Origin of the sequence: Flavobacterium supellecticarium, from assembly GCF_004801375.1 — a bacterium.
Lineage (GTDB): Bacteria > Bacteroidota > Bacteroidia > Flavobacteriales > Flavobacteriaceae > Flavobacterium > Flavobacterium supellecticarium.
In genome coordinates this window covers 1-48,351 of record NZ_SSNZ01000013.1, presented here as the reverse complement: position 1 = coordinate 48,351, position 48,351 = coordinate 1, and the positions used below count along the sequence as shown (strand labels likewise).

General features: G+C 40.1%; 39 protein-coding genes. 34 read left to right on the top strand and 5 right to left on the bottom strand.

Annotated elements, in window-relative coordinates; translation table 11 throughout:
• Together E6C50_RS17315 and E6C50_RS17310 are read right to left on the bottom strand one after the other, a co-directional pair.
• Positions 1-118 (bottom strand): type IX secretion system membrane protein PorP/SprF (locus E6C50_RS17315; RefSeq protein WP_136404509.1); only part of this gene is annotated, 118 nt, incomplete at its 3' end.
• Between the two features lie 67 nt (positions 119-185).
• The gene (locus E6C50_RS17310) at positions 186-5,915 is read right to left on the bottom strand and encodes a choice-of-anchor L domain-containing protein (RefSeq protein ID WP_136404508.1); all 5,730 of its coding nucleotides are present in this window, start codon (positions 5,913-5,915) and stop codon (positions 186-188) included.
• Positions 5,916-6,293: 378 nt separating this feature from the next.
• Between E6C50_RS17310 and E6C50_RS17305 the strand changes: the two genes are divergently transcribed.
• The gene (locus tag E6C50_RS17305; protein WP_211089562.1) at positions 6,294-8,111 is read left to right on the top strand and encodes a hypothetical protein; all 1,818 of its coding nucleotides are present in this window, start codon (positions 6,294-6,296) and stop codon (positions 8,109-8,111) included.
• Positions 8,112-8,203: 92 nt separating this feature from the next.
• On the opposite strand, the gene E6C50_RS17300 is transcribed toward E6C50_RS17305, so the two are convergent.
• Together E6C50_RS17300 and E6C50_RS17295 are read right to left on the bottom strand one after the other, a co-directional pair.
• Positions 8,204-10,291: a contractile injection system tape measure protein gene (locus E6C50_RS17300; RefSeq protein WP_136404506.1), complete on the bottom strand. Its 2,088-nt coding sequence runs from the start codon at positions 10,289-10,291 to the stop codon at positions 8,204-8,206.
• 34 nt (positions 10,292-10,325) lie between these two features.
• Positions 10,326-10,640, bottom strand: coding sequence for a hypothetical protein (locus E6C50_RS17295; protein WP_136404505.1), 315 nt, complete (start codon positions 10,638-10,640; stop codon positions 10,326-10,328).
• Between the two features lie 604 nt (positions 10,641-11,244).
• Here E6C50_RS17295 and E6C50_RS17290 point away from each other — a divergent pair.
• The 16 genes from E6C50_RS17290 to E6C50_RS17220 all read left to right on the top strand — a co-directional run bounded on the left by E6C50_RS17290 (position 11,245) and on the right by E6C50_RS17220 (position 33,008).
• Entirely contained in the window at positions 11,245-11,829 is a 585-nt protein-coding gene (locus E6C50_RS17290; RefSeq protein WP_136404504.1) for a DUF4255 domain-containing protein, read from the top strand.
• A gap of 31 nt (positions 11,830-11,860) precedes the next feature.
• Positions 11,861-13,540 carry a phage tail sheath family protein gene (locus E6C50_RS17285; RefSeq protein ID WP_136404503.1) on the top strand — a complete coding sequence of 560 codons (1,680 nt, stop codon included), beginning with the start codon at positions 11,861-11,863 and terminating at the stop codon, positions 13,538-13,540.
• Positions 13,541-13,571: 31 nt separating this feature from the next.
• The gene (locus E6C50_RS17280; RefSeq protein WP_136404501.1) at positions 13,572-14,003 is read left to right on the top strand and encodes a phage tail protein; all 432 of its coding nucleotides are present in this window, start codon (positions 13,572-13,574) and stop codon (positions 14,001-14,003) included.
• 24 nt (positions 14,004-14,027) lie between these two features.
• Positions 14,028-15,395 (top strand): phage tail sheath family protein, encoded by a 1,368-nt coding sequence (locus tag E6C50_RS17275; protein WP_136404502.1) that lies wholly within the window; start codon positions 14,028-14,030, stop codon positions 15,393-15,395.
• A gap of 31 nt (positions 15,396-15,426) precedes the next feature.
• Positions 15,427-15,858: a phage tail protein gene (locus E6C50_RS17270; RefSeq protein ID WP_136404501.1), complete on the top strand. Its 432-nt coding sequence runs from the start codon at positions 15,427-15,429 to the stop codon at positions 15,856-15,858.
• 2 nt (positions 15,859-15,860) lie between these two features.
• Positions 15,861-16,301 (top strand): phage tail protein, encoded by a 441-nt coding sequence (locus E6C50_RS17265; RefSeq protein ID WP_136404500.1) that lies wholly within the window; start codon positions 15,861-15,863, stop codon positions 16,299-16,301.
• A 223-nt stretch (positions 16,302-16,524) separates the two neighbouring features.
• Positions 16,525-16,683, top strand: a complete 159-nt coding sequence (locus E6C50_RS17800) for a DUF5908 family protein (RefSeq protein WP_168732852.1) — start codon at positions 16,525-16,527, stop codon at positions 16,681-16,683.
• Entirely contained in the window at positions 16,683-17,414 is a 732-nt protein-coding gene (locus E6C50_RS17260; protein WP_136404499.1) for a CIS tube protein, read from the top strand. The genes E6C50_RS17800 and E6C50_RS17260 overlap by 1 nt, the downstream gene beginning before the upstream one ends.
• A gap of 4 nt (positions 17,415-17,418) precedes the next feature.
• Positions 17,419-19,164 (top strand): type VI secretion system tip protein VgrG, encoded by a 1,746-nt coding sequence (vgrG, locus tag E6C50_RS17255; RefSeq protein ID WP_136404498.1) that lies wholly within the window; start codon positions 17,419-17,421, stop codon positions 19,162-19,164.
• 82 nt (positions 19,165-19,246) lie between these two features.
• Positions 19,247-19,537 carry a PAAR domain-containing protein gene (locus E6C50_RS17250; protein ID WP_136404497.1) on the top strand — a complete coding sequence of 97 codons (291 nt, stop codon included), beginning with the start codon at positions 19,247-19,249 and terminating at the stop codon, positions 19,535-19,537.
• Positions 19,538-19,682: 145 nt separating this feature from the next.
• The gene (locus E6C50_RS17245; protein ID WP_136404496.1) at positions 19,683-20,093 is read left to right on the top strand and encodes a GPW/gp25 family protein; all 411 of its coding nucleotides are present in this window, start codon (positions 19,683-19,685) and stop codon (positions 20,091-20,093) included.
• A 91-nt stretch (positions 20,094-20,184) separates the two neighbouring features.
• Positions 20,185-23,355 carry a baseplate J/gp47 family protein gene (locus E6C50_RS17240; RefSeq protein ID WP_136404495.1) on the top strand — a complete coding sequence of 1,057 codons (3,171 nt, stop codon included), beginning with the start codon at positions 20,185-20,187 and terminating at the stop codon, positions 23,353-23,355.
• 30 nt (positions 23,356-23,385) lie between these two features.
• Entirely contained in the window at positions 23,386-26,181 is a 2,796-nt protein-coding gene (locus E6C50_RS17235; protein ID WP_136404494.1) for a hypothetical protein, read from the top strand.
• A gap of 12 nt (positions 26,182-26,193) precedes the next feature.
• Positions 26,194-29,346, top strand: a complete 3,153-nt coding sequence (locus tag E6C50_RS17230; RefSeq protein WP_136404493.1) for a hypothetical protein — start codon at positions 26,194-26,196, stop codon at positions 29,344-29,346.
• 1 nt (position 29,347) lies between these two features.
• Positions 29,348-29,614, top strand: coding sequence for a hypothetical protein (locus E6C50_RS17225; protein ID WP_136404492.1), 267 nt, complete (start codon positions 29,348-29,350; stop codon positions 29,612-29,614).
• 145 nt (positions 29,615-29,759) lie between these two features.
• On the top strand, positions 29,760-33,008 hold the full coding sequence (locus tag E6C50_RS17220; protein ID WP_136404491.1) for a PKD domain-containing protein: 3,249 nt from the start codon (positions 29,760-29,762) through the stop codon (positions 33,006-33,008).
• A gap of 160 nt (positions 33,009-33,168) precedes the next feature.
• Here E6C50_RS17220 and E6C50_RS17215 read toward each other — a convergent pair whose 3' ends face one another.
• A complete protein-coding gene (locus E6C50_RS17215; RefSeq protein WP_262712835.1) occupies positions 33,169-33,831 on the bottom strand; it encodes a LexA family transcriptional regulator in 663 nt (220 codons plus the stop codon).
• A 353-nt stretch (positions 33,832-34,184) separates the two neighbouring features.
• Here E6C50_RS17215 and E6C50_RS17795 point away from each other — a divergent pair, with 353 nt between their 5' ends.
• The 17 genes from E6C50_RS17795 to E6C50_RS17145 all read left to right on the top strand — a co-directional run.
• A complete protein-coding gene (locus E6C50_RS17795; RefSeq protein WP_168732850.1) occupies positions 34,185-34,355 on the top strand; it encodes a hypothetical protein in 171 nt (56 codons plus the stop codon).
• 431 nt (positions 34,356-34,786) lie between these two features.
• The gene (locus tag E6C50_RS17790) at positions 34,787-34,954 is read left to right on the top strand and encodes a hypothetical protein (RefSeq protein WP_168732849.1); all 168 of its coding nucleotides are present in this window, start codon (positions 34,787-34,789) and stop codon (positions 34,952-34,954) included.
• Positions 34,951-35,325, top strand: a complete 375-nt coding sequence (locus E6C50_RS17210) for a hypothetical protein (RefSeq protein WP_136404489.1) — start codon at positions 34,951-34,953, stop codon at positions 35,323-35,325. The genes E6C50_RS17790 and E6C50_RS17210 overlap by 4 nt, the downstream gene beginning before the upstream one ends.
• Before the next feature lie 18 nt (positions 35,326-35,343).
• The gene (locus E6C50_RS17205) at positions 35,344-35,988 is read left to right on the top strand and encodes an N-acetylmuramoyl-L-alanine amidase (protein ID WP_136404488.1); all 645 of its coding nucleotides are present in this window, start codon (positions 35,344-35,346) and stop codon (positions 35,986-35,988) included.
• A gap of 32 nt (positions 35,989-36,020) precedes the next feature.
• Positions 36,021-36,368 carry a hypothetical protein gene (locus E6C50_RS17200; RefSeq protein ID WP_136404487.1) on the top strand — a complete coding sequence of 116 codons (348 nt, stop codon included), beginning with the start codon at positions 36,021-36,023 and terminating at the stop codon, positions 36,366-36,368.
• Entirely contained in the window at positions 36,283-36,678 is a 396-nt protein-coding gene (locus E6C50_RS17195) for a hypothetical protein (RefSeq protein ID WP_168732848.1), read from the top strand. Before E6C50_RS17200 ends, E6C50_RS17195 begins: the two co-directional genes overlap by 86 nt.
• 328 nt (positions 36,679-37,006) lie before the next feature.
• Positions 37,007-37,753, top strand: a complete 747-nt coding sequence (locus tag E6C50_RS17190) for a hypothetical protein (protein WP_136404485.1) — start codon at positions 37,007-37,009, stop codon at positions 37,751-37,753.
• An 861-nt stretch (positions 37,754-38,614) separates the two neighbouring features.
• A complete protein-coding gene (locus E6C50_RS17185) occupies positions 38,615-38,968 on the top strand; it encodes a hypothetical protein (protein WP_136404484.1) in 354 nt (117 codons plus the stop codon).
• Complete coding sequence (locus tag E6C50_RS17180; RefSeq protein WP_136404483.1) at positions 38,968-40,332, top strand: BspA family leucine-rich repeat surface protein; 1,365 nt, start codon at positions 38,968-38,970, stop codon at positions 40,330-40,332. Before E6C50_RS17185 ends, E6C50_RS17180 begins: the two co-directional genes overlap by 1 nt.
• Positions 40,333-40,345: 13 nt before the next feature.
• Positions 40,346-40,513 carry a hypothetical protein gene (locus E6C50_RS17785; protein WP_168732847.1) on the top strand — a complete coding sequence of 56 codons (168 nt, stop codon included), beginning with the start codon at positions 40,346-40,348 and terminating at the stop codon, positions 40,511-40,513.
• Positions 40,514-40,609: 96 nt separating this feature from the next.
• Positions 40,610-42,265, top strand: coding sequence for a BspA family leucine-rich repeat surface protein (locus E6C50_RS17175; RefSeq protein WP_136404482.1), 1,656 nt, complete (start codon positions 40,610-40,612; stop codon positions 42,263-42,265).
• A gap of 17 nt (positions 42,266-42,282) precedes the next feature.
• Positions 42,283-43,617, top strand: coding sequence for a hypothetical protein (locus E6C50_RS17170; RefSeq protein ID WP_136404481.1), 1,335 nt, complete (start codon positions 42,283-42,285; stop codon positions 43,615-43,617).
• Between the two features lie 253 nt (positions 43,618-43,870).
• Entirely contained in the window at positions 43,871-44,230 is a 360-nt protein-coding gene (locus E6C50_RS17165) for a hypothetical protein (RefSeq protein WP_136404480.1), read from the top strand.
• Between the two features lie 4 nt (positions 44,231-44,234).
• Positions 44,235-45,674, top strand: coding sequence for a BspA family leucine-rich repeat surface protein (locus E6C50_RS17160; protein ID WP_136404479.1), 1,440 nt, complete (start codon positions 44,235-44,237; stop codon positions 45,672-45,674).
• Between the two features lie 443 nt (positions 45,675-46,117).
• On the top strand, positions 46,118-46,339 hold the full coding sequence (locus tag E6C50_RS17155; RefSeq protein WP_136404478.1) for a hypothetical protein: 222 nt from the start codon (positions 46,118-46,120) through the stop codon (positions 46,337-46,339).
• Positions 46,340-46,522: 183 nt separating this feature from the next.
• Complete coding sequence (locus E6C50_RS17150) at positions 46,523-46,954, top strand: hypothetical protein (RefSeq protein WP_136404477.1); 432 nt, start codon at positions 46,523-46,525, stop codon at positions 46,952-46,954.
• A 1-nt stretch (position 46,955) separates the two neighbouring features.
• A partial coding sequence (locus tag E6C50_RS17145; protein WP_136404476.1) for a hypothetical protein occupies positions 46,956-48,351 on the top strand: 1,396 nt, incomplete at its 3' end.

Below are 48,351 nucleotides of genomic sequence, written 5' to 3'. Positions count from 1 at the left end.
ACGCCGGGTTGATGACATTCATATTATACATGTATTGTGTATAATGTGGGTCTTGTTGTGCTGAGGCCTCTTTTAATCCGATCAGGGCTAAAAAGGCGGTCAAATATATTTTCTTCATTGGTATACTGTTTGTAGATAAAGTCCCTGCCCGATCACTCAGGCAGGTCTTTATATAATGTTACTGCTTATTTCTCTCTACTGATATAAACCCATCCGGTTTTAGTATCGCCTCCTTTTAACTCGATAACATAGAAATACGTGCCATCAGGTAACTCGCTTCCGCCTTTGGACTGACCAAACCACTGGTTGGTATAGCCCGTTCCGAAAGTATATACCTCAGCACCATAACGGTTGAAGATACCTAGTTTTTCTACATTAAATCCGGTTAAATCGAACGTGTCGTTTAATCCGTCATTGTTTGGCGAAATACCTTTCTGGATCTGACAGTATACTTGTTCAACGGTATATGGTAGTTCTAAAGAACATCCGGCACTACTGGTTACTTTCACTTTGAATATAGCCGGTAGATTTGGTGTATTCGAGCTAAAATATTCCGATACGTTAAATGTCGGACTGTCGTTTCCTACTGTCGTTCCATTGTTATTCGTCCATTGGAAATGGGCATTGCTTAGGTCAAGATTGCTATCCGAAGTTTGTACGGTCAATACAAATTGATTGGCAACACAGTCTCCGAAAATGGTAAACGCGAACGGCTCCTGTACGGTTACGGTTAATGTAGTCGTTTTAGCACATTGTCCGGCATTCGGTGTAAAGGTATAGGTTCCTGTTGCGGTATTGCTTACAGTAGCAGGTGACCAGGTTCCGGTGTATCCATCGAGCGATGTCGTTGGTAATACCGGTGCGACACTACCTGAACAGATCGGCGCTACAGCTGTAAAGCTTGGTTCCGGTGAAGGAATAACCGTGATGGTCATGGTTACCGGACTACCACACTGACCTGTTGTTGGGGTAAAGGTGTAGGTTCCGGTAGCGGTATTACTCACCGTTGCCGGTGACCAGGTTCCGGCTACGCCTTCGATAGATGTTGTTGGTAAGCCTGGTGCGGTACTGCCTTCGCAAATTGGCGCAATCTGGTTAAAGCTTGGTTGAACACCCGGATTAACAGTAACATTTACCGTTGCTGTTGCGCTACATCCGTTGTGGTTGATGGTTACCGTATAAGCACCCGATTGTGATACCGTGATCGTTCCGGTTGTATCCGGTAGTGGACCGTTAGTATCATGTGTCCAGGAATAGACTACGTCAGCAGGATTGTAATTGGTCGGTGTTACTACAATCTGACCACTTTGACCGGAACATAATGTTAAATCCGGAGTAATCGTAAACTGAGGTGTAAGATCCTGAACAATAAGGTTAAATGTTACAATCGTATGACATCCGGTAGTGTTGTTTTCTACCCGAACATAGATCGTCTCCTGATATTGTGTCGTGTTAGTATATGTTGTTGGAACTGTAATTGGGTTAACATCTCCGTCGGCATCGACCTGCGAATTATGGAAGGTAAGGGTATAATCCGCCGGATTCAGAGTACCTAAGATCGCACTATTATTTGTGGTAAGATCGAATGTCGCAAATCCGGAAGCATCACATACGGTCATGTTAGCTGGTGTATTCGCTGCGATTTGATCATAAAATTCTACAGACAGTGTATCCGATTGCGAACAGGTGGTTCCGTTGTATAAGGCACTAACTGTATAATCGCCTGTTTGTGTCACGGTTAATGATGGTCCGGTAGCACCTGGAATTACACCACCTGCCGCAGTCGACCATGTGAATGTGAAATCGGCAGGGTTTAATCCGGTGTCAATAGTATAGCTGTCGCCATAACAAACCGCCGTTCCGTCGGCAATTAGTAAGTCATCTCCCAGATCGACCGTACCAATGTTAAAACTTCCTGCTTTTAAGAATACGGCAGAGTCGAATTGGGTATCATTTCTATCGGCAATAACCAATTTAATATGATAGGTCGTATTTGGCGTTACAGCAGATTGTGCTGTCATTACTTTCGTCTGACCGTTAAAGTTGATGGAAGCATCTTCTTCATTCGGTTCGCCGTTATAAATGTCAAAATATTGTGCGTTTATAGACGGACAGCCCGGATTATAAGCATTGTCTCTAATTCGCGTTACCGAAATCGGATCGCTTGTTCCCGGTACTAAAGCCAGGTTCGTAGTGGTTCCGTTGGAATCGGTTAGGAAAAACGCAAAAGCATCCGAGAAATCACATTGATATGTTCCATATTCTTCTGACGCAAACAGGAAGTCGAAACTTAACTGGTTGGTAATCGGAACGAAATCAAATTCCAGAACAGTCGCATTACGATAAATGGTTAAATCCGGATCAAATCCAAGATTCTGGATGTAATTGAATAATTGTGTATCGCCCGGCCATGAATTGGTACCATCGCTTAGGTTAGAGGTATTTGGACCTTTAGCTTTTAAAGCATCTCCTGTCGATAGTATGATTCCACTTTCTAATGGGAAATTGGATCCGTTACGGGTAAAGTAAGCGATACCATTCGGGTTTCCGAAGTTTGTTCCGGTAGACCAGGTAATGTTGCTGATCTGCGCACAGGTAGAGCCGATCAATACATCCTGTACCAGTTGCGGAACCGTATACTGTGTATTGTTGGTTGCAATTGGTGGTGGTGGTGTCGCAACACATAAGTCAAAAGTACTGGTCTGACCCGGTGTGGAAGTATAAGTGTACACACGGATATAATAGGTCTGACCCACCACTAAGTTTTCTGCAATACTCGTTTCCGGATCGCTACAGTACAATTGTGTTAAGTTGCCACAAGTACCGGAATATACCGCATGGTATAAATCGCCGGTGCTCCCGCTTAGATTTAAAAGCTTGATGGAATGACGGGTGTTGGTAGCGGTAAATTGGTACCATACATCGTCATCGGCCGTTCCACCACAAGCGTTTGGTTGTGTCGAAGCTGTTGCACCAACTACAGTACCCGGGGTGGTTAGAGTACATACTTGTGTGTCGTTTACTGGTGCCTGAGTAGCAGCACTACATTCGTCATTAACCGGTTTGGTTGTGAATTTTTTACGGAAGGACCAGTTACTCTTATCTGTCGGACTACAAATAGCTCGGACAAATACGTCATAGGATGTTGACGGTGTTAATGTGCCTTCCGGAATGGTATATGGTTTTACCGAAGTAGTAATTACACCCGGTGGATTCGCTCCCGGTGCCGGATCTCCGGACGGAATAACTACAATCTCCCATTGGGTTGCACTTCCTATTTCAGTCCAGTCGATCATGGCACCAGTCTGAGTGATGTTGCTTATCGTTACAGCTGTCGGTCTTGGACAGGTTGGTACCGGACCACAGGTAACGGTTGCATCCCAACCCGAAGCGGTTACAATTCCGTCTGATTCGAATACAAATGTGATACACCCACCCGGAACAGAAGATTCGAATGGTCCCGGAAGGTTACCGTTTAAGTTTCCTGTAAAAGTACCTATTGGTGTTCCGGTTGCGCTGCTGCCATCATAAACGGTAAGAAAGTCGAATTGATTTTCAATGTTGAATTCATTAAACTCAATAGTTACAATATCGCCTGGATTTGCCGGGCAAATTGTAGTAGTGATATTCGAGTTGTTACTGTAGTTGCCAGTTGCACCGCCGCTATCATAAAAATGATCCCCGGCACAATAATCCGGTAAGGTTCTTTTTGTTGCAGGTCCGGTCCAGTAACTGGAATCGGTAGGGCTACAAACAGCTCTTACATAAATATCATAGTTGGTATCCGATGATAACGAACCAATCACATGGTTAGGATTGGTTGTTACGGTTATAATACCGGATGTTGGAGGCGTTGTGTTTGGAGAAGGAGAACCTGCCGGAAGGGCGATCACTTCCCATGTTGTAGCAGTTCCGGCTTCTGTCCATGCAGCCTGAATGGAGTTGGCAGTAGCTCCTGAAGCTGTTAATGCTGTAGGCTGCGGACACGTTGGGGGTACACAGTCGGTTGGACCGGTAAATAATAACGAATCCTGAGATCCTGTTCCCGGAGGTTTGGTATAGGCCGTTACGCCAAAAGGAGTAATCACGGTAAGACCTACTTCGGTCGGATAGCTACCATCCGGATTCCAGTAAACCTCATAAGGAATTCCGGAACACAAAGGTACCTGTACGGTAATCGGATTGGTTCCGTCTGTTGCAGTCGGTCCGGTTAATGTCGCAATGATAACACCATTTTGGCGGATATCGATCGTATTGCCATTCCATCCGTCGCCATAACTGTCGGTCATTACAAATGAGAAGTTACAGGCGTTGTTACATAACGGTAATTGGAATAGTTTTGGTCCCGACCATTGGCTATACGAACCATCCGGACATTTTGCCCGCACATAATATTCGTAATTGGATCCGGCTGTTAAAGCAGCACCGGCAAAAGTTGTAGTCGCGTTAAACGGTAAAACCGTTACGGTTGTTCCGGCTCCGGCTGGAATGCCCGATCCCGATGTCTGTACTACAACCTGCCATTCGGTAGCACCGCTTGGGTTACCCCAGGTTAAATCGGCTGAGGTCATGTTTAAGGTGCCTACTGCCAATGCTGTTGGTGGCGGACAGTTTACTTGTTGGATAACCAACGTATACGCTGTTGTTTGCGGTGATGCATTTGTGGAAATTAGGAAATAGTAGGTTGTACCTGCCGTTACCGGGAAGTTGGGTATATTCCGGATATTGGAATTCGAGTTTCCTACACCTGCCAAACAGCTGGTGCCAATATTGGCACAGTTATCATACACGAAAATACCCGAATAGGTAGCTGTTGGTGTCATAGAGATATCGATCATACCGGTGAATGTTGCGGTATAGGCATAAACTACATCATTACCGGTCAGGTAGTTGCCGGTTGCGCCACAGCCTGTAGCACCCTGGTTTCCTGATATATGATTTCCGTAATTTGCCGTATCGTCTGTAGTTGAATACGGTAAAGAGTTGATCATTATTGGTGCGGCACAAGTTTGTCCTAAGGATACAGTCGTAAAATAGAACGGTCCGACCCAGTTACTTGGGATACCGCCGGTACAGATAGAGCGCACTTTATATTGGTATACTGTTCCAGGTGCTATAGGTGTACCTGTTGAAGTGGTAGTAGCGGTATAAGGATTCGAGTTAATCACTTGTCCTACGCCTGTTAAAGGATCTGCAGAAGGGATTAATTCGATTTCCCATTGGGTAGAGCCACTTGGGTTATCCCACGAAAGCTGTGCCGAATTGGTCGTTATTGTACCGGCAACACCATTTGCAGGGTCCAGACATTGTTGTACCAGATTGATATCGTCAATCAGAAAACGATCCCCATCTGCAGAGGCACCGTTTTGGGTGTGCACTCTTACAAAGGCAATGTATATCTGCTGGTTGGCCGGAACCAGGTTGTTGAAGTTTACTACTTGTTCTACATAAGTACCCGGTGTCGGCGATATAGCCGTTTCCGATAATTCGATAATTTGTGTTGTAAATGTAGATAGGTCCGTTTGAGAAGTTGTAGAAACCCGGATCTGTAGTTTGGATCCCTGATCGCCGGCGCGACCATGTTGTGCATAAAAACGTAATTGTCCATTAGCAGGGGCGGTAACTAATGGTGAAATCAGCCAGTCTTCTTCGGTATTGCTGTTACCGATGTTGACCCGTTCAACCATGGCTGCATAGTTCCCGGTGTGTGGTGGTGAAGTTGTGGAGTTCAAGGGAGTTCGAATCCACAAGTTGGCGTTGGCAGGTCCCATTCCTATGCCGTTATGAGATATAACCCAGGTTCCTCCGGGGCCTGTTGGTGGGAAAGCAGTGCCTTCAAATCCTTCAGGAAATACTTGGGAGAAACCCACAAAACTCAATAATGACATAAAAATTAGTAGTGTAATTTTTTTCATAATTTAATTTATTGTGAATTTTGGTATTAATATTTTTTAAATGTAAAGTAAATTTGATTAAAAAATTATGCTAATGTTAAAAATAACAAAATATTGTTTTTTATATATGTTTTGTTACAAAAAATTTAAAGTGTTGTTTTTTTAGTCTTTTCAGTCGATTTTGATCAATATGTTTGTGAATGCCTGTTTTTTCAAGGGGTGGCGTTTTATTTGTGTTGCGTGATAAATGTTGGAAAAACGATATGGTTTTGTGTTTTTATAAAATCCCGATAGGGAAGCAGATTCAATACACCAAGCCAAACAAATGATTGACCAAGTCTTAAAAAAAAGAAAAGTGGGAGGGCGTAATTTAGTCGCTGTACAATAAAAAGATTCATTATGTTATACCGCTACTTTTTGCTTTTCGCCTTTTTTATGCTACCCACAATTGTCAAATCACAACCGGGATGGCGGGATTTTACAACACGCTATTATTATATGATTTTAGATCGGGAAGGCAATGAAATTTCCTTTGTGAAAAATAAAGCCTATAGTATCATCATCGACAGCGTGCAATATCGGTCGCCAGCTATTCCAAACGATTCCCTTCGGCCGGTTAAACGCTATCAACGGGAGGGATTTGATAATTATATCCGGATTAATGACTTTTCACTTCGGATTCCTCAGGGGAAATACAACAGTTATGTTCCTCTGGAAATTAAAATCATCCACCAAAAGGACACGATGTACCTCAACCAAACGACCGGAATAGGAAGCGGGTTTTCGGAACGATTGCGGATTAATGGACAAAAAGATAGCGAAGACACAAAGCCGGCTTCGGATTATAGCTTACGGTTTATTGGCGGGCGCTATTATTTTCCGAACTGGGCGAAAACGGTATGGGACAACAAACCGGAGCCTACAGGAGAAGTGGCATTTGTGAATCTTGATCAACGTCATTTTCGTATTCCTAAAGCATTGTATGATTCGCTGGCATTACGGAAAATAGACTATAGAACCCGCGATCAGCTAACGAAGCGCGCCGACGATTATGTGGTGCAAAATTTTAAACGGGGTTGTTTTTTACTTAATAAACGGATTGAACCGACGAAATTTTATAATCCGGCTTTGCCTTTTAAAGAACCCTATTGGGACGATGCACTTAATCCGACAAAAAATAAGGATGTTTTTTTCGGAAGGGTACGCTATAGCAAAGATTCGCTCAATGAAAGTAATTGGAAATATGTGTTTTCACTTTATGACAAACGGGAGAATTCCATTCGGCATTGGTTTCCGGTAAACGACATACACTCGTTTAGTAGTGGTTATTTGTATAAAAATCCATTCAATGGGGTTGTTTACCAGGAAGTGTGGCGTGTGGATAAGCAACAGATGGCGCAAAAAGGCTATATTCCACCTAAACGACACCTGTACCAATCGGATGACGAAGGACAAACATGGAAAGAAAGCCTTGAAATGACCCAAACTTTTACGAAACACGATCTGGAGCATATTGAATTTCTGGATTCCGATTTTGCGGTTGGTTACGGGCGAAAAGACGTACAACATAAAACAAGAAAATACACGATTAAACAAGTAACCTACTATCTTTTAAAAAATGGAAAAGCTGTCGACTCCATACAAATGGCAAACGATTTTTATGAGACTGTTAATTATCTGGAACGCCATAATCACAGTTGGTTTGCGGTGAATGACGCCATGGTGTTAGGAATCTGGAATTATAATTTTAACGGAGCGGTCGAAAAAAACTTCTTTCAGATTATACTTTTTAAAAATCAGAATGGCTGGCAATTTAAGGCCGAAGAAAAACAATATGTCCGTCCGGCAGTACTCGGTTGTATCAAAAGAAACTATAATACGTATACTGAATATCGCAATTTTAATTTGATCAATAAAAAAGAACTGAGGTTTAAAAATAATTCGGGAAGCTTGCGTTTACAAAATCAAGTTGCCGATCATCCGTGGAATTCCGGGGTGGTTGTTCTCGAAAAAGACGATCATATTTACCTGTTGGATAACAGCAATGGCTTTACTTATTTTTCCTTCGATCGTGGCAGGTCATGGTATATCTATCCGAAACCACTGGAACAGCGTTCGGATTATCAGTTTTTGGAAATTGATGATCAGGGTATAATTTCGTTTTTTAATCCTTCGAAACTCTATAAAGCATTTTACCAATTTATACCTGAATCATAAGTGTTGCTTTAGAGAAAGTAGCGAAATGATGCCCACAAAGGTCAGAATATCGTTTGAAACCTTTGTGGGTTGTCGGGTTCTATAATAAACAATTACCAATTGACATAGGTGAACTGGGTTTGCCAGGGGAGCCGTATCATACTGATTCCCCAGGATAGTTTGTCCATTAAAATATCCTGTGTTTTGCGTTCGACTATAAGTGTCTGACTGTCTACGGTTAATTTTCCGGGACGCTGAAAAAATTCGTGTTGTAACAATCCTACCGATGCCGTTTTCATAGCACTCCAGTTTTGTTGTACGGCTCCGATTACTTTTGCTGCTTCGGTTTTCTGTTTCCGTGTAAGTTTAATATGCCGGTTAATACTTTGGTGTAGTGGAAAATTACACAAATATTTTTCGAAAAGCATCGCACTTTCGGATTGGTTGGTTTTTCCGGTAGCAATATAATGTAACAGATGAATACCGGTTTCCGGATCGGTAAGTGTATTTGTTTTGGGATCCATCAGATTGCAATGTTTAAAAAGATTGGCAATAAAAGGATGAATCAGCACAAGTCCTGCATTTTGTATCTGAAGGTCATTCAATACCTCATCGGTTATCGGAGTTTTCTGCTGTGTTGTTTGGAATAACTCAGGAGTGATTTTATTTTGATCCGTTTTTTGGAATTCTTCTTTATCCGGATGCTTCTGGTCGCTTTCGGATGTCTTTTCGGATGTCTTTTCGGATGTTTTGTTTTTTGTCTCGTTTTTTGTCTCGCTGTTTGTCTCGCTGTTTGTCTTGTTCTTTGTCTTGTTCTTTGTCTCGCGGAATGTACTATAGGGAACACGCTGTTCGATAAAAGGAAAAATAGCTTTTATTTCATTCCAGATCTGTTCTTCGGTTTCCGGATTTTTTGCTGCTTTTAAGAGCGGTATTGTTTTTGTAATCTGTTGAATTATAGTTGTTTCTGGGTTTTGAAGCTTGTTCGATACGAGTGTGGATATGGTTTGTAAAATTAAAGACCATAGCACTTTTCGATCGGCAAAAGACGATCCGGAAAGTTGTTTTATAACAGCACTTTTAAGTGCGATTTTTAAACCTTTAGATTGTATTACGGCCAAACAGATTTGTGCGATCTGGGCATCGGTGAACTGATTGATAATACGTTCCTGTACTTTTGGTTTTTGGATACTGAATACAATTTTGGCTACAAAAGCTTTTTCGGAAATGATTTTTCTAAACGGAATGGATTCAAAAATAGCAGCCGATGTTTCATTGGTATCCCACCAGGGCATAGTACCAGTTTCTATAAAATGAATAAAGGTTTTTAACAATTTTTCGGTTTCTCCCAGAAAATGGACTCCGGGATTTTCGGAAGTCCCATAATTCGGATTCCAATCATAATTTGAGTCGTAGCCATGATCAGAACCATAATTCGGATTTTCGTTATGATTTTGTCCGTAGCGCGGATTTTGACCATGATTCGGATTTTGACTATTACGTGAGTTTTGACTACGACCTTGGTTCTGATGTAGCTCCTGATTCTGGTTTTGATTACGACTTTGGCTCTGGTTCTGATTTTGCCCGCCATTTGGATTTTGCCCATTAGGCTGACCTTGATCATAGTTCGGGATCGGGTTTTGCCCGTGATTTTGGTTGTGATTTTGGTTGTGATTTTGGTTGTGATTTTGTCTTTGGTTACGGTTTTGTCCGTTATTCAGACGTTGTTCATCATTCCAACTTGGTTCGTAATCTTGATTTTGTCCTACAACCTGATTTTGTCCATTGTTTTCATGTTGCCTTTGGTTGTACTGTTGATCTTGGCTGTGTTTTGGGTTATAATACTGATTTAGGTTTAGATGTCGTCGCTGACTTAGATACGGATTCAGATGCTGACCCGATCCGTTTTTTATTATTTCTGCAAGTTCCTTTCTGAACGCTGTTATAACGTCGTTTTTTAATGTGGTGTTTAATGTTGTATTTGATGATGATTCACAATGATTGATGTCGACAACCAACTGTGCAATCTGTAAAGTGTGAGCCGGTATTTTGGCCTGTACAGTGTTAAGGTGTTTTTCAAGTTTAGGGAAAACATCCATAGCTAAAAAGCTACTGATATCATCTTTGATTGCATACGCCTTTTTCCTGTTGTTAACCGAAACTTCAATGACAACTTTATGTATAATATGGGTGTGTTCCACTGTGCAATTATTTTATAAGTCAGCTACTTCTAAATTATTCGAATTCTCCGCCCCAAAAACCAGCCGGGCAGCTACTATATTTTGACTTTTGCTTGGCACTTAGCCTGCAACCACAACCTCTTATATAGCCTTCTCTTGGCATTTTTGAAACTTCTAATGTCAATGGATCGATCCATCGTTGCGTATCGCAGCTGTTGCCGTTTTTTAAAGGGCAGGCATTACAGATGGTTTCCCTTTTTGCAAAAATGTGTTCGTCGCTTTCATTTGTGAATCCGATTTTAGAACGAAACTCATTAAAATGACCATCCGCAATCTCATTGCGTTTTTGGAAAAGATTTTTAAAATTCATCGGGTTTAGTATTAAAATTATACCGCCAAAATTATTAGAAGTGATCGCATCAGGCTAGTTATTAGTCGTCTGGATTCTGTCTTTGCAGTAGATCGTAATTTGAAAAAAAAGATGAAATATGACGCAACCCTTTGCAAAATATGGGGATACAGGAAGAAACGATAACCATCAGTTTTAGGGTTCTGTTTTCTGCTAAAATAAATGGATATCCGACCTTTTTTTAATGTAAGTGCGATGAGGTGCTTTTAAAATGGTTCGTTTATAGAATTTATAGGCTATTTTCTGTAGTTTCACTGTTAATATCGCCCTTTTTTTTGATGTATAAGTATGGCAAAAAGAGGTTTTTTAATTTTAGTTGGTGCGAATTGCCTCTTAATCGCTTGACTTCATGCGGGATTGCGGTCTGAAAAGAGTATGCAATTTTAGGTAAATCACCTGTTTTTAAATAGCACTATATCAGTGTGTTATAATTTATTTTTTGTTGATTTTCAAAATTGCCCGTAAAAACGACTTACTGCAAAGACAGTTTTACGGGGGCAAAATATTCGTTTTTTCGGAAGCTGTGATTGTATGTTTGCATCGTGATAATCAACAATAGAAAATTATGATTTATAAAGTATTAAAAGCATTAAGCGACAAGCTTGATCATGAACTAAATCTTCCGGATCCGGATTGCCCGGTTCAGGAGCCGGTAGATGTGGTGATTGATAGTATAGCAAAAGAAGATAATGATGCGACAGCGATTAGCAATAAGGTGGTCATTTCATTGTTGAGCGCAGAGGAAGAATCGGCATTAAAAAATACATCAAGGTATGAGCCTATTTATCCTGAAGGTTCTACGGTACCCAGAGGTTATAAGAAAAAGAATCCGACCGCTTATCTAAACCTGTATGTAATGGTTGCGGCTAACCGTGATAACTATGAAATCGCCCTTCGGAATATTTCTAAAGTGATTCAAACCTTTAATACCGAGAAGACTTTTGTTAATGAAGCGCAGGGATTCAGTATTAAATTACAACTACACCCACTTCCTTTTGATCAGTTAAGTTATGTGTGGGGATTGCTTGGAGGTAAAGTAATTCCGTCTGCTTTATACAAAATAAGCATTGTGAAAATCCAGAAAAAAGGAGAAACATATCCGGAAATAATCGAGGATATCGATATCCTAAGAAGAGAAAAAAAAATCTAAGAAAATTATTATTAACCTAAATTTTTAAAACATGTCAGAATTTAAAACTCCGGGCGTTTTTATAGAGGAAATCCCAAAGTTTCCGCCTTCTGTAGCTCAGGTAGAAACGGCAGTACCGTCATTTATCGGCTATACTGAAATAGCGGAAGACAAAAACAAACCCTTGAAAATGGTGCCGACAAAGATCAGCTCTTTGATGGACTATGAAACGTACTTTGGAAAAGCCAATAAAGAAAGTATCAAATTACAAGATACTGTAGGTGAAGGCTTGACCCTGGTAAAACCGAATGTAAAGTTCCTAATGTACTATTCTTTGCAAATGTATTTTGCAAATGGTGGTGGTCCGTGTTATATCGTGTCTGTAGGGCCTTATGGTACCGATGTAGTCAAAGATGATCTTAAGTCGGGTCTGGAAGCTTCTGCTTTACAGGAAGAATCAACAATTGTGGTGTTTCCTGATGCGGTATCATTAACCGATCAGGAAGAATTTTATGCACTTTACCAGGATGCTATCGCACAGGCCAACGATTTAAAAAACAGATTCGTGATCATGGATACTTTCCTTGGTGAATCAAAAAGTGAAGACGAGGAAACTGGTTTTAATACGGTTGAATTTCTTCGAAACAGAATCGCACGAACAATGCATGCTGCAGCGTATTTCCCGCATTTGAAGACCGTATTGAATTACCGTTTCGATGAAGACGTAGCAATCGATCATGCCGGATTGCAGCCAGCCGATGCTACAGGTGGTTTCTTCGCAGCTTCTGTGGCCGATTTGGAAGCATTAATCCTTCTTGCTACTGCCGAATTGGCCGGAGTAACAGAAGAGGAACCTGTTGATAGAGAAGCGCTTATTGATATTGTAGAAAGTGTTATTGCTATCGTAGAAGAAGTGAAGGTTACGGCTGATAGTGAAATTTCGTTAACTGCAATTCAAGGGTATTTACAAGCCTTTAAGAATGAAGATGCAAATCTTGTTATCGGGACTATTACCAGCATTATTACCACTTTAAAAGATGCAGTAAGTCTGGCACAGGACAAAAAAGGAGATGCACACGGATTAAAACTGGGTGAGTTAAAAACTACAAATTCCGTTTTATACAATCAGATTAAAAAAGTAATCGGCGAATTAAAGGTGGTATTACCGCCGTCGGCTACAATGGCTGGAGTATATGCTAAAGTTGATGGTACACAAGGGGTGTGGAAATCACCGGCGAATTTAGGACTTAACTATGTAATCGCACCAACCCAAAAAATTTCAAACAAAGAACAGGAAAGCTTAAACGTAGATACAAACGGAAAATCGATTAATGCAATCCGTACGTTCACCGGTAAAGGAAACTTGGTTTGGGGTGCCAGAACGTTCGATTCAGAAGACACAGAATGGAAATATATCTCGGTGCGTCGTCTTTTTGATATGGTTGAAAAATCAGTTCAAAATGCAATGCAGCGATTCGTTTTCGAAACCAATGACGCCAATACTTGGGTAAAAGCGAAAACCATGATCGAAAACTACCTGAACCAGTTATGGATGAGTGGTGCCTTAGCGGGACCAACTCCGGAAAAAGCCTACTACGTTATCGTTGGTAAAGAAACAACAACTGATCAGGACGTTTTGGAAGGAAGAATGAATATCGAAATCGGTATGGCAGCAGTTCGCCCTGCAGAATTTATTGTGTTGAACTTTTCACACAAATTACAAGAAGCATAAAAATTAGATAAACAATTAAATACAGCAAATTATGAATGAATATCCATTAGCGAAGTTTTCCTTCGAAGTTGATTGGGGTGGAACAAAATTAGGTTTCACGGAGGTTACCGGAATGCAGATTGAAACTGACGTTACGGAATACAGACACGGAGCCAGCCCGGACTTCAGTAAAATCAAAATGCCGGGACTTAGAAAGTTCTCCAACATCACGTTAAAACGTGGTTCTTTCAAAGGAGACAACGAGTACTTTACGTGGTTGAACACCATCAACCTGAATACAGTAGAGCGTCGTTCGGTTACGATTTCTCTTTTAGACGAAACCGGAGCACCAGCAATTACCTGGAAAGTGAAAAATGCATTCCCTGTTAAATTACAGGCCAGCGACTTAAAAGCAGATGCAAGTGAAGTAGCTATCGAAACTTTAGAGATCGCTCACGAAGGATTAACAATCGAAAACAATTAATAAATAACTTTTAAATTAAAACACATGAATTACAAAACACCAGGGGTTTACGTAGAGGAAATTGTAAAATTCCCACCATCAGTGGCGCAAGTAGAAACAGCTATTCCGGCTTTTGTTGGATATACTGAAAAAGGACCAAAAAATGACCCAACAAGAATTGCTTCCTTAATGGAGTATGAAACACTTTTTGGAGGTGCAGAATTTGAAAAAACAGCAATCACATTAGACGTACTTGATGAAGTAGCTACAGCAACGGTAACGGCAGCCAATTTAAGTAAATTTAAAATGTACTACGCATTGCAAATGTATTTTGCAAATGGCGGTGGTCCTTGTTATATCGTTGCTGTAAATCATTATAAAACAGGAACTACAGTAAATGCAGTGGATTTTGACGAGTTGGTAGACGGACTAGACCTATTGGAAAAAGAGGATGAGCCAACATTAATCGTGTTCCCGGATGCTGAAGCTTTAGGACAAATCGACGCTTGTACTTTATACGTGAATTCCTTAAATCAGGCAGAAAAAATGGGCGACCGTTTTGTGATTATGGATGTAATTGGGGATCTTGAAATTTTCAGAACTAAAGTTGAAGCAACCGGTTTAAAATATGGAGCAGCTTACCACCCAAAATTAGAAACGGTTTTGAGCTACAACTATAAAGATGAAGAAGTTGCAATTTCGACCTATAAAAAGACACTTCCAAACGGAACAACACAAACTGTAGCGGATGCACCGGAATTTCTTAGTGAATTAAAAGGAAATAACTCGGCTTTATACAACCAGGCGAAAAAAGCAATTGCTGCACAACGTGTTGTTTTAGCACCGTCATCAGCAATCGCAGGAGTTTATGCAAAAGTGGATAGCACTTCTGGAGTGTGGAAAGCACCGGCAAACATTGGTCTTAACTATGTAATTGCTCCGGTTGAGAAAATTTCACACAAACAACAGGAAAGCTTAAACGTTGACTCTAAGTATGGGAAATCAATCAATGCAATCCGTACTTTTAACGGTAAAGGTACTTTAGTTTGGGGTGCCAGAACATTAGACGGAAACAGCAACGAATGGAGATATGTATCAGTTCGTCGTTTCTTTAACATGGTTGAAGAATCTGTTAAAAACGCAACAGAACGTTTTGTATTTGATGCTAACGATGCGAAAACATGGACACGTGTAAAAGCCATGATCGAAAATTTCCTAAACCAACAATGGATGAGTGGTGCTTTAGCGGGATCAACTCCGGAACAAGCCTACTATGTGAGCGTTGGTTTAAACGAAACAATGTCGGCTCAGGATATTTTAGAAGGTAGAATGATCGTTGAAATCGGTATGGCAGCAGTTCGCCCTGCAGAATTTATCGTGTTACGCTTTTCACACAAATTACAAGAAGCATAAAAATTAGATAACAATTTAAATACAAAAAATTATGAATGAATATCCATTAGCAAAGTTTTCCTTCGAAGTTGATTGGGGTGGAACGAAATTAGGTTTCACAGAAGTTACCGGAATGCAGATTGAAACTGACGTTACGGAATACAGACACGGAGCGAGTCCGGATTTCAGTAAAATCAAAATGCCAGGACTTAGAAAATTCTCGAACATCACGTTAAAACGCGGTTCTTTCAAAGGAGATAATGAGTACTTTACTTGGTTGAACACGATCAACTTGAATACAGTAGAACGTCGTTCGGTTACGATTTCACTTTTAGACGAAACCGGAGCACCAGCTATTACCTGGAAAGTGAAAAACGCATTCCCGGTTAAATTACAGGCTAGTGACTTGAAAGCGGACGCCAGTGAAGTTGCTATCGAAACATTGGAGATTGCTCACGAAGGATTAACTATTGAAAATAACTAGTCATGGCAGGCTTATATCCTCCAACAAGCTTTTCGTTTACAGTTAGCGGAGTAGCATCAGAGGGTATTGACTCCAGATTTCAATCTGTATCTGGATTATCTACAGAAATTGGAACTGAAGAGTATGCAGAAGGAGGCGAGAACCGATTTGTTCATCAACTTCCACTGCGTCCAAAATATCCTAATTTGGTTTTAAAGCGTGGGCTTGTAGAAGACTCCGGATTGATTGAATGGTGTAGAGCTGCCATGGAACGATTCGAGTTCGCACCCAGAGATTTAGTCATTACACTTTCAGGTGGAACGGATTCAACAGCACCATCTATGTCTTGGAATGTTGTGGGGGCCTATCCGGTAAAATGGGATGTGTCCGAATTTAACGCCGAAGAAAGTAAACTGGCTATTGAAACGATAGAACTCAAATACAGATATTACACAATACCTTAAGCAAGCGGCCTAAGCTTGTAATTTGAATAGCAAAACTAAACACATAAAGTGTATTAGTTAAAGGTAAAATCTTAACTAAATCTTTTTTAAAAAAAGGCGACAGTTTGATTGTTGAAATCAACCTGAATGGACGCTTTATGTGTTTGGTTTTTTAATAAATAGCGCTTTAAAGTGCTTATTGTCAGTATTTAAAGCGTTTACTAATCCATTAAAAGCAAACGAAATGCCAATAGAAATAAAAGAACTACATATTAAGATAAATGTGGACGAAAATGCATCCGGTACAACTGCCGATTCGGCAGATATGGAAGGAATCATGCGGGCAATCAGCGAAAGCGTAGAACAAATAGTAACTATTGAACAACGTAAAAAAGAAAGATAATGGGAGGATCAATTCAAAAATTAACTATTGGAACCTATAAAGATTCAAACTATGAAACCCGAATCTTAATGGGCGCTTTTAAAGCTTTTATCAATCCTGCTGGTTTTTCCATGACCTATAAATCAAATTTTGCAAAAGATCAGGCAATGGGTAGTTCGAAAGCGGATTTGAAATACGCCAATTCGGTTCCGTCGGATTTACAATTAGATTTTCTTTTTGATGGAACAGGTGTGTCGGAATCAAATGCCCTTAATAAAGCACTTAGCAGTGCGGCGCAAAAAGCCGGACAGGGATCGGCATTCGCAGCCGCCGCAGTGGCAAAACAAATAAAAGATTTTTATAAGGCTACAGGACAACTTGAAGGACGAATTCATAAACCCTATAATGTGATCATCAACTGGGGTGATTTTGAATTTATGGGATTTCTGTCGGAGTTTACCATCGAATATAAATTATTCAATAATGAAGGAAGACCGTTACGAGCCATCGGAAAAGCAAAATTCACAGAATCCATTAGCCCGGAACTCGCAGCAAAAACAGATAAAATGAGCTCGCCCGATCTTACCCATAAACGAACGGTAGTAGACGGTGATACATTGCCTTTGATGACCGAAAGAATTTATGGAGACTCGAAATACTATCTGGAAGTTGCCAAAGTTAACGGTATCATCAATTTCAGACAATTAATTCCTGGACAAGAATTATTCTTTCCACCTATAGCAAAAATATAATAAGATGAATAATAGCGGCTACATACAAACAGCAAAAACTCCCGACCTGGTAACCTTTAAAGTGATGTCAGGAGGCACAGAACTGCCCGTTCAATACGGCGTAAAAAGTATTGTGGTAGAAAAAGAAGTGAACAGGATTCCACATGCCCGCATTGTTATTTTAGATGGAAGTGCTCCGGATCAGGACTTTAAACTAAGTGGTGAAAATCTGTTGATTCCGGGAAAGGAAATTGAAATTACGGTAGGATACCATTCCAAAGAGGAGACCATTTTTAAAGGGGTTGTGGTCAAACATAACTTAAAAGTTAAAAACGGATCGACGTTCCTGATTGTGGAGTGTAAAGACAAAGCCGTGAAGATGACTCTGGGGCGAAAAAGCAAGTATTTCTACGAAAGTAAAGACAGCGATATTATTGAAGAATTGATCGGAAATAGTGGCGCAACCGCAGATGTCGAAACGACTGCAAAAACGCATAAGGAATTGGTTCAATACCGTGCTTCCGATTGGGATTTTATGGTAACCCGTGCACAGGCCAATGGAAAGCTTTGTTTTGTGGACGACGGTACCATTAAAGTAGCCAAACCAAAAGTGAGTGGCGAAGCAGTAGAAACCGTAGCCTTTGGTTCTTCTGTTCATGAGTTTGACGGCGAAATCGACGCCAGAGATCAGTTTAGTACAATCACCGCTTCTTCGTGGAGTTATACCGATCAGGAAATCGTAGAAGCTGAAGCGCAGGATCCTGGAATTACACTCAATGGTGATCTTTCACCAAGTGATCTGGCTGCTGTTTTCGGAATCGAAGACCTGCAATTGCGACACGGAGGTAAGATAACTCAGGAAGAACTACAAGACTGGAGCGATGCCAAAGCTACTTTTCAGCAACTGGCAAAATCACGCGGAACCGTAACATTTCAAGGGATTCCGAAAGTAAAACCAGGGGTTTTATTAAAATTAGAAGGCTTAGGAAAACGATTCAACGGTACCATTTATGTCACCGGTGTACGCCATGAAGTTACAGAAGGAAACTGGTTGGCAACAGCACAATTTGGATTAACACCAACATGGTTTTCAGAAACGTATGATGTGAGCGAAATGCCGGGATCCGGGATTATGCCAGCCATTAGCGGATTACATGTTGGCGTAGTGTCACAATTGGAATCGGATCCGGATGGAGATGACCGAATTCTGGTGCAAATACCGATTATTAACAATGAAGAAGAAGGAATCTGGTGTCGTGTAGCAACACTTGATGCCGGGGAAAACAGAGGCTCTTTTTTCAGACCGGAAATTGGCGATGAGGTTATTATTGGTTTTATAAATGACGATCCGAACGATGCCGTAGTCCTGGGAATGTTGCACAGTAGTGCCAAACCGGCACCGATAACAGCCACCGATGACAATCATGAAAAAGGATTTGTGACCCGAAGTGAAATGAAAATGATTTTCAATGATGACAAAATTTCCTATACACTCGAGACACCGGCTGGTAAGAAAGTGATTTTAGACGAAGATGCCGATATTATAAAAATTGAAGATGAACATTCGAACGTACTGACTTTTAAAAGTGATGGTATTACGATGGAAAGTGCAGGAGATATTAAAATTAAAGCCTCCGGAGATGTAAGTATCGAAGGAACCAATGTAAAACTGAAAGCCAGCGCACAGTTTAAAGCCGAAGGAAGTTCCGGTTCGGAAGTATCCTCAGGAGCAGTAACCGTAGTCAAAGGATCGCAGGTAAAAATCAACTAAAAAACGATAAGGATCGCGATGACGAAAAAAGAATGCAAAGGAAGCGGGCCTTACGATCTGAAAAAATTATAAATAACAATATATGAAACCAGCAGCACGAATCACAGATATGCATACCTGCCCGATGGTCACTGGAAATGTACCTCATGTAGGCGGACCTATATTGCCGGCCGGCGAACCGACCGTATTAATTGGCGGAATGCCCGCAGCAAGAGTAGGCGACAAAGCAATCTGTAGTGGTCCACCCGATACGATAGCGGCCGGATCATCGACCGTTTTAATAGGCGGGAAACCGGCAGCACGACAAGGCGATACCACTGCACATGGAGGTGTCATATCGGCGGGCATGCCCACCGTATTAATTGGTGGATAGTGCTGTATTATGATATTTAAACGCAGTAATGGCTACCCGTATTCGGCCAGGCCTGAAAACTGAACCAGCTATAACCACACCCAAGTAGACTAAGGCATCATATTACCGATAAACGAGTACAATAAAAAAATATATAAAGAACAGTATGAAAATAAATACAGATTTTTTAGGAATAGGTTGGAGTTTTCCGCCTGAGTTTAATAAAGCAGAAGGAGGCGTGACGATGACTACTGATGTTGAAGATATCAATAACAGTTTACTAATCCTTTTGTCTACGCGACCAGGAGAACGGGTCATGTTTCCAAACTATGGTTGTGATTTACAGGAAATGCTTTTTAAGCCCCTGGAACTAACACTAATCACACAAATGAAAGGGATTATTGAACGCGCCATTTTGTACCATGAACCCCGAATCAATATTATCAGTATTGAAATTGATACTACAGAAGAACTGGAAGGACAGGTGTTGATACATATCGATTATGAAGTAAGAAATACCAATACGAGAAGCAATGTTGTTTTTCCTTTCTATAAAGGAGAAGCTACAGCAATCTAAACGACTTGTAATGACTGTAACCCCATTCGATTTTGCTAGAATAGTTTACATCAAGTAGTGCATCTGACCATAGAAAATTAAATATAAACAAATGAAAAAAATAGATACATTTTCGCATTATCGTGACGGAAAATCACAAATGCAACGCTTTTTAACAGAACTTGATCCCAGTAATCTTGAATTGCACGATTTCGATTTGTTTGATTGGCTACTCTTTGCTAACAATTTTGCCACTCATGTAAATTATTTTGATAAAAATGATGCAACAACACCTAACGGAACCTGGGAAGGCTTTTTTTTAGGTGCCGATGATTATTCCATTCCGCGTAGGGAAAGTGTTGCTTACAAAAGCCTGAAAAAAGAGGTTACAGAACTTGTCGCTCAATTTGAGAAAGATGGAAGTCTTACGCCTCACATGACGTTATTTATCTGCTTTATTAAGTTGATGGATTTTTCGAAAAAGGCATTTAATAATCTTACCAAAAGACATTTGGATTTCTATTACAATGAAATTCTTCAGATCGAAAAACAAGATGCTAAAGCGGATAAAGTTTATGTGATTTTCGAATTAGCCAAAAAAGCAATCCAGGAAAGAGTGCCGGAAGGGACTTTGCTCGATGCTAAAAAAGATGCAACAGGTAAAAAACGTGTTTTTAAGACCGAAAAAGAACTTATTGCCAGTCAGGCAAAAGTGGTCGAACTTAAAAGCTTTTTAAACGATAAAACAAAAAAAGAACTAAAAATAGCCCGTGCGGTTAATACTTTAGACGGAATCGCCGAAAAACTACCGGAAACCAGTAATTATTGGTGGCCTTTTGGATACAATTCGAACGAATCCAAACCGGATAAATCGGACTTTAAAGAACTTGAAAATGCCAAACTGGGTTTTTCAATCGCTTCCTCATTGCTAAATTTAAAAGAAGGAGAACGTACCGTAACCGTTACGATTAGCTTTCGAGACAACGGAACCTCAAAATTAGCAGCTTTACGACTTGATGAAATTGAAAACAATATCAAATTGTTTTATAGCGGTGAAAAAGAATGGGTATCCGGTAGTGCAATAAGATGTACTGTAAACGACGCTAAAAGTTTAGTGTTAACCTTTACGCTTACGAAAAATTTTCCGGCCGTGGTGGGCTATAATAAAGAAGTGCTGGGTGGAACATTCCTGACCGATTTTGCCATTGCGCGATTTATGATCGAAGGAAACAGGTATTATGATCTTTATGAGGCACTGGCTGAAAAAGAAATCGAAAACGTAGTTATTGCCGTTGATGTAAAAGGGGTGAAATCCATTTTGGTTGAAAACGACAGTAGTGCGCTAAATCCGGAAAAAGATTATTTCCCATTTACCGGACAACCGGTAACAGGATCTAATTTTTACATTAAGTATCCGGAGATGTTTGCTAAAAAATGGGATAAAGCATCGATTACAATCAATTGGAAAAATACGCCGGAATCGATAAGAGATCTTTATCAGGGCTATACGATTAAACCCAATGTTGTGGTTTCGAAAAATTCGTTTAGCGCTGCTAAAACGAAGAGCTCCGTTGTGGTTCAAGACGATCATTTTAAAGCAAATGCTTTTCTTTTGGAAAAAGAAGGGTGGACTATAAAAGGAACAGATATCCAGTTGTACCAAAAAACGGAAACCGGTTATCAAACGAATTTTACAATCCAAAACTCAGGTTCTGTTGCAGGAACTTCCGAGTCGATCCGATTAACCTTAAAACAATCGGCGTTACAGGATGTGTATCCAAAATTATATACACTGGCATTAACCAGCGGTGAGACTAATGTTCTAATCCCGAATGAACCGTATATCCCGGTAACCGAAAATGTCGAGTTGAACTATTCGGCTTCAGAAAGCGCTTATACGGGCCGAAGTACTTTGGTAAAGAATGTAAAAGCATTAAACATACTGGACACCGTTGCTACGAACCGAAGTATTCTGACAAAGAATGTGAAATCATTAAACCTGGATAGCGTTGCTGTGAAACCAAACATTCTGGTAAACAGTGTGAAATCTGCAAAAAACAAAGAAGTAACCTTGTTTTATGAAGATGCATTTGGTCAGTTTGAAAAAGAAATGGCTGCACCTAGTATTGTGCCGGTTCACGAAGTTGGAGGCGAATTATTCATTTGCTTAGATGCCAGGCCAAGTGAAACGGTATCGCTGTTAATCCAGGCTTTGGAAGGAAGTGAAAACACCTTGGCCGATACCTTCGAAGAGAACGAAAATATTCAATGGGACATTCTTTCTAAGAATACATGGAGAAGTCTTAGAAATGATATCCTGACTAACGAGACGAAACGATTCCTGGAATCCGGAATTGTGAAATTTAAGATTCCGAAGGATATTGATATAAATACAACCTTATTTGAGAAAAAAGGAATATGGATCCGGGCGAAAACAAAACGAAGCTACGACGCCGTATGTAAAATTCAGGGAATTTATACACAAGCGGTTCGGGCTACTTTTCAGAATCAGGATAACGATTTGACACACCTGGATCACGGATTGGAAGCCGGTACGATTGCAAAACTACTTACAAGAGTACCGCAGATCAAATCGGTGAGTCAGCCTTATAATTCTTTCGACGGAAAATATAAAGAAAGCGACGCGGCTTTTTACAGACGTGTTAGCGAACGATTACGACACAAAAACAGAGCGATTACACAATGGGATTATGAGCAACTTGTTTTGCAGGAATTTCCAGATGTTTTTATGGTGAAATGTTTGAACCATACCTCCGAAAAATCATTTATGGCTCCTGGTCATGTGACCCTGGTTGTGATTCCGAATACCAAAAATAAAAATGCATTCGATAGCTACCAGCCACGGGTAAGTCGGGCCAGCTTGAATAAAATTCAAAACTATGTTAACGGATTAAATTCAATGCATGTGCAGACGCATGTTATCAATCCAAATTATCAGGAAGCCACTGTGAAAATTGAAGCAAGATTCCATAATGAATTTGATGAAGCTTTCTATAGCAAACAATTGGACGAGGATATTAAAAAATTTATATCGCCTTGGGCGTTTGGAGATTCTGATGTTGTTTCGTTTAATATGAAACTTAATGTAAATCACTTGATTAATTATTTGGAACAACTTTATTATGTTGACTATATCGACAGTATACAGGTAACGGTTAATGGTGAAATACAGACAAAATATTTAATTGAAGTAGATCCGAAATCCATATTAGTATCCGCAAAACAACATGAAGTGGCTATTGCTAAACAGGTATGTATTTAAACAAAACAAATAGATAAAAAATAGATAATTATGTCAGAAAATAGTCATATTAGTATACCTAAAAAAGTTGAAACGGAAGACCAGTTAGATTTTCAGTTCCTACGAAAGACAGGTATTCAATACATAGAAGAACTGGGTAGTAAACTTTGGACCGATTATAATTCTCATGATCCCGGGATCACTACGTTGGAAGTGTTAAGTTATGCCATTACCGATCTGGGGATGCGTATGAATCTTAATATGGAAGATATTTTGTCTTCGAATGAAGTGGGTCAAGGTATTGATAGCCAATTTATTGAAGCGGCCGATATTCTGCCTTCAAGGCCTTTAAATGAGCTGGATTACAGGAAGTTATTTATCGATGTTGGTTTAAAATCAGGAAGCAGCCGCGCTGTAAAAAATTGTTGGTGGCGTCCTCGGACTGAATTGATTTATGCCGATTGTGATTCAACAAAACTGGCGTTAAATCCGGACGATTTAGTAGGTGCGGCCAAAATAAAAAGCTTTCCGGTAAAAGGGCTTTATGATCTTTATGTAGAATATGGAGAAGACCTTGAAGGAGAAGAAACAACCGATATATGCGACAGATCGAATACCCGAATCAAAATCCTGGAGCGCTATCATGCCAATAGAAACCTTTGTGAGGATTTGGTTGATATCAAGGAAATTGAAACGCAAAGTATCGCGGTTTGTGCCCGAATTGGCGTTACAAACAAAGCCGATGAGGAACTGGTACACGCTAAAGTATTGCGAAGTATCAACAATTATCTGTCACCGGAAGTACATTTCTATTCCTTAAAACAGATGCTTGACAAAGGCTATACAACCGATCAGATTTTTGACGGACCGCTTTTGGATAATGGTTTTATCGATACAGAAGAACTTAAGAACAGTCAGCTAAGAAAAGAAGTACGACTGTCCGATATCATCAATGTGATTATGAAAGTTGAAGGCGTTCAGGAAATCAAAGAAATTTCTATCGCCGGATGTGACGGCACTTTACAACAAAGTGACGAATGGGTAATCTGTATTGCAGAAGGACGTAAGCCGGTATTGTGTGAGCAAAGTTCTTTTAGCTATTCCAAAGGATCGCTTCCACTAAATATCAACCGTAAAAAAGTAGACGAATACCTGGAAAAATTCCGTCAGGAGCAGGAAGCACTTCGCGAAGATGCACGATTAAACAAAACATTGGAAATCCCTAAGGGAACGGCCTATGACCTGGGGAATTATGCTTCTATTTTAAACGAATTCCCGGATACCTATGGTGTAGGAACCTCCGGAATTATTGGAAATCCAAGTGTGGAAAGAGAAGCACTTGCCAAGCAGTTGCAAGGGTATTTGTTGTTTTTTGATAAAGTACTGGCCAGTTATTTCAAACATCTTGAAAAAGTAAAAGAAATACTGAGTGTAAACGGTAAACTGAAAAGAACCTATTTTACTCAGGCACTTAAAGGAATCAATGGTTTTGAAAGTCTGGTTAAGAATTATGTAACCAACAATGATGATGTACTTACCGATGCTTTATATGAAGAACTGGACAATAGTGTAGAACGAAGAAACGAACTTCTGGATCACCTGATTGCCCGGTTTGCAGAAACATTTAGCGATTATACCTTCCTGATGAAAACACTTTACGGAGTGTCTACAGATGAAATTGTATTGCGAAACAAAGAAGTTTTCCTGAGCGAGTACAGTACATTGAGTGCCGATAGAGGATTGGGGCATAATTATACCCTAACCGCCGATGACGATATATGGAATACCAGTAACGTTTCCGGAGTACAAAAAAGAATTGCGCGATTGTTGGGGATGAAAGATTACAACCATAGAAATGTATCCAATTCGCCAGTGCAAATTATTGAAGTTACAGAAAACGGTGCCAGGGCTTTTAAATGGAGAATTAAGGATACCACTACGGATAATACTGTTATTCTAAGTGGTGTTAAAAGCTTCAAAATTGAATATGGCGCTACAAGTACGTTAAACGAAGCGGTTTTTCAAATCATTCAGATTGATCAGGAAGATCTTGAAAACAAGCTGGATATCACTTTTGTAGGTGGTGAACGCATCGGAAACATCATGGTTCGCCGATCGGAAATGGATAATTTCTATCTGGAAGTTGTAGACGATTCCCCGGAGCCGGTAGTGATCGCATGCCATAAAAAAAATAACCCGTACACGTCGCAGGATGCCTTAAGAACAGGAATCCGTAATCTGGTGGATTATTTCAAATATCGCTTTACAGAAGAAGGAATCTTCCTGGTGGATCACCTGACGTTAAAACCAACGGTTAAGAATTATGATTTGATGGGTGGTATTGGCTGTATGGCTATTGAAGACACTTTTGTAGTGATGTATGATGGCGATGGTGGCTCTGGTGCTGCCGATCCGAATGCTTTTATGACCACCTGTGAAGACGGTTGTGAGGACGATATTTTTGATCCGTATTCCTACCGTGTCAGTATAATACTTTCCGGATATGCCTATCGTTTTTCAGATTATGATTTTAGACGCTATGCCGAAACGGTTATCCGACAGGAACTTCCGGCACATGTTTTAGCAAAAATTTGTTGGGTTGGCGACAGACAGGGTGAGGTCGAAACAGCTATGAATGATCTGGCGAATTTCGAAAAGACCTATAAGAAATTCCTTCTCGATAAAGCACGAAATAATATTAGCAGTTTGGGAAGCAGTACTACAGCATTATTGAATGCGCTAACCAGCTTAAATAATATCTATAAGCCGGGAAGGCTGTTAGACTGTGCCGTGGACGATAACGACAGTCTGGATGGAAAAATCATACTAGGACAATCAAACATATAAAACAGAAAAAGAATGAACACTAAATTAGATAGTATCACGACCCAGTATAGAAAGTTCAACGTCAATCAGGCGTTAACCGAGGGGCAATTGAATGAGTTTATTGATTATTTTGAAGATCAGGATCGTTTATCAAGAACCAGACTAAGTGGTGTTGGAATTGGTTGCGGCTTTGAAACGGGCTTATTGGCGGATACTGCTGCACGAATCTCAGTGGTAAACCCGAACCATCAACAACAGGTACAACAGGCATTCCGATATATTACGATTTCGCAAGGTGTGGGTATTACCACTGATGGGGATCTGATTACATTGCGTCAAAATATTCCCGGATCAAGATCGAAAGAGGTTAAAATAGACGAGGCCGAAAAAAAATATGCCTACTACAGACCCTATTTGGATACCTATAAATATAAGCATTTCTATAGTGGAAATACACAAATGCCGTTATTGGAATTGTTTACCGAGGACGACTATACTACTTTGGTAGGAAATGGCGCTACTGCTACTGCCTTTCATCCTGTATCGGAATTACAACAGGAAGTGCGAAATAAAGTTGTAATTCTATATCTGGAAAGCTATTCGAATGAGGAATCGCCTTGTCAGGATGTGGATTGCGACAATAATGGAGCCGAACAGGTATCGGATCTTAAAGTGCTTTTGGCAAACAGAAGCGACCTGGATTTCTATTCCCTTAACAGTAATGCATATGATAGTATTTATCAACAGTATAATAACTACGAGTTACTTTACAACCAGTTAAAAAATATTGAAGTGCCAAGGGTAATTCTGGATAGAAGTGTAACAACAGAATTGGCTTTACGTACAAAATTTCAGAATGCCATTCAGAGTGGTACGCTTATTTCCGACCTGGATTCTAGTTTTAATGATATTGCGGAGATGTTTGATATCACCATGGATTTTGGTGGATTAGACTTAAGAGGAAAACTGGATCAGGTATTAAATACGACTCCATACGATTATCAGTACCGTTATGATTTGCTAAAAGATTTAGTGGATACATACAATGAAATCAAAGGATTGGTATTGCATCTTAAATCCGAATGTTGTCCGGATATCAACGCATTTCAAAAGCACCTTATGTTAGGACTGGTTGGAGCACCGTTAAATATTGGAGATCATACGGTTTACCGTCATAGTTTTTATAATGCGCCAATCACAACCAATGAAGATGAAAACAAAGAAAAACTGATTTCGTTGGCGAACCGTTTTACGCAAAAACTTAAAAATTTCCAATCGTTTAAAGGCCCAATCGTTATTACACCGTCCAACACGGGGGTTGCGCTAAGTGAAAAAGCCATTCCGTTTTATTATAATGTGAATCTGGATCTGTTAAAAAAATGGAATTTTGAAAAAACAAAAAATTATAAGGAAACCTATAACCTTAGCTACCATAAAACCAATCTGGCAACCGACGATTTTATTCGTAATCCGTTGCTGTACAATATGGATCACAACGATTTTTACAGAGTCGAAGGTTTTGTAGGGATGCCCTATACCATTGCCATGCAAAATATTAATGCCCTTAGGGATAAATATGGATTGGCATTTAAAGTTTCCGGATTATCATTGGAAAAAAGCACTAGCAGATCGCTCAATGCAACGGTTACAACGGCTACTGCCGCAACAGCTACTGTCGCAACTGCGGCAACCACTGGCGCAGTAACCGCTCGGATGAATGGCTTAGATAATGTTACAGCTGCTCAGGCTGATGCTTCAAGTATTGCTTCGGCTGCATCACCTAGTGATGGATCGACGGTACCGGATACTCCTGTTTTACCAGTTGGCCCAGAGTTGACGACCATATCCATCAAGGATCTGAGAGCACAATTGGTCTCGATTTCCAGCGATATTAGTAATCAGGTCAATGCACAGCAAACCTTACGAACGATTTCCGGTTTGGATAATCAGTTGAAATTATTAAATACAATCGATTTTAAAGCGGTTGCCGATTCCGGGATTTCAATTGTAACACAAACGGCCAAAGAAGAAAAGGTAGATACCGAATTTTTAGGTGATTTCCTGGATCTGAAATCAGGATTAGAGCATGGTGGCGGTGTACCGTTTGGAGGTACTTTATACTTGATTTACAGATCGGAAGAGCATAATGCCGTTTTGGCCGATTTCGCATTGCCGTATTTGTGTTGTTCGAAAAAAGATCCGGTATTTATGGCATTGCCTTCTGCTAAATTATGTCAGAATGATGCAAAAGTTCCATTTACGATTATTCCTTTGGATGGCGACATCAAAGCGAATATTGCCGGTAGGGAAGTGAAAGTTGTTACCAAAACCGCAGGGCAGAATTTCTTCGATCCAAGCCTTGTGGCGGCAGCCGATTTAGGTAAAACAATCAGCTTTACCGTTAACGACGATCCAGTGGAAGCAAAAATGATTGTACATGCATTGCCAAATGTAACGGTAACCGCTTCGGAACCAATTCATGGAGAAGTTCCGGATCATCCGGATGCTGAGGTGACCTTTACTGTTGCCGGAACACTTACCAATTTGACCTATGTGATGGATTTTGGTGATGGTAAAAAATCGTCGGGTGCTGTACCATCAGACGGTAAAATCAGGAATACATACAAACTTGTTGCCGGTCAGGAAGAGACTTTCAGACCAACGATTACCATTTCGAACCCTAACAGTTGTTCTAAAAAATATGACCTTAAACCGATTGTAATTAAAGGACAAACCACCGTGAAATGTTTATCCGGTTTAGAAGTTACCATTCAATATCATGACACCAAAGGACCTTGTCCGGGTGGACACGCTTGTAATTCGGCTCGTTTCAAATTATTAGCGAACTCGATCCAACTTGGTAGTGCGGCAAACGGAAGTAATATTGTGAACTTAAATAATGGTAGCGCAGCGCTTCAGCCTGGACAGTCTTATGGGGATGGAGAAACTTCTGGAAGATCTCGTAAATGGACTTACAGTATTTCAGCAGCAGAAGCACAAGCTATTGTTGCGGCAAACCAACCTAACGACGGATTCATTTCGTTCTCATTGGTTTGTGCAGACAGTTCTTGTCACAGCGGTGTAGCGTGGACTACATTGAAATTAGATGGTGCGGTAATTTATAACGGTTGTCCGAAAAATAACTTCCTGACTATTAACCCTTGTACAGGAGAAATAAAGAAATAATATGAGACTGATCGAACAATATGAAAAAGACGGAATCGTCATCGACGTAAACAGTTTGCTAACCACAAGCGATGCCGTTATCGACATAAAACAAATTATGGTAATGAATAATGAAGAGGTTCTTTTTTGTTTTGATACCGTAGAAGATAGGATTATTATGACGCAATCTGCCGATGCTTTTATAGCAAAATACAGGGACTATTTAGGAACGTTGGAGAAAAAGGCAGCTCATGTGGATACGGGTTGTGGATGCAAAAGTTGTAAGTAATAACATCTTTAAAGGATTTATAAAACGCGTCACGCTTGAATACAATCAGGACAAATACTGCGGGACTTATGTTACCGTAATGGAATGCAAAATAACCGCAGTATAACTTCCTGAGAAAGCTGCTAAACCATTTAAATTATTAAAAATGAATTACAATTATCAATTAAATAAGATCGCAACCCAATACCGAAAGTTTAGTAAAGGGCAACGAGTAGAGGATCTACAATTCAACGAGTTCCTGGATTTTTTTGAAGATCAGGACCGCTTGTCCCGGGTTATGCTGGAAGGCGTAGGAATTGTGTGTGGTTTAGAGCCACAACCGATTTACGAAAATGGCCTGCTTACCAAAATGATGCTTTCGCAAGGTGTTGCCATCACTACAGATGGGGATTTGCTTACATTAAACAAGAAAAGCAAAACCCAGGATTTAAGTGGCGACACCTATATGAGCGAACTAAAAGACATGACCATATCCCATAAGGAATTTACACATTGGAGGGTTTATGACAATAGTAAAGCCGTGTATCCGCCATTTTATAATGACGAAACTGAAGATCTGGAGGTAGAGCTTTGGGAATTGGCAACAGCCGAAGAAGCGACAAAGAATTTTAGACCGTTGGCTACGCTTGGCAATTTTGACGACAAATACTTGCTGCTTTATCTTGAAAGTTATGAGAAAGAAGTAAAACCATGTCGTGGCGTGGATTGTGATAATCACGGAATCCAACAAATTCGAAACCTAAAAGTGTTGGTCACAACAAAGGATAGTATAGACCGGATTCTGGCTAAGGATAAGGTTTTCCCGGAACGTGTGATTTCGGGGGACGTAACAACAGCTAAAAAATTAAAACGCGTTATTTTAACGCCGGAATTAAGAACCCCGGAACTGTTAAAACAGGCCTATAAAAATAGTACAACGGAAAGCGATTACAGCTGGATGTTTACAAACATTGATTTTATTTCGGGGAAAATGAACATCCCGTTGGTCGATCGATCCAACTTTGTGAATACGCTAAATCAGCTTGCTAATCAGAATAATAATTTTCAGTATGCCTACGATGTCCTTAAAGACTTAGCGGAAACCTATGCTGAAATTGTCAGATTATTGCCAAGTTCGTTTACGAAAGCCTTGCCCGATGTAGGCTCTTTCCCAAATCACGTGATTCTTGGGAAATTCATTCCAACAGATGGATACGATTATACCAGACATCAGTTTTATAATTCGCCTGTTTTAGACAGCGAAAAAAAGACACTACGGGTTAGGGTGTTAATTGAACGTTTTAATGTATTGACGTTGTCGTTTCGAAATCCGACCAATAATGGTGCTGAAATTACCATTACACCATCACAGAACAAAAGTTCGTTAGGAGATCGTGCCATCCCGTTTTATTATACCATTTCGGATGAGCTTTTGCGCCTTTGGAATTTTGATAAAACTACAAACAGAGCTTTCGATACGAATTTACATTATGATAAAACGAATCTTTCGACTGCACTTAACGTACAAATGCCACTTGATTACAATACGGATAAGATGCCTTATTATCTTATTGAAGGGCATCAGGGCGGTGATTACCGCGAAGTAGTCGACGTGATTCAAACGATAAAAAATACGAAGCAGCTGGGCTTTGAGGTGATGAGTGTGTCACTCGCGCAGCTACAGGATAATAAAGATTTTTATAAGGCTGATTTTGTTGATTTTGTTGGCAAAAATCCAGGATTGGAACATAGAGGTGGCGCTTTTAGCGGCAGTACTTTTGTGTTGGTCTATAAATCGGAAGAAGAACCACAGGTTATTGCCGATTTTGTCTTGCCTTATATCTGTTGTACACCAAAAACACCGATTTCATTAAGCCTTCCATCTGCGACGGTTTGTAAAAATGGAAAACCGATGGTCTTTACCGTAACGCCATCAAATGGCGAAGTAAAAGCTGTTGCCGGAAATGGCCTTCTTGGAGGTGTTAGAAAGATCAACGGACAATATATATTCGATCCCAGCCAGGTTGAAACGGCGTTGCAGAATCAGGAAATCAGTTTTACCGTAAACGGAAAAGCAACCAATTGTAAGGTTAAACTTTTACCAGTGCCAGCGGTAACAATCAGTGCTGTTAAGTTTGATTATCCGGAAGGCGATTCGACGCGAACCGTTGTGACGTTTAACGTTTCAAATACGAATGGAGTAGAATATGATTATCAATGGGATTTTCTGGGTAATGGAAGCTATGTAGCTTTAAAACCGGATGCTGCTGGAAATGTTAAAAATATATTCTTTAATGTCGCCCGAAGAAATCCGATCACGGTGCTGGTTTCAACAGCTAATGGTTGTTCTCAGGTGGTAACGCTTCCAGATTGGTACGTACCCCAACAACCACAAACCGGTACGCCGCCTACGGTAAGTCTTACGCCTTCTCATACAAACTTATATGTACCCGGAGGAAATTATGTGAAAATTTACAGAGAAGTAACAGCGGGCACAGGCCTCATTACGGATGCAAGTTATATATGGTCCTGTGATGATCCTAATGTAATTATTTCTGGAGGGGCCAGTAATCCGGTAGGTGTTACGTTACCGTCTGCCGGAGTCTTTACGGTTAAGTTAACCATTAGAGATTCGGATGGTTTAGAAGGATCCGCTTCTATTGAGCTTAATGTGAAAACACAGGTAACAATTACCAGTTTGAATGTGAGTCCTTTAGAGCCAACTACAAATGATATAATAGCTCTTAATGCAGTCACGAGTAATCCAAGTAATATTCAGGGATTACAATATGAATGGTATTTTAACGGTGAATCGTTAGTGACTTCAACGTCCAATGGGCATACGTTTACAGGACTTAATCCAGGCGAATATACGGTAGGAGTGCGTTTGATAGCTAGCGACGGAGAGTATCATTCATCGGAATTGCATACGGTTCCGTTAATAGTAAGACAAGCGTCAACGCCAACGGGCAACGGAACCTCCTTTATTGCGGGTACAAAAATTAGTATGATAACCGGGCCGAGTAAGAATATAGAAGAGATTCAAGTGGGAGATACTTTAAAATCGTATACGGGTGCGGTTAAGGTGATCGCTAAGGTTGATTATATGGCAAATGTAAGATTATACCGCTTGAATGATGAAGTGCCTTTTATGACAGGACCACATCCTGTTCGTACAGAAAGCGGATGGAAGTCTTACCAGCCGGAAGAAACAAAATTACATCTTCCGACGCTACCAATAGGTGAGTTGGCTTTAGGTGATATACTCTTACGGGAGTTTGAAAAAAGAGAACCGTTGCAAAACAACGAATTTATAACTGGAAATTATCGGGTGTATAATCTTCAGGTTAGTGGAGCAAATGACTATTTTGCCAATGGCTATTCGGTTTACAGTGAAATTCCACAGCCTACATAGGCATTGTAGTCGAACGTAGTAGGTTAAATTAATTGAGGTAGTGAGCAGGTTGAGGTTGTTTTATGACAGGTAAACGAAGGGCCGAAAGGCCCGACGTTTCTGTTTGTTTGATTTTTTGAGAATTTAAAGAAACCACGTTAATGGTTGGAGGGATATTTTACTATCGCCGGTTGTTTTTGCGTCTTGTACTGATGATGTTAAAGAGTTTGGCTACATCTTTTAGGTGTATTTCAAAATCGTCATAATAGTCGTTTAAAGAATGTAGCGTAATAATTCCGTTTTCCACATCGTGGTTGATGATACGTTTTACCAGAATGCCTTTTTCCTTATGGATAATGACAAAGTCCCATTTGTTATAATGCAGTTTGCTCATCCAGAAATCCTGTCTGATATTTCTGCATAATAAAATGTCGCCTTCAAGGTAACTCTCATAGGATCCGTTGTCCATACTGTCGCCTTTGACTTCAAAGCACATGTATTCGCCACGATGCTCGACGTCGTCAGTAAATGGAATGGTAGGTAGGCTCTCCGTGAATTCTTCGTCGGCAAAGCCATTCAGGTAACCGGCTTGCGCGTATTGATTTACAAGCGGCACGTTCATAATCTTTAAATCGGAAAAAATTACAGGTGAACCGTTTTCGTTAGTCGCCTTTTGTTTTTTGGCTAACAGACTTTTCATGAAAAACGCGGTCGTCTCGGGGATTTTTCGTTCGCCTTTTTCCCAGTACTGTATCGCTCTAATACCGACACCAATCGATTTTGATAACTCAGACTGCTTCATGTTCAAGTTTTTTCTGATTTCTTTGAATTCTAAATAGTTCATAATGAGATTTTTGTAAAAATTAAACAAAATAAAACGCAAATTGTACTCTTTTTTGTTTTGTAAACACGAACAAAATTCGCATATTTGTCGTGTAGCATTTAAGATTGATGCAAATATACGAAATATATGCAACATTTAACAGTGTCTTTTTTATCCGTGTAATTAGGTGAGGCTCTTAGAATACAGTGTTTTATTTTGTTTCATTGGGTTGTAGGTGTAAAATGTAAAAACACGAACATAGTGCGTAATCGTGCGCGTTTAAATTTTTTTATGGAACTATTTGCGTAAAAACTATACTAAATATAAAATTTATTTTAATCAATTTCTTTAAACAACCAAATTATTTATCAACCATGAAAAGAAACCGAGAATTAATTGAAAAACGAAAAGAATTCGTTACGAACTATGTGACGGATAATCAAAGCAAGCAAATGAAGGTAATTGTCAATGAATTGACAGAGATGTTGTTTTTATCAGAGCGTACTATTTACAACATCCTTACTGACGATCAAAATGATTACTGAAATTGTACGTCTTGATAAAGGATGGAACCTCTTCTGGTTCTGTCAGGATAACAAAGAACCAGATTCCTTTGGTTCGGTTGTGTATAAAGCCGGAAACTGCAGTAAAAGGCTGTTTAAAATGGAACTACCATTATAAAAGAAGAACAGACGGTGCCGTGCCGGATGTAGCAAGTAGTTAAGTACATTTCTAAAAAAGGGTAACGCCTCTTTGGTTTCTGAAAACAGGCCTGTAAGCCGGTTCTAAGAGACCTGAATCAATGACTATTGTTTCGTGGCGCCTTACAGATACTAAAAAAATAAAGCGAAAAAAGAATAGGTTTTTTAAGCATTGGCTTGGAGAACAGAGGCCTTTTTTGTGCTTTTTGAAACGATACTCCTTTTAGATTAAAGCTTACCAGAACTATAAATACAAATGAAAACCCTAAATAACTATGAAAAGAAAAAAGAAAGCAACTAAAGGAAAGAAAGGAGTGTTTGATGAGCAGGAAAAAGATATTGACGATATTATTGATGATATCGCCTATTTGGATGAACGTCAGAACATTAAAAAAAGCAAAAGCTTTTTAGATAATATGTACCTGATAAATAAGGAAGAATGAATTTGGAAAACTTCAAAATCCTATTTATTGGGACAGCAGTAGCTTTTTCAGGTGGACTATTGCGCGTGTTGATTTCAATCCAGAATAAAGAAAAAAAGCAGCCCTGGGAACACATTGTAACATTGTTGATTGTGATAATCGTGGGCTTTACGATGAGTTATGTCATGCATAAAGCGAATGTAAACGACAAGTGGTATTCTACAGGGATGCTTTTTGTTCTGGGTTATGGGTATGATAAATTTCTGAAAATGATTACCACAAATCTTCCAAGCTGGATCGATAAAGCGGTAAAAGCCTATATAGAAAAAACATACGGAGTGAATACAGGCAAAAACCCAAATGAGAAAGAAGATAATGACGATGTGAAATAGTTAAAAAAAGGATAACGGATGAAAATAATAAGTCATGATTTTCCTGAAGATCAATATTACAGGGAAGTCACAAAAAAAAAAGGAATTGTGCTGCATCATACCGTCTCTGGCGACTCGGTCTTGGGCGATATCGAATGGTGGAAATCCACTGCGGAACGTGTTGCAACACCTATAATCATCGCTAGAGATGGCGGAATCCATCAGTTGTATTCTTCGCAATATTGGGCCCATCATTTAGGAATAAAACAGGAACACTTTAAACGATTTGAACTGCCGGCATTAAATACCCAGCGTAATAAAGAATTTATCGGGATTGAACTCGATAGCTGGGGCGGATTGACCACTAAAAACGGTAAGTTTTATTCATTCTCCGGTCAGGAGGTAAAAAAAGAAAATGTGACGTTTTATGAAAAAGCATTCCGCGGTTACCAGTATTTTGAAAAATATACAACGGCTCAGATCACATCCTTAAGAGAACTATTGGAATATTGGGGCGAACGTTACGCAATTCCGTTAGACTATAAAGGACCGATTATGTTCGAATGCAACAAAAGAGCTTTAAGTGGTGAAAGCGGAATTTGGGCACATGTTTCTTTCAGGCCGGATAAATCAGATGTGCATCCGCAGAAAGAACTCATCGATATGCTGAAAGCATTGGCATAAAAAACTGAAAACGCGATATAAAAATAAAGAAAATGAGAGATAAGGTGCTGTTCTATGCTTTTGGTATTTTGATTTTGATCATCCTCGGATTAAACATTCGAATGTATTTTTTAAAAAAAGAACTCAATGTTGTACTCCAACAACAGATTGACGAACTGGAATTACTGAAAGAACAGAATGTAACGAAATTGGATAGTATCGAACTGCTGAAAAAAAAGCAGTTGACGCTAATCGCTGAAAACGAAAAATCACTTTATGAGGAGATTGTCTGGGCAAAAGAAAATAATATGCGTTATGAACAAATTAAAAAAAATATTAGGAATTCTAATGATGCTGACAGCCTGGCACGCCAGCTCACAAAACGCTATTCAGAAAGATAGTGTTGTGATTGCTAAAGACATCGCCCGAAAGGTGCTCATTGACCTGGCCGATTACGATCGGCTTAGGGTAAATAAGGTTGAAGAAAACCTCGAAAAATGTATCGAAATCCAAAAAGAAAAAGATGTATTGATCAGCTTTATGACGCAGCAAAACAAGCTTATGGAAAATTCGCTACAGCTAACGGAGAAGCAGTTAAAGATCAAAGAGGAACAATTTAAGACCGCGAAAAGTACTACCGGTAGTGGTTTTTTGTATGGCTTGGGCGGCCTGGCTATTGGCCTGGTTGTAGGTGTATTACTGCTGCATTAAAACAACAAAAAAATAAGAGTTGCAACTACAGAATTGAACGGGCAAAAAAGTTCAAAACAAAATAAAAATAGTTCAATTTTGTAATGCTTAATAACCTGGTAATACCGAAAACGCTATAAGTAATACCTACTGCAACTACAGAATTCAAAACAAAAAAATACCCCGGATTGAGATAAAATAGTTGAATTTTGCAAGTGTGTAAAAGTAGTAAAATTCTTTCAGATTAAATTCAAAAACAAAATAGCTTTTGCTAATAAAAACAACCAAAAAATACAAATAAATGGTTCAATATGACAAGGGCATATTGAAAAACATTTGCACATGAATTATGAAAAATATTACGACAAGAGAAGAACTTAAAACGTATTTTGAAACGGGCGACCGTCCTACGGAGGGAGAGTTTTCAGAATTGATTGACAGTTATGTTCATTTAAAAGAACTTAATTTCGGACTAACACTCAGATCCTCGGCAGAAACGTACAATAAGTATTATGATTTTTATAGATCAGAAAATCTTCCAAACACTTCGGTAGGGCATTTAATTGTTGAATCGGTAGAAGGCAGAGAACCGGAAAACATACATGGTTATACGCATATTCTGGGGCAAACGGTACTATACAAAAAAATGCATATTACCCTGGAAGGATTGGATGGAGTAGCGGATATCATGGAGTATGAGCCAAAAGTGATCATAAAACGCTATAAACAGAAAAAGAAACTGAAAAGCGGTAATATGAGAAAGGCACATTTCGCCCAGGAACGGGAAATGGATGCCAAACAATGGAATCGAAAATCGGTATATGTGATAGATGCAAAAGAATCGGTTCTGGATTTGGAACCCATTCATTATTTCAAACCGAATTATGAAGGAGAATACAAAGGATTTTCACCTTCGGGTAGCCGCTTTAAACCAGGAGATTTTAAGTTCACAACACATGGAAAGCCTTTTGTTCCGGCTCAAATTATGCTGGAAATAATGATCAACGGAAGACCGTACCGATCATTGCCGGTAGCTTTTAAAATTGTTTTAGGATCTTCAGGACCGGGTGATGCCATAAATTATATTGTTGGTTAATAGGTCATAGCAAAATTGTATCCAGAGGGACTTTCCTTCGGGAGTAACCCTTGAGCTTGCTCATGGGATGCTCGCAGGGAACGACTCTTGGGAAAACCCTTGAGATGTTCCGTACGAGAATTACCCTCTGGTTTTTTTCAAACCCAAAACAAATTAAATATAGAATATCCAGAGGGACTTTCCTTCGGGAGTAACCCTTGAGCTTGCTCATGGGATGCTCGCAGGGAACGACTCTTGGGGAAACCCTTGAGATGTTCCGTACGAGAATTACCCTCTGGTTTTTTTCAAACCCAAAACAAATTAAATATAGAATATCCAGAGGGACTTTCCTTCGGGAGTAACCCTTGAGCTTGCTCATGGGATGCTCGCAGGGAACGACTCCTGGGGAAACCCTTGAGACGTTCCGTACGAGAATTACCCTCTGGTTTTTTCAAAAACAAAAAATATAAATCTTGTCGGATAGGGCGCTCCGTTTTCGAAAATCACCTTTGATTCTGGGGAACACTAATCTGCTGCTTCATGGGATTTTTCCAGGGGAAAGATTCTGAAAACTCATAAGACGATCTGTCTGGGGTCGGCCTTCCGACAGGGTTTTATACGTAACAATACGGGCTCTAAAATTTACAAGGAATAACAGCTTGTAAATTTTCCTTTATTATCCGGACACTTATGGGTTCGTTATAGGTAAAAGGGGGTGTTTTATATCGATTTTTCCGACTAAGGACGAATCAAATGGCCTTTCAAAAGCCGCAACGCATTCCTATGGGCTTCGTTTTTCGAAACGGTTGCAATCACAATTCCACTAAAAATACCTTTTTAGTACATCAACTTTAGAGTAATAAATTTTATAAATACAAGTATATGGCGACACCTCTTAATGACATATTACAGTGGTTCTTACAAGGTAAGAAACCAACACAGTCAAATTTTGACGAAACATTCCGGTCTTTCTGGCATAAAGATGAGATCATTCCGGCAAACAAAATTGAAGGTCTTGATACGAGTCAGATGGTGGCGAAAACAGAATTTACAGCACACCTTGCCGATCAGCAGGCACATGCTGTTTTGCTGGCTTCCAAAGAAAATATCGGAAACAAACAAAACAGTCTGACACCAGACAACACGGGAACAAAATTTCCAACCGTTGATGCGGTAAATGGAGCTATTGGAAATATTGCAAATGCAATCGACATCATAAACGGACACGCAGTATAATGGGAACAATTGCAGATAAACTAATTTATTTAGGACAAACAAAAACTGAAATACGAAATGCCATGGCAGCTAAAGGGGTAACCATTTCGGAGGAAACACCTTTTAGAGATTATGCCGGTAAGATTCTGGAAATTAAAACAGAAACCGGTGAAAACCCGTTGCAATGGAGACGCCCGGCCGATTGGTTGCGTATCGAAGACAAGGTAGTTGCCGGCAATCAGAAATTTGTAGGGTTACACGCCATATTTGAAGATAGTAATTTTATATCGCTTTCGGCTACGGGTAATTATACGGTCGATTGGGGGGATGGCGTAACCGAAAATTATGCTTCAGGCGTTCAGGCCTATCATAGCTATTCGTACAGCTCCTTCCCAGGAACGGAAAGTACGCGCGGTTATCGTCAGGCTATTGTTACGGTGACACCTCAAACCGGACAAAATCTGACCAACATAAATCTGCAAAGAAAACACAAACAAGCCGGTTTGAATGTATACAGTAGCGGATGGTTGGATATCCGCGTGAGTGGAACGTCAATGAGTAGTATGAATATTGGCGGATCGATACTAACGAATGCCTATTTGGAAGCGTTTAATTATCTAGGAGGAAGTTCGATAGCCAGTTACAACCGCTTTTTTTACGGATGTTCACAATTACAATCCGTAGCATTCTCGGATACGGCAAAGGGTAGCGATTTTAGCTCGATGTTTGAATCCTGTACCTTTTTAAAAACGGTTCCGTTATTCGATACGGCAAACGGAACGAATTTTAGCGGTATGTTCTACGGATGTGCGTCGCTACAAAGTGTTCCGACTTTTGATACAGCCAAAGGATTGGATTTTAGCATCATGTTTTCATTCTGTACGTCACTCCAAAACGTTCCCGCATTGAATACGATCAATGGAACCGTATTCATTAGTATGTTCGAATCGTGTGTGTCTTTAAGAACCATTCCACTACTCAATACGTCAAAAGGAACCGATTTTAGTTATATGTTTCAGGGATGTCCGTCCTTACAAACCGTGCCTTTATTTGACACAGGAAAAGGAACGGATTTCAGTAATATGTTTTCCGGATGTACCGGATTGCAAACGATTCCTTTATTTAAAACATCTGCGGGAACAACTTTTAGCAACACATTCACCAACTGTGCTTCGCTAAACAGAGCAGCATTATCAGGAGCCAAAAATACAATTTCCTATGCGGGTTGTAAGCTTTCTAAAGCGGCTTTGGTTGAGGTGTTTAGTAACCTGGCATCGGGCGTAACCTCAAAAACGGTAACGATTACAAATAACTGGGGAGCGCCATTGTTAACCGCGAGCGATAAAGCGATTGCAACCGGTAAGGGATGGACTATTGTAGGATAAAACAAATAAAATTATGATAACAAATACAACCGAATTTTTTATTGAAATAATTGCCGAAGAAGGTAGGGAATTATATAACGGAGAACAAACCGCAAACAGAGTTACAGCGCCTGTCGGTACCGATTTAAGCGATTGGATCGAAAGAGAGCAACAGGTGCAAGAGATTATCACGGAATCGTAGATTGTTTTCGATATCGTATCCGTATCGAGCAGCATTATATCGGTTACCGCTAAAAATGGACGAATCAGCAACCACTAATAAACAACAAGTAGTATAATGGGAACAATTGCAGACAAACTAACCTATTTAGGACAAACGAAAGCTGAAATTCGGGATGCGATTATCGCAAAAGGAGTAACGATTCCAGACAAAATGGCCTTTAGAGAATATGCCGGAAAAATCCGTGAGATCTCTGTTGATGGTAATGAAGATCCGGTCGAATGGAAGCGCCCGGACGATTGGTTGCGCATTGAAAACAGAGTGGAAGAAGGCGAACAAAAGTTCGTAGGACTACACGCGATATTTGAAGATAGTAATTTTATTACACTTGCGGCTACCGGCGATTATACGGTTGACTGGGGGGATGGAAAGATCGAAAATTTTAGCTCAGGATCGTTGGCTTCACACTTCTATTCGTATGAAGATTTCAAAAAAACAGAGAGATCCCTGGGTTATCGCCAGGCGATAGTCACTGTGACGCCTCAGAAAGAACACGTACTAACAAGCATCAGTTTACGGGAACGACATCCTAATGCCGGTACGGGTTCGTATAGTTCCGGATGGCTGGATATCCGGGTGAGCGGTGAAACTATTTCCGATTTTAGGATTAGCGGAGGCGCTGTATCACACCGATATCTGGAATATTTTTGTTTTTTAGGGCACAGTTCCATAACCGATTTTACCAAGTTTTTTGCGGGATGTACCGCTTTGCAATCGGTTTCATTGTCGGAAAGTACAGCCAAAGGAGAAAAATTTAGTCAGATGTTTCAGGAGTGTTTGACTTTAAAAAATGTCCCGTCATTTGATACGACAAGTGGCGTTGATTTTAACAGCATGTTTGCTAGTTGTTATGACTTACAGGCGGTTGGGTTATTAGAGACTGCAAAGGGACGCGATTTTAGTTATATGTTCCAGAATTGCTTTTCTCTGGTAACCGTTCCGCAGTTCGATACGTCCGAAGGCGTAACTTTTTCCAACATGTTTATGTCATGTGTCAGTCTTAAAAGTGTACCGTTATTAAACACGGCAAATGGAACGGACTTTGGCTATATGTTTGGAACGTGTATCGGTCTTAAAAGCATACCGTTGTTAAACCTGGCAAATGGAACGAATTTCGAATACATGCTTGCATCCTGTTACAGGTTGGAAAATGTTCCAGTATTGGATATGTCCAAAGGTGAAAATTTTTACGCCATGTTTGCCAACTGTGTTTTACTGGAAAGTATCCCATTAGTCGACACGTCAAGCGGAACTAATTTTTATGCCATGTTTATGAACTGTAGTTCCCTGAAAACAATTCCGCCTCTGAATACATCTAATGGGAATATTTTTTCCAATATGTTTAACAGATGCCTGAGGTTGCAAACCATTCCTTACCTGGATACTTCAAGTGGCGTTGATTTTAGTGTAATGTTTGTGGAATGCAATGCATTAGAGTCGATTCCGGCTTTGAAAACGGAAAAAGGAACGAGTTTTATCGGCATGTTTGGCAATTGTGGAAACTTAAGTAAAGCCTCATTGGCAGAAATCAGAAAATCAATTGATTATAGTAACTGTAAGCTTTCGAGAAATGCTCTGGCAGATATTTTTAAGCATTTGGGACCAGGGGAAGATCGTCCAACAATTAGAATTTCAAATAACTGGGGTGTTCCTTTTCTGGCACCGGAAGATCGGGATGTTGCGATTAAAAAAGGATGGATTATCGTGGAATAAAAAAACAAGATTTTAATATGACAAGTTTAGCAGAAATCAGTAGCTGGTTTAAAACCAGTACAAAACCATCGCAAATACAATTTTGGTTGGCATGGGACTCGTTTTGGCATAAAGAAGCGGCTATTCCACAGGCGAATATCCAGGATCTCGAAACCGATCTGGCACATAAAGCAAGTCTAAACGGCGGAAATACCTTTACAGGAAAGCAAATTATAGAAGGCAATCTGGCTATAAAAGGAACGATAACGTCGGATTTTGAATGGTTCTCAGATTTTGGTGATCCGGACAACGCTAACATGTATTTTGAAAAAGAAAATCTTTTTTCGGAATATCCCGAGTTTAACAGATTGTTCTTTTTTACCATAGCTCCAGACAGCTTTGATATCAACATACAAAACGAAATGATTCCCGTACGACTATCGGTCGACGGTGTTTCGAAAAACTATGTTTTTACAAAAAATGAACGTTTTAATGCGCTAACCGGTTATGGCCCTATGTGGACGATGCCGGCCCTGACAAATTATACCGATATTTATTTAGACGGAGCCATTATAAATAAAAGCACACCCAGTTCGGTTCGGTTAAACCTGCCGGCGGATACCGATCAGAAAGGAAAATTCCTATATGATAATGTCGTTCAGGTACAACCCAACGGAACCTTAAAAGCAGTAGCACCTGTAGTGCCAACTATCGATGCCGTACTTACAGCAAGCGATAATACGATACAAAACACGATCGAATTTAGAACAAACGATAATCGTAATAGAAACGCGATTAACGGTGAAGGCGTGGTAATGGGCTATACGGCAAACAACAGATCGGACAACGACCGCTATGCTTCCTATAAACTGGATGGAATACGTTTTGAATCGCATTTCAATAATCCGGTGGCAAAATATGCGGTATCGGTTGCACCTAATGTAGCACAGGGCAATGTAGACCGGGTAGACGTTGTGCTACCGAAAAAAAGCGGTCATGTACCCGTTAAATCCGAATTGCCGGACTTAGGACATCGAACGATTGCGACTACGGCATCCCGATTAACCGATTCGCAATTACGAACATTAATTACACCTTTGGATACTAGTGGGGGCGACAATAGAGCGTTGCATACCACTTTGGTATATAACGGCACCGTGAATGCAATCTGGAGCATTCCGGTAGAAAATGCTGCCAGTTACCGGTATACCATCATCAATAACACCGGAAACACCATAACCATCAACCGGGCTGGAGCAACCACACTTTGGATCGCGGGCCTATCGAATACTTCGGTAACAATCCCGGCAAGCGGATGGGCGGAAATTATTGGAAGTGACAAAGAAAACAGATTCTATTTCAGAATTTATTAAAAAGACAAACGCTACTACATAGAATCATATCTGGCCGCGAGTTAAAGACACTTTAATATCGGGTCAAAATGCAGCATCAGAAGGTTTGAGATAATAATAAATAGTGTAACAAAAGCCCCGACACTTACCATAAAGTCTAAGATAATCAGACCATCTTCAGATAGAGGACGAATTCGGCATCCATAACAGGAAGCGGACGGTCTCTTGCTATAATAAATGTGGGTAGGGTAGTAATTTAAATACATAACAAAATATGGCAACACCACTTGATCAAATATTGCAATGGTTTTTACAAGGTAAAAAACCAACACAATCACAATTTGACGCAACATTCCGGTCGTTCTGGCATAAGGAGGAAACCATTCCGGCGAATAAAATCGAGGGTTTTAACCTGGAACTGGATCAAATGGTGACGAGAACGCAATTTGCGGAGCATCTCACCGATGCACAGGCACATGTTGCTTTGGTGGTATCCAGAGAAAATAACGGAAACAAACAAAACAGTCTGGCTCCGGACACTACCGGAACAAAATTTCCTACCGTCGATGCGGTGAATGGCGCTATCGGAGCGATAACAAATGCGCTGGATGCCATTAATGGACAAATAATATAAAAGAATGGGAACAATCGCAGATAAATTAATACATCTGGGGCAAACAAAAAATGAAATACGGGATGCCATTATTTCGAAAGGCGTGACGGTTTCTGAGGAAACGACCTTTCGGGATTATGCCGGGAAGATCCGTGAAATAACCACCGATGGAGGGGAAACGGATCCACCGGATTGGGTACGTCCTAAAGATTGGTTGCCAATAGAACACCGGGTAGTGGAAGGCGAACAGAAGTTTGTAGGATTGCATGCCATATTGGAAGATAGCAATTTTATAGCGCTTTCCGCTACGGCCGACTATACAGTGGATTGGGGTGATGGAAATATCGAAAATTTCACATCCGGTGCATTGGCGTCCCATGTTTATGCGTTCGATTCCTTTAAAGGAGCCGATACGTCTGGCGGTTTCCGACAGGCTATAGTTACCGTTACGCCCCAATCTGGCCAGGCGCTGACAAGTATTAATTTACAGCGAAGACACCGACAACCTTCCCTTACGTATTATAGTACCGGATGGATGGATATTCGAATGAGTGGTGAAAACATGACCAGTCTTACTATTGGTGGATCAACGCTTTATCATGGCTACCTGGAAGCATTTTGCTTTATCGGTCGCAATGCGATTACCAGTTTTCGCCGGTGTTTCTCTGCCTGCAATCTGTTACAGTCGGTTGTGATAAACGATACGTCAAGTGCAACCGATTTTGGTTACATGTTCGCATCTTGTTCGGCACTGGAGAAAGTGCCTGTATTCGACACATCTAAAGGAATGGATTTCGGATATATGTTTCAATCCTGTATTGCCCTGAAAAAAGTACCCTTACTGGATACTTCAAACGGAATAAGTTTTAGCAGCATGTTTGCTTCATGTATGGCATTGCAAACCATTCCGCTGTTCGACACCGCAAAGGGAAGAAGTTTTAACGGCATGTTTTTAGGATGTACGGCTTTACAAACGGTTCCGGTATTGGATACGTCCAGCGGAACAGAATTTACCAGTATGTTTTTAGAATGTAAGGCATTAAAAACCATACCGTTATTAAATACCGAAAATGGAATTGAATTTATCGGAATGTTTTCATCCTGTACGCTATTGCGAACCATCCCTTTGTTGGATACAAGAAAGGGAGTCGAGTTTCGGGCGATGTTTCATTCGTGCAGTGTTCTGGAAACGGTTCCTTTATTGAATACCTCGGAAGGCGTTGGTTTTAGCGACATGTTTGCCAATTGTGGTTCCCTGCGGAAAGCAGCCTTTTTCGGGACTAAAAATAAAATCGATTATTCGTCCTGTAAATTCTCACAACCAGCACTGGTCGAGATATTCAAAAATTTAGCCTCCGGAGTCGTGTCTAAAACAATTACGATTACAAATAACTGGGGATCACAATTACTAACGGTCGACGAAAGAGCGATTGCTACAAACAAAGGGTGGACTATTGTCGGATAAAACGATAGTTCATAAAGGCATTATTCCGAAATAATACGAAAGTTTTATAGCATGAATTACAGAATAAATCAGGTTTAACACCGGGAGAGAACGGGTTTAAATCAATACAAATACAGTTCTGAACAAAATGGGATTCGTTTTGAAATAAAGACGAAATAATGCTGCATTCCCATGGACAAAATTGTATAACCAACCTAAACAGTAAAGTCAAAAAAGTAGTGGAAGCTGATTTGGCATCGAAGATACAAATGTACCGGGATTGAGATACGGAAAAACAAACGCGATACATCCGTTTCGACATCACTGCTGATACGGATAAAAAGCGGAACACGATAAAACGTTCCTGTTTAACTGCCACAGGAGTACGAATAACTGGATACGAATACCTTTTATTTCGGGAGGAAGATGGGATTAGAATAATAACCAAATAAATACAACAAATTATGGGAAAATTGAAAAGCTGGACTTTGTTCACGGTAGTAATCATTTTGGCTGTAATCGATCAGACAACAGATATCATGCCTGTGTTTTTAAAACAGATCAATGCACCGGAATGGGTGGGTTCTGTCTTAAGAATCTTTGTGGCCGTTTGCGGAGCACTTAAATTACGATTACAGGAACCACCGGCAAAACAAACGAATAACGAATCGGCACCAATGGTGTAGATAGGTAGCTGTCGAAGCCGGATATCGAAAGCCGTCCGGTATTTTGACACAAACAATAGGGTTTGAAAAAACAACTGTCGGTCTGTGTGCAGACATTCAGGTCGGATAACGAAATCCGGTACTAAAACGAATGGAGGTCAAACCCTTAAAAATAGTACTATTTATTGAATTTAAAGGAGAATTATGGCAAATAAGAATATTTTAAAAAATTGGTTTAAAACAGGGTTGTTTCCAACACAATCTCAGTTTTGGGAATGGATGGAAAGCTATTGGCATAAAGACGATGTTATTCCACAAGCTCAAATTCAGAATCTTAGAACCGATCTTGATAATAAAGCAGACAAAGCAGCTATCGGCGCTCATATGACGGATACGAATGCTCATGCCGATCTATTTGCTAAGGTTGCGACTCCGTATCGGTTTTTACCGGTTTTTCCAACCGCAGATACGTCTGAATTACAGGTTGAGGCACTTAAAAATACCACGCTGAATGCCGTCATGTATATGGGACAAATCGATATGGATGTGATTCAACTGGACCCGATAACCGGGACTTTATCGAATTGGGATTTTAGAGCAAACACACAATATATAATACTTTATACAAAACGATAATATGAAAATCAACGAACACGGTAAAACAATTAAGACAGGAGACGACGTAATCATTACGGAGTTTCGCGGTGGTGTGAGTGCTACAGCTGTTATGCAGGTTCCTGAGGATTCCGAGACTCATATATTACCGGAAGTAGAGCTGAAAAGACGTATTCGTTTTAACCCGGAAACCGGGAAATTCGAAGGTCATAATGGAATTGAATGGACTGCTCTGGGTTTTGATCAACAACTAAAAGACGCGGTCGATTATATAACGGCTGGTCTTCCAAATAAAGCCGATCTTGTCGACGGAAAAATACCACTTTCTCAAATTAACGACGCACTTGTTGGGTCGGTTAATTATCAGGGAATTTATGACGCAACAACAAATACTCCGGCCTTACCCGTAGCATCGGCTAATAAAGGAAAATATTGGGTGGTAAATGTAGCCGGAACGCAACAGGGCGAAAATTATAAAATAGGTGATTGGGTAATTTCCAATGGTACGGTTTGGGGACGTGTGCCGAAAGCAGTTGATGTGGATAGTACGCCAACTGCCGGAAGTAATAATGCCGTTTCCAGTGCCGGAGTTGCAGATGCACTCGCTTTAAAGGCAAATACAGCCGCTGTAAATGCAGGATTGGATTTAAAAGCCAATATTGTTGATGTGAACATCAAATTGGCCGATAAAATCAGTATTGTAGATCTGAATAACGGATTGGCTACAAAAGCCAATCTGATCGATCTGGATACCAAGGCCAACATTGCCGATGTCAACATCAAATTAGCGGAAAAAATTAGTGCTGTTCAATTTGAAGAAGGTTTGGCCGAAAAAGCGAGCTTAAGCGATTTGGCGGTAAAAGCCAATATCACGGATTTGAATTTAAAAGCGAGTAAAGACGAGTTAACTTCCGGTTTAGCTGTCAAAGCAAATGTAACGGATCTTGAAGCCAAAGCCAATATTACCGATGTCAACGCAAAACTAGCGGAAAAAATTAGTGCTGTTCAATTTGAAGAAGGTTTGGCTGAAAAAGCAAGTCTAAGCGATTTGGCGTTAAAAGCCAATATCACGGATTTGAATTTAAAAGCAAGTAAAGACGAGTTGACTTCCGGTTTAGCTGTAAAAGCAAATGTTGCGGATCTTGAAGCCAAAGCAAATATTACCGATGTCAACATCAAATTAGCGGAAAAAATTAGCGCTGTTGAATTTGAAGAAGGTTTATCGGAAAAAGCGAATTTAAGCGATTTAGCGGTCAAAGCCAATATCACGGATTTGAATTTAAAAGCAAGTAAAGACGAGTTGACTTCCGGTTTAGCTGTAAAAGCAAATGTTGCGGATCTTGAAGCCAAAGCAAATATTACCGATGTCAACATCAAATTAGCGGAAAAAATTAGTGTCGTTCAATTTGAAGAAGGTT

Excerpts from the sequence above, each read along its gene's own strand:
- E6C50_RS17280 (WP_136404501.1), top strand. The coding sequence starts at position 13,572 with ATGAATGAATATCCATTAGCGAAGTTTTCCTTCGAAGTTGATTGGGGT.
- E6C50_RS17285 (WP_136404503.1), top strand. The coding sequence starts at position 11,861 with ATGTCAGAATTTAAAACTCCGGGCGTTTTTATAGAGGAAATCCCAAAG.
- E6C50_RS17250 (WP_136404497.1), top strand. The coding sequence starts at position 19,247 with ATGAAACCAGCAGCACGAATCACAGATATGCATACCTGCCCGATGGTC.
- E6C50_RS17155 (WP_136404478.1), top strand. The coding sequence starts at position 46,118 with ATGGGAAAATTGAAAAGCTGGACTTTGTTCACGGTAGTAATCATTTTG.
- E6C50_RS17270 (WP_136404501.1), top strand. The coding sequence starts at position 15,427 with ATGAATGAATATCCATTAGCAAAGTTTTCCTTCGAAGTTGATTGGGGT.
- E6C50_RS17150 (WP_136404477.1), top strand. The coding sequence starts at position 46,523 with ATGGCAAATAAGAATATTTTAAAAAATTGGTTTAAAACAGGGTTGTTT.
- E6C50_RS17240 (WP_136404495.1), top strand. The coding sequence starts at position 20,185 with ATGAAAAAAATAGATACATTTTCGCATTATCGTGACGGAAAATCACAA.
- E6C50_RS17175 (WP_136404482.1), top strand. The coding sequence starts at position 40,610 with ATGGGAACAATTGCAGACAAACTAACCTATTTAGGACAAACGAAAGCT.
- E6C50_RS17785 (WP_168732847.1), top strand. The coding sequence starts at position 40,346 with ATGATAACAAATACAACCGAATTTTTTATTGAAATAATTGCCGAAGAA.
- E6C50_RS17310 (WP_136404508.1), bottom strand. The coding sequence starts at position 5,915 with ATGAAAAAAATTACACTACTAATTTTTATGTCATTATTGAGTTTTGTG.
- E6C50_RS17800 (WP_168732852.1), top strand. The coding sequence starts at position 16,525 with ATGCCAATAGAAATAAAAGAACTACATATTAAGATAAATGTGGACGAA.
- E6C50_RS17305 (WP_211089562.1), top strand. The coding sequence starts at position 6,294 with ATGTTATACCGCTACTTTTTGCTTTTCGCCTTTTTTATGCTACCCACA.
- E6C50_RS17195 (WP_168732848.1), top strand. The coding sequence starts at position 36,283 with ATGAACAAATTAAAAAAAATATTAGGAATTCTAATGATGCTGACAGCC.
- E6C50_RS17265 (WP_136404500.1), top strand. The coding sequence starts at position 15,861 with ATGGCAGGCTTATATCCTCCAACAAGCTTTTCGTTTACAGTTAGCGGA.
- E6C50_RS17790 (WP_168732849.1), top strand. The coding sequence starts at position 34,787 with ATGAAAAGAAAAAAGAAAGCAACTAAAGGAAAGAAAGGAGTGTTTGAT.
- E6C50_RS17205 (WP_136404488.1), top strand. The coding sequence starts at position 35,344 with ATGAAAATAATAAGTCATGATTTTCCTGAAGATCAATATTACAGGGAA.
- E6C50_RS17160 (WP_136404479.1), top strand. The coding sequence starts at position 44,235 with ATGGGAACAATCGCAGATAAATTAATACATCTGGGGCAAACAAAAAAT.
- E6C50_RS17225 (WP_136404492.1), top strand. The coding sequence starts at position 29,348 with ATGAGACTGATCGAACAATATGAAAAAGACGGAATCGTCATCGACGTA.
- E6C50_RS17200 (WP_136404487.1), top strand. The coding sequence starts at position 36,021 with ATGAGAGATAAGGTGCTGTTCTATGCTTTTGGTATTTTGATTTTGATC.
- vgrG (WP_136404498.1), top strand. The coding sequence starts at position 17,419 with ATGAATAATAGCGGCTACATACAAACAGCAAAAACTCCCGACCTGGTA.
- E6C50_RS17215 (WP_262712835.1), bottom strand. The coding sequence starts at position 33,831 with ATGAACTATTTAGAATTCAAAGAAATCAGAAAAAACTTGAACATGAAG.
- E6C50_RS17210 (WP_136404489.1), top strand. The coding sequence starts at position 34,951 with ATGAATTTGGAAAACTTCAAAATCCTATTTATTGGGACAGCAGTAGCT.
- E6C50_RS17260 (WP_136404499.1), top strand. The coding sequence starts at position 16,683 with ATGGGAGGATCAATTCAAAAATTAACTATTGGAACCTATAAAGATTCA.
- E6C50_RS17795 (WP_168732850.1), top strand. The coding sequence starts at position 34,185 with ATGAAAAGAAACCGAGAATTAATTGAAAAACGAAAAGAATTCGTTACG.
- E6C50_RS17290 (WP_136404504.1), top strand. The coding sequence starts at position 11,245 with ATGATTTATAAAGTATTAAAAGCATTAAGCGACAAGCTTGATCATGAA.
- E6C50_RS17220 (WP_136404491.1), top strand. The coding sequence starts at position 29,760 with ATGAATTACAATTATCAATTAAATAAGATCGCAACCCAATACCGAAAG.
- E6C50_RS17170 (WP_136404481.1), top strand. The coding sequence starts at position 42,283 with ATGACAAGTTTAGCAGAAATCAGTAGCTGGTTTAAAACCAGTACAAAA.
- E6C50_RS17230 (WP_136404493.1), top strand. The coding sequence starts at position 26,194 with ATGAACACTAAATTAGATAGTATCACGACCCAGTATAGAAAGTTCAAC.
- E6C50_RS17165 (WP_136404480.1), top strand. The coding sequence starts at position 43,871 with ATGGCAACACCACTTGATCAAATATTGCAATGGTTTTTACAAGGTAAA.
- E6C50_RS17275 (WP_136404502.1), top strand. The coding sequence starts at position 14,028 with ATGAATTACAAAACACCAGGGGTTTACGTAGAGGAAATTGTAAAATTC.
- E6C50_RS17235 (WP_136404494.1), top strand. The coding sequence starts at position 23,386 with ATGTCAGAAAATAGTCATATTAGTATACCTAAAAAAGTTGAAACGGAA.
- E6C50_RS17180 (WP_136404483.1), top strand. The coding sequence starts at position 38,968 with ATGGGAACAATTGCAGATAAACTAATTTATTTAGGACAAACAAAAACT.
- E6C50_RS17245 (WP_136404496.1), top strand. The coding sequence starts at position 19,683 with ATGAAAATAAATACAGATTTTTTAGGAATAGGTTGGAGTTTTCCGCCT.
- E6C50_RS17295 (WP_136404505.1), bottom strand. The coding sequence starts at position 10,640 with ATGAATTTTAAAAATCTTTTCCAAAAACGCAATGAGATTGCGGATGGT.
- E6C50_RS17185 (WP_136404484.1), top strand. The coding sequence starts at position 38,615 with ATGGCGACACCTCTTAATGACATATTACAGTGGTTCTTACAAGGTAAG.
- E6C50_RS17190 (WP_136404485.1), top strand. The coding sequence starts at position 37,007 with ATGAAAAATATTACGACAAGAGAAGAACTTAAAACGTATTTTGAAACG.